The 57671-nt window shown below is 72.3% G+C and carries 49 protein-coding genes (1 of these 49 running past the window's edge); 15 read left to right on the forward strand and 34 right to left on the reverse strand.

All coding sequences use genetic code 11. The annotated features are described in order from the left end of the window. Nucleotides 1–2086: exodeoxyribonuclease V subunit gamma (recC, locus tag ACILSK_RS07140; RefSeq protein ID WP_395726456.1), on the reverse strand; the 2086-nt coding region annotated here is incomplete at its 3' end. Between the two features lie 154 nt (nucleotides 2087–2240). Further along, nucleotides 2241–2861, reverse strand: a complete 621-nt coding sequence (locus ACILSK_RS07145; RefSeq protein ID WP_395726457.1) for a hypothetical protein — start codon at nucleotides 2859–2861, stop codon at nucleotides 2241–2243. Between the two features lie 369 nt (nucleotides 2862–3230). On the opposite strand from ACILSK_RS07145, the gene ACILSK_RS07150 reads away from it, so the two are divergent. The 5 genes from ACILSK_RS07150 to ACILSK_RS07170 are packed head-to-tail and all read left to right on the forward strand — an operon-like array spanning nucleotide 3231 to nucleotide 7969. Further along, nucleotides 3231–4496, forward strand: coding sequence for a substrate-binding domain-containing protein (locus ACILSK_RS07150; protein WP_395726458.1), 1266 nt, complete (start codon nucleotides 3231–3233; stop codon nucleotides 4494–4496). Further along, a complete protein-coding gene (locus ACILSK_RS07155) occupies nucleotides 4493–5233 on the forward strand; it encodes an ABC transporter ATP-binding protein (protein ID WP_395726459.1) in 741 nt (246 codons plus the stop codon). Before ACILSK_RS07150 ends, ACILSK_RS07155 begins: the two co-directional genes overlap by 4 nt. Next, nucleotides 5230–5958: an ABC transporter ATP-binding protein gene (locus ACILSK_RS07160; protein ID WP_395726460.1), complete on the forward strand. Its 729-nt coding sequence runs from the start codon at nucleotides 5230–5232 to the stop codon at nucleotides 5956–5958. The genes ACILSK_RS07155 and ACILSK_RS07160 overlap by 4 nt, the downstream gene beginning before the upstream one ends. Then, entirely contained in the window at nucleotides 5955–6833 is an 879-nt protein-coding gene (locus ACILSK_RS07165) for a branched-chain amino acid ABC transporter permease (protein ID WP_395726461.1), read from the forward strand. Before ACILSK_RS07160 ends, ACILSK_RS07165 begins: the two co-directional genes overlap by 4 nt. Continuing rightward, on the forward strand, nucleotides 6830–7969 hold the full coding sequence (locus ACILSK_RS07170; protein ID WP_395726462.1) for a branched-chain amino acid ABC transporter permease: 1140 nt from the start codon (nucleotides 6830–6832) through the stop codon (nucleotides 7967–7969). Before ACILSK_RS07165 ends, ACILSK_RS07170 begins: the two co-directional genes overlap by 4 nt. Before the next feature lie 129 nt (nucleotides 7970–8098). Here the strand turns inward: ACILSK_RS07170 and ACILSK_RS07175 are convergent, their stop codons facing one another. From ACILSK_RS07175 to ACILSK_RS07185, 3 genes are all read right to left on the reverse strand, one after another. Further along, nucleotides 8099–9928, reverse strand: a complete 1830-nt coding sequence (locus ACILSK_RS07175; protein WP_395726672.1) for a helix-turn-helix domain-containing protein — start codon at nucleotides 9926–9928, stop codon at nucleotides 8099–8101. 41 nt (nucleotides 9929–9969) lie between these two features. Next, nucleotides 9970–10755 carry a 3-hydroxybutyrate dehydrogenase gene (locus ACILSK_RS07180; RefSeq protein WP_395726463.1) on the reverse strand — a complete coding sequence of 262 codons (786 nt, stop codon included), beginning with the start codon at nucleotides 10753–10755 and terminating at the stop codon, nucleotides 9970–9972. Between the two features lie 91 nt (nucleotides 10756–10846). Then, entirely contained in the window at nucleotides 10847–12610 is a 1764-nt protein-coding gene (locus tag ACILSK_RS07185) for a chitobiase/beta-hexosaminidase C-terminal domain-containing protein (protein ID WP_395726464.1), read from the reverse strand. 145 nt (nucleotides 12611–12755) lie between these two features. Between ACILSK_RS07185 and ACILSK_RS07190 the strand changes: the two genes are divergently transcribed. From ACILSK_RS07190 to ACILSK_RS07200, 3 genes are all read left to right on the forward strand, one after another. Next, nucleotides 12756–13043: a GlsB/YeaQ/YmgE family stress response membrane protein gene (locus ACILSK_RS07190; RefSeq protein WP_395726465.1), complete on the forward strand. Its 288-nt coding sequence runs from the start codon at nucleotides 12756–12758 to the stop codon at nucleotides 13041–13043. 136 nt (nucleotides 13044–13179) lie between these two features. Beyond that, a complete protein-coding gene (locus ACILSK_RS07195) occupies nucleotides 13180–14268 on the forward strand; it encodes a S66 peptidase family protein (protein ID WP_395726466.1) in 1089 nt (362 codons plus the stop codon). A 192-nt stretch (nucleotides 14269–14460) separates the two neighbouring features. Further along, entirely contained in the window at nucleotides 14461–14997 is a 537-nt protein-coding gene (locus ACILSK_RS07200; protein ID WP_395726467.1) for a peptidase, read from the forward strand. 119 nt (nucleotides 14998–15116) lie between these two features. On the opposite strand, the gene ACILSK_RS07205 is transcribed toward ACILSK_RS07200, so the two are convergent. From ACILSK_RS07205 to ACILSK_RS07265, 13 genes are all read right to left on the reverse strand, one after another. Next, nucleotides 15117–15884: a cell division protein FtsQ/DivIB gene (locus tag ACILSK_RS07205; RefSeq protein WP_395726468.1), complete on the reverse strand. Its 768-nt coding sequence runs from the start codon at nucleotides 15882–15884 to the stop codon at nucleotides 15117–15119. After that, nucleotides 15881–17281, reverse strand: a complete 1401-nt coding sequence (murC, locus tag ACILSK_RS07210) for a UDP-N-acetylmuramate--L-alanine ligase (RefSeq protein WP_395726469.1) — start codon at nucleotides 17279–17281, stop codon at nucleotides 15881–15883. Before murC ends, ACILSK_RS07205 begins: the two co-directional genes overlap by 4 nt. Further along, entirely contained in the window at nucleotides 17278–18375 is a 1098-nt protein-coding gene (murG, locus tag ACILSK_RS07215; RefSeq protein ID WP_395726673.1) for an undecaprenyldiphospho-muramoylpentapeptide beta-N-acetylglucosaminyltransferase, read from the reverse strand. Before murG ends, murC begins: the two co-directional genes overlap by 4 nt. Beyond that, entirely contained in the window at nucleotides 18356–20080 is a 1725-nt protein-coding gene (gene ftsW, locus ACILSK_RS07220; RefSeq protein WP_395726470.1) for a putative lipid II flippase FtsW, read from the reverse strand. The genes murG and ftsW overlap by 20 nt, the downstream gene beginning before the upstream one ends. Further along, on the reverse strand, nucleotides 20077–21549 hold the full coding sequence (murD, locus tag ACILSK_RS07225) for a UDP-N-acetylmuramoyl-L-alanine--D-glutamate ligase (protein ID WP_395726471.1): 1473 nt from the start codon (nucleotides 21547–21549) through the stop codon (nucleotides 20077–20079). The genes ftsW and murD overlap by 4 nt, the downstream gene beginning before the upstream one ends. Then, on the reverse strand, nucleotides 21546–22640 hold the full coding sequence (gene mraY, locus ACILSK_RS07230; RefSeq protein ID WP_395726472.1) for a phospho-N-acetylmuramoyl-pentapeptide-transferase: 1095 nt from the start codon (nucleotides 22638–22640) through the stop codon (nucleotides 21546–21548). The genes murD and mraY overlap by 4 nt, the downstream gene beginning before the upstream one ends. Beyond that, nucleotides 22637–24208 carry a UDP-N-acetylmuramoyl-tripeptide--D-alanyl-D-alanine ligase gene (gene murF, locus ACILSK_RS07235; RefSeq protein ID WP_395726473.1) on the reverse strand — a complete coding sequence of 524 codons (1572 nt, stop codon included), beginning with the start codon at nucleotides 24206–24208 and terminating at the stop codon, nucleotides 22637–22639. The genes mraY and murF overlap by 4 nt, the downstream gene beginning before the upstream one ends. Continuing rightward, nucleotides 24205–25839 (reverse strand): UDP-N-acetylmuramoyl-L-alanyl-D-glutamate--2,6-diaminopimelate ligase, encoded by a 1635-nt coding sequence (locus ACILSK_RS07240; RefSeq protein ID WP_395726474.1) that lies wholly within the window; start codon nucleotides 25837–25839, stop codon nucleotides 24205–24207. Before ACILSK_RS07240 ends, murF begins: the two co-directional genes overlap by 4 nt. Nucleotides 25840–25914: 75 nt before the next feature. After that, nucleotides 25915–27633: a peptidoglycan D,D-transpeptidase FtsI family protein gene (locus tag ACILSK_RS07245; protein ID WP_395726475.1), complete on the reverse strand. Its 1719-nt coding sequence runs from the start codon at nucleotides 27631–27633 to the stop codon at nucleotides 25915–25917. A 424-nt stretch (nucleotides 27634–28057) separates the two neighbouring features. Continuing rightward, nucleotides 28058–28891, reverse strand: a complete 834-nt coding sequence (locus ACILSK_RS07250; RefSeq protein ID WP_395726476.1) for a hypothetical protein — start codon at nucleotides 28889–28891, stop codon at nucleotides 28058–28060. Continuing rightward, nucleotides 28888–29934, reverse strand: coding sequence for a 16S rRNA (cytosine(1402)-N(4))-methyltransferase RsmH (gene rsmH, locus ACILSK_RS07255; RefSeq protein WP_395726477.1), 1047 nt, complete (start codon nucleotides 29932–29934; stop codon nucleotides 28888–28890). Before rsmH ends, ACILSK_RS07250 begins: the two co-directional genes overlap by 4 nt. Before the next feature lie 268 nt (nucleotides 29935–30202). After that, nucleotides 30203–30637 (reverse strand): division/cell wall cluster transcriptional repressor MraZ, encoded by a 435-nt coding sequence (mraZ, locus tag ACILSK_RS07260; protein WP_395726478.1) that lies wholly within the window; start codon nucleotides 30635–30637, stop codon nucleotides 30203–30205. Nucleotides 30638–31203: 566 nt separating this feature from the next. Further along, entirely contained in the window at nucleotides 31204–31692 is a 489-nt protein-coding gene (locus ACILSK_RS07265) for a GtrA family protein (RefSeq protein ID WP_395726479.1), read from the reverse strand. Between the two features lie 178 nt (nucleotides 31693–31870). Here ACILSK_RS07265 and ACILSK_RS07270 point away from each other — a divergent pair, with 178 nt between their 5' ends. Genes ACILSK_RS07270 through ACILSK_RS07280 form a run of 3 tightly spaced genes read left to right on the forward strand, consistent with a single transcriptional unit; the run spans nucleotide 31871 to nucleotide 36721 of the window. Then, complete coding sequence (locus ACILSK_RS07270; protein ID WP_395726480.1) at nucleotides 31871–32887, forward strand: AAA family ATPase; 1017 nt, start codon at nucleotides 31871–31873, stop codon at nucleotides 32885–32887. Further along, entirely contained in the window at nucleotides 32880–34265 is a 1386-nt protein-coding gene (locus ACILSK_RS07275; protein ID WP_395726481.1) for a DUF58 domain-containing protein, read from the forward strand. Before ACILSK_RS07270 ends, ACILSK_RS07275 begins: the two co-directional genes overlap by 8 nt. After that, the gene (locus ACILSK_RS07280) at nucleotides 34262–36721 is read left to right on the forward strand and encodes a transglutaminaseTgpA domain-containing protein (RefSeq protein ID WP_395726482.1); all 2460 of its coding nucleotides are present in this window, start codon (nucleotides 34262–34264) and stop codon (nucleotides 36719–36721) included. The genes ACILSK_RS07275 and ACILSK_RS07280 overlap by 4 nt, the downstream gene beginning before the upstream one ends. 267 nt (nucleotides 36722–36988) lie before the next feature. Here the strand turns inward: ACILSK_RS07280 and ACILSK_RS07285 are convergent, their stop codons facing one another. Both ACILSK_RS07285 and ACILSK_RS07290 read right to left on the reverse strand, forming a co-directional pair. Continuing rightward, entirely contained in the window at nucleotides 36989–37369 is a 381-nt protein-coding gene (locus ACILSK_RS07285) for a DUF3040 domain-containing protein (protein WP_395726483.1), read from the reverse strand. A 151-nt stretch (nucleotides 37370–37520) separates the two neighbouring features. Further along, nucleotides 37521–38297 (reverse strand): class I SAM-dependent methyltransferase, encoded by a 777-nt coding sequence (locus tag ACILSK_RS07290; protein WP_395726484.1) that lies wholly within the window; start codon nucleotides 38295–38297, stop codon nucleotides 37521–37523. A gap of 65 nt (nucleotides 38298–38362) precedes the next feature. On the opposite strand from ACILSK_RS07290, the gene ACILSK_RS07295 reads away from it, so the two are divergent. Continuing rightward, on the forward strand, nucleotides 38363–39196 hold the full coding sequence (locus ACILSK_RS07295) for a ParA family protein (RefSeq protein WP_395726485.1): 834 nt from the start codon (nucleotides 38363–38365) through the stop codon (nucleotides 39194–39196). A gap of 82 nt (nucleotides 39197–39278) precedes the next feature. On the opposite strand, the gene ACILSK_RS07300 is transcribed toward ACILSK_RS07295, so the two are convergent. After that, complete coding sequence (locus tag ACILSK_RS07300) at nucleotides 39279–39893, reverse strand: SAV_6107 family HEPN domain-containing protein (RefSeq protein ID WP_395726486.1); 615 nt, start codon at nucleotides 39891–39893, stop codon at nucleotides 39279–39281. A 212-nt stretch (nucleotides 39894–40105) separates the two neighbouring features. On the opposite strand from ACILSK_RS07300, the gene ACILSK_RS07305 reads away from it, so the two are divergent. Continuing rightward, complete coding sequence (locus ACILSK_RS07305; RefSeq protein ID WP_395726487.1) at nucleotides 40106–40693, forward strand: GNAT family N-acetyltransferase; 588 nt, start codon at nucleotides 40106–40108, stop codon at nucleotides 40691–40693. A gap of 24 nt (nucleotides 40694–40717) precedes the next feature. Here the strand turns inward: ACILSK_RS07305 and ACILSK_RS07310 are convergent, their stop codons facing one another. The 10 genes from ACILSK_RS07310 to ACILSK_RS07355 form a co-directional block, all read right to left on the reverse strand. Next, nucleotides 40718–42340: a DUF885 domain-containing protein gene (locus ACILSK_RS07310; protein ID WP_395726674.1), complete on the reverse strand. Its 1623-nt coding sequence runs from the start codon at nucleotides 42338–42340 to the stop codon at nucleotides 40718–40720. A gap of 109 nt (nucleotides 42341–42449) precedes the next feature. Continuing rightward, complete coding sequence (gene mnhG / locus ACILSK_RS07315; RefSeq protein ID WP_395726488.1) at nucleotides 42450–42836, reverse strand: monovalent cation/H(+) antiporter subunit G; 387 nt, start codon at nucleotides 42834–42836, stop codon at nucleotides 42450–42452. A gap of 7 nt (nucleotides 42837–42843) precedes the next feature. Beyond that, complete coding sequence (locus ACILSK_RS07320; protein ID WP_395726489.1) at nucleotides 42844–43104, reverse strand: monovalent cation/H+ antiporter complex subunit F; 261 nt, start codon at nucleotides 43102–43104, stop codon at nucleotides 42844–42846. After that, complete coding sequence (locus ACILSK_RS07325) at nucleotides 43101–43703, reverse strand: Na+/H+ antiporter subunit E (RefSeq protein WP_395726490.1); 603 nt, start codon at nucleotides 43701–43703, stop codon at nucleotides 43101–43103. The genes ACILSK_RS07320 and ACILSK_RS07325 overlap by 4 nt, the downstream gene beginning before the upstream one ends. Further along, a complete protein-coding gene (locus ACILSK_RS07330) occupies nucleotides 43700–45364 on the reverse strand; it encodes a Na+/H+ antiporter subunit D (RefSeq protein WP_395726491.1) in 1665 nt (554 codons plus the stop codon). The genes ACILSK_RS07325 and ACILSK_RS07330 overlap by 4 nt, the downstream gene beginning before the upstream one ends. Continuing rightward, nucleotides 45364–45738, reverse strand: coding sequence for an NADH-quinone oxidoreductase subunit K (locus ACILSK_RS07335; protein ID WP_395726492.1), 375 nt, complete (start codon nucleotides 45736–45738; stop codon nucleotides 45364–45366). Before ACILSK_RS07335 ends, ACILSK_RS07330 begins: the two co-directional genes overlap by 1 nt. Then, the gene (locus ACILSK_RS07340) at nucleotides 45735–48605 is read right to left on the reverse strand and encodes a Na+/H+ antiporter subunit A (RefSeq protein WP_395726493.1); all 2871 of its coding nucleotides are present in this window, start codon (nucleotides 48603–48605) and stop codon (nucleotides 45735–45737) included. Before ACILSK_RS07340 ends, ACILSK_RS07335 begins: the two co-directional genes overlap by 4 nt. 277 nt (nucleotides 48606–48882) lie before the next feature. Then, nucleotides 48883–49566, reverse strand: a complete 684-nt coding sequence (locus tag ACILSK_RS07345) for a hypothetical protein (RefSeq protein ID WP_395726494.1) — start codon at nucleotides 49564–49566, stop codon at nucleotides 48883–48885. A 63-nt stretch (nucleotides 49567–49629) separates the two neighbouring features. Beyond that, nucleotides 49630–51489 carry an extracellular solute-binding protein gene (locus ACILSK_RS07350; protein ID WP_395726495.1) on the reverse strand — a complete coding sequence of 620 codons (1860 nt, stop codon included), beginning with the start codon at nucleotides 51487–51489 and terminating at the stop codon, nucleotides 49630–49632. 245 nt (nucleotides 51490–51734) lie between these two features. After that, the gene (locus ACILSK_RS07355; RefSeq protein WP_395726496.1) at nucleotides 51735–52445 is read right to left on the reverse strand and encodes an alpha-ketoglutarate-dependent dioxygenase AlkB; all 711 of its coding nucleotides are present in this window, start codon (nucleotides 52443–52445) and stop codon (nucleotides 51735–51737) included. 85 nt (nucleotides 52446–52530) lie between these two features. Between ACILSK_RS07355 and ACILSK_RS07360 the strand changes: the two genes are divergently transcribed. Continuing rightward, on the forward strand, nucleotides 52531–53652 hold the full coding sequence (locus ACILSK_RS07360) for a trans-sulfuration enzyme family protein (RefSeq protein ID WP_395726497.1): 1122 nt from the start codon (nucleotides 52531–52533) through the stop codon (nucleotides 53650–53652). A gap of 25 nt (nucleotides 53653–53677) precedes the next feature. Here ACILSK_RS07360 and ACILSK_RS07365 read toward each other — a convergent pair whose 3' ends face one another. The 3 genes from ACILSK_RS07365 to ACILSK_RS07375 all read right to left on the reverse strand — a co-directional run bounded on the left by ACILSK_RS07365 (nucleotide 53678) and on the right by ACILSK_RS07375 (nucleotide 57222). Next, the gene (locus tag ACILSK_RS07365; protein WP_395726498.1) at nucleotides 53678–54406 is read right to left on the reverse strand and encodes a hypothetical protein; all 729 of its coding nucleotides are present in this window, start codon (nucleotides 54404–54406) and stop codon (nucleotides 53678–53680) included. A gap of 268 nt (nucleotides 54407–54674) precedes the next feature. Further along, nucleotides 54675–55676: a LacI family DNA-binding transcriptional regulator gene (locus tag ACILSK_RS07370; RefSeq protein WP_395726499.1), complete on the reverse strand. Its 1002-nt coding sequence runs from the start codon at nucleotides 55674–55676 to the stop codon at nucleotides 54675–54677. 64 nt (nucleotides 55677–55740) lie between these two features. Continuing rightward, nucleotides 55741–57222: a mannitol dehydrogenase family protein gene (locus tag ACILSK_RS07375; protein ID WP_395726500.1), complete on the reverse strand. Its 1482-nt coding sequence runs from the start codon at nucleotides 57220–57222 to the stop codon at nucleotides 55741–55743. Nucleotides 57223–57568: 346 nt separating this feature from the next. On the opposite strand from ACILSK_RS07375, the gene ACILSK_RS07380 reads away from it, so the two are divergent. Next, a protein-coding gene (locus tag ACILSK_RS07380) for an SDR family oxidoreductase (protein WP_395726501.1) crosses the window boundary here: on the forward strand, nucleotides 57569–57671 show its beginning. Its footprint extends 626 nt past the window's final position; only the first 103 of its 729 coding nucleotides appear in the window; it begins with the start codon at nucleotides 57569–57571; its stop codon lies beyond the right edge, outside the window.

A 57671-nucleotide genomic window follows, 5' to 3' on the forward strand; every position in this document is an offset into this window, starting at 1 on the left:
AGGCGGGTTCGCCGATCCGCAGATCGTCGCCGTCTTCCCGGACCGCCCGCGGGAACACCCCGTCGTCCAGCCCGAGCAGGCAGACCACCCGGTGCGGCACCGACCGCATCGGCATCATGGTGCACACGGTGAGGGTGCCCGTCCGGAAATTGGCCCGGGTGGGACGGCCGGCCAGCGCACCGGCCAGCAGCGCCCGGATGTCGGCCAGGCCCAGCGGCAGCTCGGTCGAACCGGCGGCCGTGGCGTGCCGCTCGACGGCGGCGAGCTCGGCGCGGAGTTCGGCCACCTGCCAGGACATCCGGGGCGGAACCGAGGTCAGGCTCAGCACGGCGTCGAGCACGACCGTGCACCACCGGGCGACGGTGTGCCGGCCGGCCAGCGCGTCCACCGCGGCGCCGAGCCGGGCGATCAACTCGGCCAACCGGCCGGCCAGATCGACGTCGGAACTGCCGATCTCGTCCAGCGGCAGGGCGGTCCCCAACCGGTTGCAGGGCTCCTGCGCCATGCATACGCCGAGCAGGACCCGATCCAACGCCGCCCGCCAGGTGTTCTGCTCGAAGCCGGCCAGGCCATAGTCCTCGCGGTGCGCGGCATCCAATCCCCACCGGGCACCGGCGTCGGCCACCCAGTCGGCGAGCGTGCTCAGCTCGTCCTCGTCGAAGCCGAACCGGTGCCGGACCGGCGCGAAGGTGGCGAAATCGAGCACGTCGGAGGCGGTCATCCGGCCACCGGACAGGTCGAGCAGCCGTTCCAACGCGGCGAGCAGCGGATTCGTCTGGCGCAGCGCCCGGTCGGCGAGCCGGACCCGCAGCCGGTGGGCCGGGTGCCCGTCCGGCACCGAATCGGCCAACCCGAACGCCCCCTGCAGCAGCGGGGCGAACGCCTCGATGTCCGGGCACATCACCAGGATGTCGGCCGGTTCCAGTGTCGGGTCGTCCGCCAGCAGGCCGACGATCACGTCCCGCAGCACGTCCACCTGACGGCCCGGCCCGTGACAGGCGTGCACCCGGATGCTGTCGTCCGCCGGGTCGAGCGGCCCCGGCGGCCCGGGCGGGCGATTGCCGGCGAGCTCCCGGTGCAGCCGATGCAGCACCGTCGGGCGCTCGGCCGGCAGTGGCGACCCCGCCCCCGCCGCCGACCCCGATGCGGGGCCTGCTTCCGTCGGGTGGTGGGTGTCGGTGGCGACCCGACCGGCCAGCATGACCTGCAACTCCCGCACGTCCCGGCCGAGCGAGGCGAGCAACGGATGCCCGGCCGCGCCGGCGGTCGGGTCGGCGCTGCGGCGGACCGGCCGGGCGCTGCCGTCGAGCCGATCACGGACGCGGTCCCAGAGCGCCGGCGACGGGTGCGGCAACCACAGGTGGACCTGCCGGTGTTCGGCCAGCGCCGACACCAGGCGGACCTGCACCGTCGGCATGGCGGTCGGACCGAACAGGCTGAGCCGATCGGGCAGGTCGACCGTCCCGGGCTCCGTGGTCAACCGGGTCACCACCGCGGCGAGCGCCTGCACCGGGTCGGGCCCGTCGATGCGCTCGCGCAGCCGCCGCCACAGCTCCGGCTGCCAGACCAGATCAGGGGGAACCGGGTTGCCCCAGCCGTCGGTGTCGAGCCCGGCCGTCCAGCCGGCGAGCATGTCCGGGCGGTAGTCGGCGTAACCGGCGAACAGGCCGGTGACACGACGGGCCACCGCGTACCGGCGGCCCTGCCGATGCGGGTCGGCGGGGTGGTAGCCGAGGTGCCCGGCCAGCAGCCGACACCACGGCTCGTCGGCGGCGGCGTCGATCACCGACAGCAAGGGCCACACCGCGGCGTCCGGCGCCCAGGGGTCGTCCGTGCGATGACCGGTCAACTCGGCGATCAGCGCCGTCGGGCTGGGAAACCGGACCGCCGCACAGATCCCGTCGGCCCGCCCGACGCGTGCGCCCAGCCGGTGGGACATCCGCTGGGTGAGCCACCGTTCCACCCCGCGGGTCGGCACCGCAACCACGTCGACCGCGAATGGATCGGCCGGCGGAACCGCCAGCAGGTCGCCCAACGCCGTCGCCAGGGCATCGGCGCGTTCGGCCCGGTGCACGTGCAGCGCCATCCGTCACCCCCTCCGCACGACTGCCGGCTGTCCGGCCGCATCCACCAGCGGCGGTCCAGCCAACAGCCACTGCCGGCGGTCCGGCCAACAGCGACCGCCGGCAGTCCGGCCCACATTGTGACGGACGGGTCCGACAGCGCCGGACCCCCGGCGTTCAGTAGGAGGCGAGGTCGGGAACGCGCAGGTGGGGCATGACTTCGTCGAACTCGCGGACCTGGATGACGTTGTGCTCCAGCAGCCGCCGGCCCTCGGATCCGTTGATCCGCCGGTCCATCGCGTCGGTGCTGTCGTAGGCGATGGACACCGCGGCCCGCCGCCAGGCCGGGTTGATCATCAGGCTGGTCGAGCAGAATCCACGGGTCGCATCCAGTGCGGGCAGCGTGGCCGCGTTGAACTCCGACACGAAGTTGTCGAAGAGCCCCGATTCGACCCGGAGCCAGACCACCCGGGCACAGACCGCATGTCCGGCGTGGTGCCGGCGGTGCATCGCGGCGATCTCCCATTCCTCGAGCTCGGCCGTGCCGCCGCCGATCGCTTCGGCCGTCTTCTCCCGGATCGGCCGGATCTTGACCACGCTGGCGTGCATGTCGGGTTTGGATTCCCAGGCCGTGCTGATGATCGCCAGGCCCGATTGCCTACTGGCCAGGACGGACATGCCCACACAGGTCGGCATGCCCAGAATCGCCGGGACGGCGACATCCCGCAGGTACGCGAGACACGAGTCCACCTTCTCCGGACGGCCCTGATGGGACGCGGTGCGCGCGAAGACGGTCAATTCGGGACCTCACCTCCACTCGGGTACGCCTACTGTTCCCTACCGGCGCGGTTAAAGCCACGGTAACCGCACACCTTCGTCGGCCGCTCAGGGGATTCTCAGGTTTCCGGCCCGCCTCCTCCGCCCAACCCACGCCGGACCTGACCCCTCTGTAGGTCAGTCAGCCACAATCGAACGCGCAAATGTGTGTGACGCGGACATAGATTCGACGCCCAGGCCGCGTAGCGTGCTGGCCAGACCGACCGGCAGGTGCCCCTCCGGCGGGTGCGGCACCCACATCCGGCACGACACGGGTCCGCGACACATTGTTGCGACTCGATTACCATCCGCCACCACAAACCGTGACCCTCGACGGGGAGGACCCCTACCATGAGTCGCCGACGATTCACCGGCCGTCTCGCTGCCGGCACCCTGGCCGCCGGGCTATTGATGACCGCGTGCGGCAGCCCCGGCTCGTCGTCCACCGCCGAGAGCACCGTGACCACCCCCGCCAGTGGGTCGGCCGGCGGTTCGGCCGGGCCGTCGGGCAGCGCGACCGCCACCGGCGAGCCGATCAAGGTCGGCCTCGTCACTTCGCTCTCGGGTCCGCTGCAGTCCTACGGGCAGATGTACCTGGACGCGTTCAACGTGTGCCTGGCCAACGCCACCGACAGCACCGGCGCGGTCAACGGCCGGCCGATCGAGGTGTCCACCGCCGACGACGCCGGCGACCCGGCCAAGGCCACCACCGCGGCCACCGACTACATCGGCCAGGGCTACAAGATCATCGCCGGCTCCGCCTCCTCCGGCGTGGCGCTGCAGGTCGCGCCGCTGGCCGCGGAGAACCAGGTGCTGTTCATCTCCGGGCCGGCCGCGACGGACGGGATCACCGGGATCAACAAGTACACCTTCCGGTCGGGACGCCAGACCTACCAGGACATCCAGACGGCCGCGTCGTTCATCGGCGACCTGCAGGGCAAGACCGTGACGATCTTCGCGCAGGACAGTGCCTTCGGGCAGGCCAATGTCGCGGCCGCATCCGCGGTGTTCGGCGCGGAGGGGGCCACGGTCACCCCGCTGCTGGTGCCGGCCACCGCCACCGATCTGGTGCCGTTCGCCAAGCAGGCCGCCGACGCCGACCCGAACCTGCTGTTCGTGGCCTGGGCGGGGACCAACGCGACCCAGATGTGGGAGGCGATGAGCCAGCAGGGTGCGTTCGACGGCACGACCGTCGTCACCGGCCTGGACATCAAGCCCACTCACGCGGTTTTCGCGCCCGTCGCGGACAAGCTCTCCCTGCTCGCCCACTACTTCGACGGCGCCACTGACAACGAGGTGGAGAAGTCGATGGTCGCCGGGCTGGCCGCGGAAGGCAAGACGCAGGACCTGTTCTCGCCGGACGGCTGCAACGCGGCGCTGATGGTGGTGCACGCGGCCCAGGAGTCGCCGGACGACGTGGACGGCATGATCACCGCCCTCGAGGGCTGGGAGTTCGATGGACCGAAGGGCGCGATGACGATTCGCGCCGAGGACCACGCGATGCTGCAGCCGATGTTCCAGACCAAGCTGGTGGACGTCAACGGGACCCCGACCCCGGAGCTGACCAAGGCACTCGCGCCGGCCGACACCGCCCCGGCTGCCAAGCCCTTCCAGTGAGCTCGCCTCCGGCACCGGCCGGCCCCACCACCGGTGGGGCCGGCCCGGTCCGCACGTCCGATCCCGCCGTCCGGGTCCGCGACCTGGGATTCACCGTCGGCGGCGCGGTGATCCTCGCCGACATCGACCTGACCGTCGACCATGGTGAGCTGCTGGCCGTCATCGGGCCCAACGGTGCGGGCAAGTCGACGCTGGTGAACATGATCTCCGGCGTGGCCCGGCCGACGTCCGGTCAGATCCTGTTGGACGGAGCGGATGTCACCCGGATGTCGGTCCGGCACCGGGCCCGGGCCGGGATGGGCCGGACGTTCCAGACCTCGTCGCTGTTCAACGGGTTGTCGACCGTGCAGAACGTCTGCTTCGCGGTGCAGTCGGCGGCTCCCGGCGCGCTGAATCCGTTTCGTCGGGCCGGGTCCCGGGCCGTGGTCGATGAGGCGATGCGGCTGCTCGAACGGGTCGGCATGGCCGCGCGCAGCAGCTGGCCGACCGCGGCGCTGTCGCACGGGGACAAACGCAAGCTGGAGCTGGCGGTGGCGATGGCCCGCCGGCCTAGCCTGCTGCTGCTGGACGAACCGATGGCCGGGGTCGCGATGGAGGACGTGCCGTCGCTGACCCGGCTGATCGGCGACCTGAACGCGGACGGGGTGACGATCTGCATGGTGGAACACCACATGCACGTGGTGCTCGGCCTGGCCGACCGGATCGCGGTGCTGCACCACGGCCGTGCGGTCCGGTGACGACGCCGGTGCTGCGCCTGGCGGGGGTGACGGTCCGGATCGCCGGGTCGCACATCCTGCACGGCATCGACTGCTCGGTGGCGCCGGGCGGGGTCACCGCGCTGCTCGGCCGTAACGGCGTCGGGAAGTCGACCACGCTCAAGGCGATCCTGGGCATCGTGCCCGCGGCCGGCCGGATCGAGTTCGAGGGGCAGGACATCATCGGTCGGCCCACCCACCGGATCGTCCGGTCCGGCATCGGCTACGTGCCCGAGGATCGCGACGTGTTCGCCGGTCTGACCGTGGCGCAGAACCTGGAACTGGCCCACCAGCCCGGCGTCGACCCCGACTACGACACCGTGCACGAGCTGTTTCCCGAACTGCTGGAGCGGCGCAAGCAGCGGGCGGGCACGCTGTCCGGTGGCCAGCAGCAGATGGTGGCGCTGGCCCGGGTGATGCTCAATCCCGCCCGGCTGCTGCTCATCGACGAGCCGACGAAGGGCTTGGCGCCCAAGCTCGTCGAGCAGGTCGGCGACGCGCTGGTGCGGATGGCCGAGCACACCACGGTGTTGCTGGTGGAACAGAACCTGCCGCTGGTGCGGCGGGTCGCCCGGGACGCGGTGGTGCTGGACACCGGCCGGGTGGTGCACACCTCGCCGGCCGCGGATCTGTTGGCCGACGAGACGTTGCTGGACTCACTGCTCGGCGTGGCGGCGGTCCCCGGTCCGGGAGGGGCACAGCGATGAGCACCTTGATCCTGATCCTGGTCACCGGCGTCGGGCTGGGCGCGTTGTACTTCCTGGTCGCGTCCGGACTCTCGCTGATCTACGGGCTGATGCACGTGCTGAACTTCGCGCACGGCGCGTTCCTCACCGCCGGTGCGTACGCGGCGTGGGTGGCCATGGGGCGACTGTCCGGGCTGGGCGGTTGGGCGTTCCCGCTGTCCATCGTCATCGGCATGGTATTCGGCGCGATCATCGGGGCGGCGGTGGAGTTCTGCCTGATCCGCCCGCTGTACCGGCGGCACATCGAACAGGTGCTGGTCACTGTCGGTCTCGGGCTGATGGCGGTTGCCCTGTTCACCGGCATCTGGGGCGCCGACCCGCAGCCGTTCCCGCGGCCGGACTGGACGCGGGCAACCACCGACATCGGCGGCGCCGCGATCCCCAACGACCGGTTCCTGCTCATCGCGGCCGCCGGGCTGCTGCTGGCCGGGCTGATCGCCTTGCTGCGGTACACCCGGATCGGCCTGGTGATCCGGGCCGGGGTCGAGAACCGCACCATGGTGCAGGCTCTGGGCATCGACGTGCGGCGCACGTTCACCCTGGTGTTCGCGCTCGGCGGGGCCGCGGCCGCCCTCGGCGGCGTGCTCGGCTCGGTGTACCTGGGGTCGGTGTCGCCGGGGCAGGGCACCGCGCTGCTGATCTTCGCGTTCATCGTCGTGGTGATCGGCGGGTTCGGCTCCATCGGCGGCACCGCGATCGCCGCGCTGCTGGTCGGGCTGGTGCAGCAGATGGCCAACTATTACGTGGGTTCCGGGATCGGTGACGTGTCGGTGGTGCTGCTGCTCGCGGCGGTGCTGCTGGTCCGACCGGCCGGGTTGACGGGCAGGACGGCATGACGGACCTCGCACAGCAACTGACCGATCGGGCGGCCAGGTCGACGGGCGCACCACCGAGCCGCCGGGCGGGGGCGGCCCGCTGGTTGCCGGTGGCGGTCCCGCTGGCCGTGCTGGCCGTGCTGATCTTCCTGCCGTGGATGCGGTTCTCGATCCCGGGCGTGCTGCCCGGGGTGGTCAACTCCCCCGGGTCGATGCAATTGCTGGCCCTGTGCCTGGTGACCGCCGGGATCGCGCTGTCCTACGACGTGCTGTTCGGCCGGACCGGGCTGCTGTCCTTCGGGCATGCACTGTTCGTCGGGGCCGGTGCCTACTCGGCCGCGATCGCACTGGGCAAGTGGGGCACGTCGTTACCGGTGGCCATCGCGGTGGTGCTGGCGTTCGCGGTGGTGCTGCCGCTGGTGATCGGGGCGATCGCCCTGCGGGTCAAGGGAATCGCGTTCGCGATGGTGACGCTGGCGTTCGCCCAGGCGGTCGCGATCACCGCGGCCCGCAACCCGGGCGGGCTGACCGGCGGCGAGGAGGGCCTGCCGCTGAACCGGTCGGCGCTGCCGGCGATCCTGTCCGGCGTGGTCAACGCGCCCTACCGGTACTGGCTGGCGTTGGCGTTCCTGGTCGTCTGCGTGCTCGTGGTGGCGTGGTTGACCACCGCGCGCACCGGCCACGCGTGGGCCGCGGTGCGCGAGAACGAGGACCGGGTCGAGGTGCTCGGCATGTCCGCCTACCGAACGAAGCTGACCGCCGTCGTCGTCGCCGGTTTCCTGGGCACCCTGGGCGGGTTCATCCAGCTGATCATCATCGGTGGGGCCAACCCGCACCTGCTGTCCACCGAGCTGACCCTGTCGCTGCTGATCATGGTCGTGCTCGGCGGCGCCGGCAGCCGGTGGGGCGCGGTGATCGGCGGGGTGGTCTACGTGCTGCTGGACAACCGGCTGCAGGAGCTGTCCACGTCGTCCACCATCGCGGAGCTGCCGTCGTTCCTGCGGATCCCGTTGAGCCAGCCGGTGTTCGTGCTCGGCCTGCTGTTCGTGCTGGTGGTCTACTTCGCCCCCGGCGGGCTCACCGCGATCGGCGGGCGGGTCCGGCGCCGGGTCGCCGGGCGACGGGCCCGGTCGGCCGGCGCGGACTCGGCCGACTGACCCACACACCCGCCGACTCGCCAGACATGCAGGTTCCCGACCCCGCGGAACATGCATTTCTGGCGAGTCGGCGACAACGGGGGTGGCGAAAACGGGGGCGGCGCCGGCACACGCGCGGCCGGCGGGCGATCAGGCCGGTAGGAGCTTGCGCAACTGCAGCGCCAGCTGGATCTGCAACGCCCGGTCGGGTGCCGACCAGTCGTCGCCGAGCAGGGTCGCGACCCGGGACAGCCGCTGGCCCACCGTGTTCGGGTGCACGTGCAGCGCCGCGGCGGTGCGGCCGAGGTGGCCGCCGGCGGCAAACCACGCGTCCAGGGTGGCGGCCAGGTCGGAGCCGCGGGCCGCGTCGTAGTCGACCACCGGACCGAGCAGGTCCCGGACGAACCGCCGGCCGGAATCACCGGCGGACAGCAGCACCCCGATGAATCCGAGATCGGCGGTAGTGGCGCCCTCACCCTCCCGGCCGAGGGCCAGCATGGCGGTCAGCGCCTGCCGGGCGGACCGGTGCGCGCGGCCCAGCTCGGCCCCGCGCGACGGACCCGTCGCCACCTGCTCACCGGCGGCGGTGACCGGCCCGCCGAGCACCCGGGTCAGCGCCGTGACCGCCTCGCGGGCGGCGGCCCCCGGATCCGTTCCGGGCACCAGCAGCACGACATGCCCGTCGACCCGCGCGGACAGGCCCCGCCGGCGGCCGGCGTAGAACGCGGCGGCCTGCTCCGAATCGACCCGGTGCCGCGGTACCGCACAGGCCAGCACCACCAGGTCACCGGTCAGATCGGCATCGAGATCCGCGGCCCGCGCCCTGATCTCGTCGGTCTCGGTGACCGAACCGGTGAGCATGTCCTCGAGCAGGTCACGCCGACCCCGGTTGGCCATCTCGGCCAGGTGCCGGTTGAACAGCAGCAGCAACGCGGTGACCACCGCGCCCCGCTCCAGCACCCGCAGATCCGCCGGTCGGGCCTGGTCCTCCCGGGTCAGCACGAGCCGGCCGAGCAGCTCCGAACCGGTGGCCACCGGGACGCTGGATTGGTGGGCGCCCAGCGGATCCGACATCTCGGATGGTCCCTGGAGCTCGACCGCGCCGCCCAGTACGTCGGCCAGCTCGGCAGCCACCTCGGCCACCCCGCCGCCGCGCAGCACCAGCTCGGCGAGCCGGTCGTGGGCGATCACCGCCAGTTCGATGTCCTGGCTCTGCTCCCGCAGCGAGGCGTTCGCCTGTTCGAGGCTGATGAGTGCGGAACGGGTCTCGGCCAGCAGCCGGGCATTGTCCAGGGCCACCGCGGCGTGCGCGGCCAGCGACGAGAGCAGCGCCACCTCGTCCCGGGAGAACGCGCGTCGGTGCCGGTCGGCGGCGAAGAGCACTCCGATCACCTGGGCGCCGAGCTTGAGCGGCACGCCCAGGATCGAGACCAGGCCCTCCGAATGCACCGCGGAGTCGATGGTGCCCAGGTGGTTGAACCGGTGGTCGGTGAAGTAGTCGGCCGACGCGATCGGCACGCCCTGCTGGGCGACCAGACCGCCCAGCCCACCGCCCAGCGGCAGGCGCACCGCCTGGAACTCCGCGGACACCGAGCCGTCGGTGACCCGCATGTAGGTGTCGCCGCGTTCGTCGTCGTTGAGGCACAGGTACGCAATGTCGCGGCCGAGCAGCGTCCGGGCCCGCCGCACGATCGCCACCAGCACCTCATCGACGCTGTTCAGCGCGGCCAGATCGGACGCGGTCTGGAACAGGGCCGCCAGTTGGGCCTCACGACGCCGGTGCGCCTGGAGCTGCTCGCGCACGCCGAGGGCGACCTGCTTGGCCCGCTCGAGCGTGTCGATCTCGGCGCCGGGCCGCCCCGCGGTGCGGGCGTCGACGACCGGGCGTTCGAACTCGACCGCCGACGCGTCCCGGGCCAGCAGATCGAGCAGGTGGGCGATCCCGTCGGCCACGCCGAGATGCCGGCCCGGTGAGTCCACCTCGGTGGTGTCGACCGCCGTCGCGACCGGGCGGGGCGGATTCAGCGGGCGCCCCAACCGCCGTCGATGACGATCTGCGAGCCGGTCATCGAGTCGCTGGTCGACGAGCACAGGAACGCCGCCGCCGCGGCGACCTCGGCCGGTTCGATGAGCCGCTTGACCGGCGACGAGGTCAGGATGACCTTGGCCAGCACCTCGTCCTCGGGCAGGCCGTGCACCGCCGCCTGCTCGGCGATCTGCTTCTCCACCAGCGGGGTGCGCACGTAGCCGGGATTGATGCAGTTGCTCGTCACGCCCTTGCCTGCGCCCTCCAGGGCGATCACCTTGCTCAGCCCTTCCAGGCCGTGCTTGGCCGTCACGTAGGCGGACTTGAACGGGCTGGCCCGCCGGCCGTGCGCGGACGAGACGTTGACGATCCGGCCCCAGCCGCGCTCGTACATGCCCGGGAGCACCGCCCGGGTCAGCACGAACGGCGCGGTCAGCATGATCTTCAGGATCGTCTCGAACGTCTCGATCGGGAAGTCCTCGATGCGCTCGACGTGCTGGATGCCGGCGTCGTTGACCAGGATGTCGACCCGCGGGGCGACCGCGGCGATCGCGTCCGGCAATCCCGCGATGTCGGACAGATCGATCACCAGCGGCGTCGCTCCGGTGTCCGCGCAGGCCTTGCCCAGCCGGTCGGCGTCGCGATCGACCGCGATCACCTCGGCGCCGTCCTCGGCGAACCGCTCGGTGATGGCGCGACCGATCCCGCTGGCGGCGCCGGTGATCAGGGCGGTGCGCCCGGACAGTGGCCGGTTGGGTTGATTCGTGGACGGCTGTGTCATACGGGTGAGCGTAGGCCCGCCCCCCGGGGATCAGCTATGGGAAGTCCACACACCTCCCGCGATCGGCAGTGGTCCGCGGCCACACATCACATCAGTTGTCGGCGAGTGGGACCGCCCCGAACCGCACACCCATGTCCGGGTCCGTCACCCGGTACACCACCACCCGACGGCCGGAGCCAGACGGCACCACCAGTTGCGTCGGACCGGTGAACCCGGCCGAGGTGTCGGTGGGCACGCTGCCGTCGAGCGTGTACCGGACCTGGGCGTCGGCGGGCACGACGATGGTGAGGCTGCCCGGGTGGGCGGCCACCGGCGCACCGGCTGCCCTGGCCGGGGCCGGGGCGGCGGGGCGACTCGGATCCAGCACCCAGTCGCCACCGACCAGGTACAACGTGAACGGCGCGAAGAAGCCGAACTGATCGGCATAGGCCAGGAACTCGTCGACGTCGATCCGGCCGGCCACGAAGTGGTCGATGACGGTGCCGGTGACCTGGTCGTCCCACGGGATCGCCTTGGTGAACTGGCGGGCGGCGACGGTCGACGCCACCCCGTTCGGGTCGATGGCGACGAACGAGACCACGGCGTCCGAGTTGATGGTGACCGACGCTCCGGGCGTCCAGCGCTGCCCGTCGAGTGAGTGGTAGATCGTCGCGACCTGGCTGGTCGAGGTGGCGGTGACCAGCAGGCTGTTCTCGAACGGCTCGGCGTTGTCGGTGACGATGTCGACCTCGACCGGGCGCACGCCGACCCAGTAGGTGGCCCGCTGCGGGGTGGCGCCGTCGGCGCTGGCCGACACCTCCCAGACGCCGGGGTCGGTCAGGGTCAGCCCGCCGCCCGTGCGGACGTTCGCGGTGAGCGTCTGCTGCACCGTGCGGTCCAGGAAGCCGTTGGTGAACACGGTGACCACCCGTTCGGCCGTGACGGTGACGTCGCGGTCCGGGTCCACCGTCACCGTGACGTCGACACCGGGGGGTTGCGCACCGGCGCCGGGCTGCAGCGTCAGCTCGACCGGCGGAGCCGGCGGGACCGAGTTCAGCAGCGGCCGGAAGTCGTCGAAGACGGCCTGGCTCTCCTTGATCGCCTGATGGCCCTGGGTGCCCGAGCCGAGGTTGTAAGAACGGTTGACCGCGCCGTCGAGCCGGCCGGTGCCGGGGTTCTGCGCATCGACGAAGTCGCCGGCGGCGGTGGCGCAGAAGTAGGTGATGGTGTGCGGCGGCTCACCGTCGGTGGGTGGATCCCCGGCGCCGAAGGGGGTTTCGCCACCACCACCCTCGGTCTCGGCGAGCAGCCCGGTCATGAAGGCGCCGCCGGTGACCCACTCCCCGAGCGACCCGGTGCCCAACCCGTGGAACGCGCCGGCCAGCGAGACGAACGTGCCGAGCCGTCGCCACTTCTTGGGCCGGTCCCAGACGATCGGCGACGTCTGCCGCTTGAGCCCGCGGGCCAGCGCATAGGTCAGCGTGCAGCCCAGGGAATGCGCGATCACGTCGACCACCTCGACGTCCAGATACGTGCAGACCGCGTCCAGGTAGCTGCGCAGGTCGTCGATGTTGTTGGTGTGCGGGGTCTGCAGATCGACCGAGCCTGATCCGAGATAGCTCGGCGCCCAGATGATCTCGTCACCGTAGCCGGCGGCCCGGAGGAACCGGCGCTGGTCCAGCAGATCCCAGGGCCGGACGTCGGCCGCTCCCCCGTTGCCGTGCACCAGCAGCACCGGCGCCTTGGCCAGCTCGGCGACCGCGGCCCGGTGCGCGTCCCGGTCGGCCTGCGGGTTGCCGCCGAACCCGCCGATGGGCGAGCCGGCGCCGGGGCCGCCGGAGTCGGTGGGCACGGGGAAGTCAACGGGGTAGGTCACCGGGCCAGTCTGGATCATCGGTCCGACAGCGATGGCCCGGGGGCGGCCAGGATTCCGGTTTGGCCCGGTCCTCGGCGGTGAACCTGCACCCGTGAGGCGGGGCACCCATCCCCGCCCGCTCGCCCGCCTACTCGGAGGACACACCATGACCGTCACCGGCATCATCTCGGCCATCGTCATCGGCGCCATCATCGGCGCCCTCGGCCGGCTCCTGCTGCCCGGCAAGCAGAACCTGCCGATCTGGCTGACCATCGTGGTCGGCATCGTCGCGGCACTCGTCGGCACGTTCATCGCGCGAGCGCTCGGCATCCCGACCGAGACCAGCGGGATCGACTGGCTCGAACTCGTCGTCCAGCTGATCGTGGCCGTCATCGCGGTGGCCCTGGTCGCCGGCCTGTACACCCGTCGGGCGGGTGTTCGCGGCCCGCGATAGCGATCGTCGTCCGCGGTCGGCGGGACCCGCAGCGCGGGTCCCGCCGGCTCACCGGGAATTTCCGGTGCGGGCATCCGGCTCGAGGTGCATCCTCGGACCAGCATCCCGACACCAGACCCGACCGCGGAGTGGGCCGATGGCGACAGTTCCCGGAACGGCCGGCGTCCGTCCGTTCGTCCTCGGGCCCAAACTGCGCCCCGGCGACCGGGTGGCCGTCGTCTCACCGTCCGCCGGGGCGCCCGCGACCTTCCCCCACGTGCACGAGCGCGGCCTGCACCGTCTGGCCACCGAACTGGGCCTGGTCCCGATCGAGTACCCGACCACCCGGGCCGCCCACGCCACCCCCCGGGAGCGCGCCGTCGACCTGATGGCCGCCTTCGCCGACCCGACGATCGGCGCGCTGCTGGCCACCATCGGCGGCGACGACCAGATCACCGTCCTTCCGCACCTGGATCCGGACCTCGTCCGGGCCAATCCCAAACCGTTCGCCGGGTACAGCGACAACACCAACCTGCTCAACTGGCTGTGGCGGATCGGCGTGGTCGGCTACCACGGCGGGTCGACGATGGTGCACCTCGGGCGCGCGGGGCGGCCGCACCCGGTCTCCCTGCGCTCACTGCGGGCCGCCCTGATCGACGGGGGCGATCTCGTGCTCACCGCGCCGGACGAGTTCGGCGAGGACGAGGCCGACTGGTCCGACCCGGCCGCCCTCGCCGGCGAGCCGCCCATGCAGCCCCATCCGGGGTGGACCTGGCACCGGCCGGACCGCGTCGTCACCGGTCACACCTGGGGCGGCAACCTGGAGATCGTGCACTGGCAGCTGGCGGCCCAGCGGTGGATGCTGCCCAACGAGGCGTACCGGAACTGCATCCTGTTGCTCGAGACGTCCGAGGAGCGGCCGTCCGCGGACGAGGTCTTCCGGATGCTCCGGAACATGGGCGAACGCGGCCTGATGCAACAGTTCGCGGCGCTCGTCGTCGGCCTGGCCAAGGCCGGGTCGTTCGGCCGGGAATCACCGGACGAACGACGCACCTACCGGGAGCGGCAGCGAGCCGCGATCCTCCGGGCCCTCGCCGACTACCACCCGGACGCGATGGTCGTGTTCGACGTCGACCTCGGTCATACCGACCCGCAATGGGTGCTGCCCTACGGCGGACGGATGACGGTGAACGGTCCGGCCCGCACGATCACGGCCCACTACGGGGCCCGGGACGGCATCATGTGATCCCGGGCACCAGCGCTTGATCGAGTTCACCCGGTCGCCACGGCCGGCGTATCAAACCGCACCCGTCGTGGCTCTGTTGTCACAACCCCGTGACCTGCGCGTCATCTCGAAAGCCCTTAGCACTCAGGGGGTCTTGTGTGCTAACAGGCGTGTCATTCACGATGGGCCATCCGGTGAGCGGGAGGCGACGACATGACGAGCGAGCGCGAGGGCGTGTCGGTGGAGGTGGCGCCCTTTCATGCCGAGGGTTTGCTGAGCGGGTTCCTGGTCTCGGGCCGGTGGCCGGCGAACACGGTCGAATGGGCGCGATTCCTGCTGCTCGCGGTCCGGGTGGCCAGCGTTCCCGGCATGCTGCACACCAGCACCGTCTTCCGGGTCCGCGAGGAACTACCGGACGAGCCCGCCCCGGGAACCGTCGGCCTGGTCATCGCCGAGGGCCCGGTGGTGGGTGAGAACGCCGTGCTGCCAGGGCAGTTCGCGCAGCACCAGCCCCCCGGACTGATCGTGCTGCACCCGCCGAACGAGATCCGGCCGTCACTGCCCGAGCAGGACGAGGTCGCCTCGGGGTGCGTGCTGCTACCGGGGATCCCGCACCTCGGACTGGACCACCGCGCCGCCTGGGTCGAGGCCGACCACCGCGGCAACATCACCAGCATGGTCAGCCGGGCCGGCATCAACCCCTACGACGACGCCGACACCGCGGTGCTGGCCCTGTTCCTGGCCGCCTGAACCCGATCCCTCGGCCCCGGTGGGGCGATCGAGCGTGCAGAGAACGTCCCCATTCCCGGGGAGTGCGGACGTTTGTGCACACTCGGCATGGGTGCGTGGGCCGGTGGTGAGGCCGTCCGTCAGCGCACGGTCACCAGGGTCGGGTCGGAGATGTCGTACTCCGTGCCGTCCCGGGCGGCGAGCAGGGCCGGCAGCATCTGCATCTTCTGCGCCGACTGGGTGGGCTCGCCCCATATCACTTTCTTGCGGTCGATCAGCGTCAGTTCGATGTCGAACTCCGTCCGCGCGGACAGCACCGCCACCTGCGGCTTGAAGTCGGGGGTGAGCGACTCGACCACCGCCAGCGCCGCCTTGGTCGCCGGGTCGGTGCGGCCCGGGGCCGCCAGCTGCACGGTGACCAGACCGGCGGGGACCGACGCGACGGTCAGGTACGGATCGCCGTCCGCGTCGAGGAGCCAGAGCTGGCCGTTGGCCGAGGTCACCGCGGTGGGCACGCGTGGGGTCACGGTGATCCTGAGGGTGTCCGGCCATTCGCGGGCCACCACCACGTCCGCGACCTCGGGCACGGTCTGCGCGGAGGCAGCCACCGCATCAAGGTTCACCCGGGCCAGCGGGATCCCGACCGAGTCCGGGACGACCGACCGCACCTGCGCGTTCAGCGCTTCGTCGGATCCGGTGATCGTCACCGACTTCACCGCCAACAACGGGCTGAAGAACACCGCGTAGACCGCGGCGGCGACCAGGGCGAGCACCGTGACGAACGCGACGATCCACGGCCAGCGGCGGCGCCGCCGGCCCGGGAAGGTCTTGGGCTCGGACGCCGCACCGCGTCGGGACCGTCGCCCCCGGACCTGCGCGGTCGCCTCGGCATCGGTCGTCGTGCTCACGTCGGCCGTCCCCCTTCCGAATCCTGCAAACGGGTCAGCAGCTCGGGGCCGATGGCGGTGACGTCGCCGGCCCCCATGGTGATCACCAGATCCCCCGCCCGGAGCACGCCGGCCACGTAGGCGGCCGCCGACCGTCGGTCCGGCTGGTAAAGCACGGCCGTCCGGTCGCCGATGGCGGCGGCGACCAGCTCCCCCGTTACCCCCGGCTGCGGGTCTTCCCGCGCTCCGTAGACGTCGAGCACCACCGCCAGGTCCGCCGCGGCCAGGGCGTCACCGAACTCGGCGGCGAACGTCGCGGTCCGCGAGTAGAGGTGCGGCTGGAACACCACCACCAGCCGGCCCGCGCCGACGACGGCGCGGGCCGCGGCCAGCTGGGCGGCCACCTCGGTGGGGTGGTGGGCATAGTCGTCGTACACCGTGACGCCGGCGGCCAGGCCCTTCAACTCGAAGCGGCGGCGCACCCCGGTGTAGCCGGCCAGGCCCGCGGCCAGCAACTCCGGGTCCACGCCGAGCTCGACCCCCGCAGCGAGGGCGGCTACCGCGTTGAGCAGCATGTGCTCGCCGGGCACGGTCAGCCGCAACGACACCTGCCGACCGTCGGCCAGCACCACCAGGTGCCCACTGAGCCGAACCGACGCGGTGGCCGAGCGGCCGTAACGGACGATCCGCCGCAGCTGGACCCGGTCGGCCAACGCGGCCGTCCCGGGGTCGTCCGCGCAGACAACGAGGAACCCGCCGGGTTCGATGCGGTCGACGAACTGGTCGAACACCGCGGTGTAGGCCTCGGCGGTGCCGTGGTGGTCGAGGTGGTCGGGCTCGAGGTTGGTGACCACCGCGCCGTGCGGGCTGAACGACAGAAACGACCCGTCGGACTCGTCGGCCTCGGCGACGAACACGTCACCGGTGCCGTGGTGGGCGCCGAGCCCGGAACCGGTCAGCTCGCCGCCGATCGCGAACGACGGGTCCAGCCCGGCGTGCTGCAGGGCCACGGTCAGCATCGACGTGGTCGACGTCTTGCCGTGGGTGCCGGCCACGCACACCGACCGCCGACCGGCCATCAGCGCGGCCAGCGCGTCGGCCCGCCGCACGACCGGGATGCCGGCGGCCCGGGCGGCCACGACCTCGGGATTGTCCGGGCGGACCGCGGTGGACACCACGACCGCCGTCGGCCCCCCGGGCAGCAGCGCCAGGTTGTCCGCGGCGTGTCCGACGGCGGTCCGCACGCCGCGGTCGGCCAGGCCGGCCAGCACCGGTGAGTCGCGGGCGTCCGACCCGGACACCGCGAACCCCCGGTCGGCCAGGATGCGGGCAATGCCGCTCATTCCGGCGCCACCCACCCCAACCAGATGGGCACGCTCGAGCGAGACCCCGTGTTCGGTCACCGGTGCGCCGTTCATCTCCGGCCTCCGGCGGCATCGAACACCATCCGGGCGACCCGTTCGTCGGCCCGCTGGGTGGCCAGGCCGGCCGCGGCCGCCGTCATGGCGTCCCGCCGAGCGCCGTCGACGACCAGCGGGAGCACCCGGTCGACGACGGCCGCCGCATCCAGCGCGCCGTCCTCGATGATGACCGCCGACCCCGCCGCCACCTGGGCGGCGGCGTTGAGCCGTTGCTCGCCGTTGCCGTGCGGGAGCGGCACGTACACGGCAGGCAGCCCGACCGCGGCGATCTCGGCGACGGTCATCGCGCCGGAGCGGGCCAGCACCAGGTCAGCGGCCGAGTAGGCGAGATCCATCCGGTCCAGGTAGGGCACCGTGACGTAGGCCGGTCCGGCCGGCAGCTCCGGCAGGGTCACCGTGTTCTTCCGGCCGTGCGCGTGCAGCACGCCGACCCCGGCGCGGACGAGGTCCGCGGCCGCCGCACCGACCGCGCCGTTGATCCGTAGCGCACCCTGCGACCCGCCGAACACCAGCAGCGTGGGCGCGTCCGGGTCGAGGTCGAAGAACTGGCGGGCCTGCGCCCGCAGCGCCGGCCGGTCCAGCTCGGACAGGGCCCGGCGCACCGGGTTGCCGACGACCGTGGCGCCGGACAACCCGGAGCCGTCGACCGCGGCCGCCACGGAGACGGCCCACCGGGCGCCGATCTTGTTGGCCAGCCCGGCGGTGGCATTGGCCTCGTGGATGACCACCGGTACCCGCGTGCGCGCGGCCAGATAGGCGGGCAGCGCGACGTAGCCGCCGAATCCCACGACGACGTCGACGGCACGCTCGGCCATCACCGCCCGGGTGGCCCGGACCGCGCGCCGCATCCGGGCCGGCAACGTGACCAGGTCCATCGACGGCTTGCGCGGCAGCGGGACCGCCGGGATCAGCCGGAGCTCGTAGCCGCGGGCGGGTACCAGGGTGGACTCCAACCCGCGCTCGGTGCCCAGCGCGGTGATGGTGACGGACGGGTCGGCGGCGACGAGGGCGTCGGCGACCGCGAGCGCCGGCTCGACATGGCCGGCAGTACCGCCGCCGGCCAGCAGGACGCTAATTCCCACGCCGGCGATCCCGGGGATCGGCTGAACCGGCGGACCGGCGGCCCGATTGCCCCGGCGGGCGGGGCGGGTTCCGCCGGGGCGGCTCCGATGACGGTCGCCCGGCCGTCGCCGGTGGAGAGCCCGTCGCCGGTCGAGAGCCCGTGGCCGGTCGCGAGCCCGTGGCCGGTCGCGGGTTCGAGGCCGGGCGCGCATTCGAGGCCGGGCGCGCATTCGAGGCCGGGCGCGCATTCGAGGCCGGGCGCGCATTCGAGGCCGGGCGCGGGTTCGAGGCCGGGCGCGGGCCCGTCGCCGCCGTCGATCGCCGGGCCGACTGGCCGGCCTGCGGTGGCGCCGCCTTCTCCCGCCGCGGGGCCGGGGCCGGGGCGGGCCGCGCCTTCCGGACCGCGGGCTTGCGCCGGCGCAGCACCTTGCGGCCCTCCGGTCCGGCCGGTGTGAGACCCAGGAAGCGGGCGACCCGGCTGCCGCCGGCCGCCGCCAGTGCGATCTCCGCCTCGCGCTCCCGGCGCGCGAAGTTGGCCAGCAGGCCGAACACGGCCATGGTGATCAGCAGGGACGTCCCGCCGGCCGAGATCATCGGCAACGGGATCCCGGTCACCGGCAGCAGACCCACCACGTAGCCGATGTTGATGCAGGCCTGACCGACCAACCACACGGTGGCGGCCGACGCGACGATCTTGACGAACGGGTCCGAGTTGCGCCGGGCGATCCGCAGCCCGGTGTAGGCCAGCAGCGCGAACAGCGCGATGACCAGAGCGGTGCCGATGAAGCCGAGCTCCTCGCCGATGATCGCGAAGATGAAGTCGGAATCGGCGTTGGGCAGGTAGTTCCACTTGGCCCGGGACTGGCCCAGGCCCACCCCGAACCAGCCGCCGTTGCCCATCCCGTAGAGGCTCTGCAGCAACTGGTAGGAGGTGTCCGGATGCGACTCCGGATTGATGAAGGACAGCATCCGGGCCAACCGGTAGTTCGCCGACACGGCCAGGTAGAAGACGCCGGCCACCCCGGCCCCGGCGAGCGAGGCGAACATCCACCAGGGGGCGCCGGCGAAGAACAGCACCGCGAAGAACACGATGGCCAGGGACACCGTGGTCCCCAGGTCGGGCTGCATCATGATCAGCGCCGCCATCAGCGCGAACACCGGCAGCACCGGGATCAGCAGGGCCTTCGGGGAGCCGAGCGTGGACCGGCGCGCGGCCAGCACCTGGGACATCCACAGCAACAGCGCGAGCTTGGCGATCTCGCTGGGCTGGAACTGGAAGCCGCCGATCCGGATCCAGCTGCGAGCACCGTTGACCAGCGCGCCGACCCCGGGCACGAGCACCGCGACGAGCAGGGCGATCGAGACGATCACGGCCAGCAGCGAGAAAGTCTTGAGGAACTTCACCGGGACGTACTGCGCACCGAAGAACCCGAGCAGGCCCACCGCGGCGTAGATGGCCTGATTGGTGAACACCGAGAACGACGAACCCAGGTTCCGGTACGAGGTCACCGCGGACGACGAGAGCACCATCAGCAGCCCGATGCCCAGCATCAACGCGAAGATCGCCAGGATGAGATGCAGGGAGGTCATCGGCCGGTCCAGCCAGTCGACGGTCGCCCTGCGGGCCGAACCGACCCACGACCGGAGGTGCGCGGACACCCCGTTCGGCGACTTCTCGGACTGCTTCCCGGAGCCACCTGCGGACCGGGTCTTCGGCGCGGACGTCACTGTCACGCCGGCTCCGGATGATCGTCGGGCAGCGCGCGGGCGGCGGCCGCGAAGGCGTCGCCGCGAGCCGCGTACGAACAGAACATGTCCAGCGACGCGGCGGCCGGCGCGAGCAGGACCACATCACCTTCAGCGGCCATCCGGGCGGCCGCGCTGACCACTGAGCGCATCACTCCATCGTCCTTCCCGGGCACCGGCAGAACCGGCACATCGGGGGCGTGTCGGGAAAGGGCGGCGTGGATGATCGGCGCGTCCACGCCGAGCAGGACGGCACCGACCAGCCGGTCCCGGACGGCGCACACCAGATCGTCGACGGCGGCCCCCTTGAGCTGCCCGCCGGCCACCCACACCACCCGGGGGTAGGCCTGCAGCGAGGCCAGCGCGGCGTGCGGGTTGGTCGCCTTGGAGTCGTCGACGTACCGGACGCCGCCCCGCTCCGCGACCGGCACGTTGCGGTGCCCGCCGGGGGTGAACGAGGCCAGCCCGGCGGCGACGGCGGCCGGCTCGACGCCGACCGCCAAGGCGAGCCCGGCGGCCGCCAGCGCGTTGGTGACGTTGTGCGCGCCGGGCGGCCGGACCGCCTCGACCCGGGCCAGCGGTCGGGCGCCGTCCCCGAACGCGGCGTCGGTCAACACGCCGTCCACGACCCCCAGAGCACCGGCGGCCGGCGCGGCCGACTCGATCGGCACCGTCCGGGCGGCGGATGCCCCGGCCAGCAGGTACGCCGCCCCGGGGTCGTCGACCACGGCCAACGCGACGTCCCCGGACAGCGCCCGCGCCTTGTCGGCGCCGTACGCCTCCATCGACCCGTGCCAGTCAAGATGGTCCTCGGCCAGGTTCAGCACCACCCCGGCCGCCGGCCGCAGGCTCGGCGCCCAGTGCAGCTGGAAGCTGGACAGCTCGACGGCGATCACGTCCTGCCGGGGGGCGTCGTCCAGCGCGTCCGGGCCGCCGGCCAGGACGGCCGCCAGCACCGGCCAGCCGATGTTGCCGCAGGCGGTGACCTGCCGACCGTCGGCCCGCAGGATCGACTCGAGCATGCCCGTGGCGGTCGTCTTGCCGTTGGTGCCGGTGACCACCAGCCATTGTCGGGCCGCCGTCGGCGCGGCGGTCGGGGCGGCAGTCGGGGTGGCAGTCGGGCCGATAGAAGGGCCGGCATTGTCGATGCGCCAGGCCAACTCCACCTCGCCGATCACCTCGATGCCGGCGGCCGCGGCGGCGACCAGCAACGGATTGCTCGGCGGGATACCCGCCGAGGTGACCACCAGGGTCGTGCCCGGCGGCGGCTCGGCCAGGTCGCCGCCGAACGACACGTCACCGGCGATCGCGGCCAGCTCGGGCGGGGCGGCGCGGTTCGCGGTGACGACAACGCGGGCGCCGCGACCGGCCAGCCACCGCACCACCGGCAGGCCGGTCACCCCGGCGCCGGCCGCGACGACCAGCTCACCGGGACCGGGCAGGGCCAGGGTGCTCATCCGCCGGTCAGGGACAGCCACTCGGCGTAGAACAGGCCGAGACCCAACGCGGCCGACATTGCCGCGAGCAGCCAGAACCGGATCATCACCGTGGTCTCGGTCCAGCCCGACAGCTCGAAGTGATGATGGAACGGGGCCATCTTGAACACCCGGACGTGCCGGGTCCGGAAGACCGCGATCTGGATGACGACGGAGAGCATCTCGACCACGAACAGGCCGGCGATCACGACGAGGAGCAGCTCGGTCCTGGTCAGGATGGACAGGCCGGCGATGAGCCCACCCAGGGCCAGGGAACCGGTGTCGCCCATCATGATCCGGGCCGGGTGCGCGTTCCACCACAGGAACCCGATGCAGCCGGCCAGCGCCGCGGCCGCGATGACGGCCAGATCCAGCGGATCCCGGACCTCGTAGCAGCCGGCCTGGGCGGCGCTCGACAACGGCATCCAGCAGGCGTTGCGGAACTGGAAGAAGCCGATGGCGACGTAGGTGCCGAGCACCATCACCGACGACCCGGCGGCCAGCCCGTCCAGCCCGTCGGTGAAGTTGACCGCGTTCGACCAGGCCGAGACCAGCAGCCAGCACAGGAAAACGAAGCCGATCGCCCCGATGGAGAAGAAGGTCAGGTCGCGCACGTAGGACACCGACGTCGACGCCGGGGTGAGGCCACCGACCCCCGGGAAGAACAGGGCGCCGATGCCGAAGCTGACGGCGACGAACGTCTGCCCCAGGAACTTCATCCGCTTGTTCAGGCCCAGGTTGCGCTGCTTGCGGAGCTTGATGAAGTCGTCGAGGAAGCCGACCAGGCCCATGCCGGTGGTCAGGTAGAGCAGCAGCAGGCCGGACGCGGTGAACCCATCGCCGCCGCCGGTGATCCAGTCGACCAGCTTGGCGCCCAGGTAGCCGCACCACATGGCGATGAGGATCGCGGTGCCGCCCATCGTCGGGGTGCCGCGCTTCTTCTTGTGGTGTTGCGGACCGTCCTCGCGGATCTCCTGGCCGAAGCCCTGGCGGGAGAACACCTTGATCAGGTACGGCGTGAACAGGATGGAGACGGCCAGGGCGACCAGCGCGGCGACCAGGATCGCCTTCACTGCCCCATCACCTCGACCCCGTCGATCCCCGCAGTGTCGATCCCCGCAGTGTCGATCCCCACGCTGTCGATCAGCCGCAACGCAACCCGCTCCAGGCCGGCCGACCGGGACGCCTTCACCAGGACGACGTCACCGGGGGCGAGTTCGGCGAGCAGGACCTCGACCGCGGCGTCCGTGTCCGGCACCAGCTCCGACTCCCCGCTCCACGAGCCCTCCAGGTGCGCGCCCAGGTGCAGCGCGCGGGGCGCGGTGCGGCCACCGACGGCGGCCCCGGTCGCCGCGCCCGGGCCCTCCACCACCAGCAGCCGATCGATGCCCAGCCGCACCACCAGGCGGCCGATCCGGTCGTGGGCGGCGGTTGCGTCGTCACCCAGCTCGGCCATCTCCCCCAGCACCGCCCAGGTCCGGCGACCCCGGCCGATGGTCGCCAGCGAGTGCAGCGCCGCCTTCATCGAGTGCGGGTTGGCGTTGTAGGCGTCGTTGATCAGGGTCGCACCGTTGGCCAGATCGGTGACGTCCATCCGCCACTTCGACGCGGGTTCGGCCCGGCTGAGGGCGGCGGCCACGTCCTCGGTCGACATGCCGACCGCCCGGCCGACGGCCGCCGCGGTCAGCGCGTTGCCGACCTGGTGGGCGCCGACCACCCGCAGCGCCACCGGGGCCGATCCCTCCGGGGTGACCAGGGTGAACCGGGCCCGGTCCGCCGGGTCCTGGCCGATGCCATCGGCCCGGATCGTCGCGCCGGGCGCCTGCCCGACGAGCACCACCTGCGCCGCGGTGACCTGCGCCATGTCGGCGACCAGCGGGTCGTCGGCGTTGAGGATGGCCACCCCGCCGGCCCCCGGTTCGGTCCCGGACCCGGCCGCCGCCGCCGGCAGCGCCTGCACCAGCTCGGACTTGGCCTGCGCGATCTTCTCGACCGAACCGAATTCGCCCAGGTGGGCGGACCCGACGTTCAGGACGGCCCCGATCCGCGGCGGTGCGACCCGGGCCAGCGCGGCGATGTGCCCGACCCCGCGGGCGGACAGCTCCAGCACCAGGAACCGGGTGGACTCGTCGGCGCGCAGCGCGGTGTAGGGATGGCCCAGCTCGTTGTTGAACGACTCCGGCGGGGCGACCACCTGGTCCGGGTCGGTGACGGCGGTGCGCAGCACCGCTGCGATCAGGTCCTTGGTCGAGGTCTTGCCGGACGACCCGGTGACCCCGATGACCTGGAGCCCGTGGTCGGCGGTCAGCGCGGTCACCGACGCGCGGGCCAGCCGGGCCAGCGCGTCCAGCACGCCGGCGTTGTCCGGCCGGTCGGGCACCACCAGCATCGGTAGCTCGGTGGAGATCGGAGCGGGTCGCGAACCCAGCACCGCCACCGCGCCGGCCGCGGCGGCCTGCGCCACGAAGTCGTGCCCGTCCACCCGATCGCCGCGCAGGGCGACGAACAACGCGCCCGGCCGGACCCGGCGGGTGTCGAACTCCACCGACCGGACGGGGACCGACTGCGCGGCCGGGTCCAGGCCCGCCGGCAGATCGACCCCGATCACGGCGGCGACCTGGGCCAGGGTCATCGCGATCATGAGGCGGCGTCGTCCTTCGGATCGGGGTCGGTCACTTCGAGCAGGCTAGTCGGCCGGTCGGACACCGTTGGAACGGCCGGTGGCTCGCGGCGCTCGGCCATCGCGGACCGTAGCGCCTGCGCCAGCTCCGTTCGGTCGGAGAAGGGGTGTACCACGCCGCCGATGTCCTGACCCAGTTCGTGGCCCTTGCCGGCGATCACCACCGCGTCCCCGGTGCCGGCGAGCTGCACCGCCCGCCGGATCGCGGCCCGCCGGTCCCCGATCTCCTCGATCCGGACGTCGCGGCCGGCGGCGGCCGGGCGGGCCCCGGCCAGCACCTGCGTCCGGATATCCGCCGGCACCTCGGACCGGGGATTGTCGTCGGTGACGATGAGCACGTCGGCCCGTGCGGCACATTCGGCGCCCATGAGCGGACGTTTGCCGGTGTCCCGATCGCCCCCGGCGCCGACGGCCACGATCAGCCGGCCGGTCAGCCCGTCCCGGATCGCGTCGAGCACCGCGGCCAGCGCCCCGGGCTTGTGCGCGTAGTCCACGACGGCCAGGAAGTCCTGGCCCGCGTCCACCCGCTCCATCCGGCCGGGCACGGTGACGCCGCCGATCGCGTCGGCGGCCTGTTGCACGTCCCGGCCCAAGGCGTCGACGCAGGCGATGGCGACCGCCGCGTTGCTGACGTTGAACGCACCCGGAATGGCCAGGTCCACCCGCACGGTCCGGTCTCCGGGCCCGGCCAGCAGGACCGCCTGGATCCCGTTCGCGGCGACGTCCACCGACGTCACCGACCAGTCGGCGGCGCCCGCCCGGCTGCTCACCGTCAGCGTGTCCGGGTGATCGGCAGCCAGCCGGGCCCCCCACTCGGTGTCCACGCAGATCACGTGTCGCGCCGCGCGCCCGTCGAACAACATCGACTTGGCCCGGAAGTAGTCCTCCATGTCGTGGTGGAAGTCCAGGTGGTCCTGGGACAGGTTGGTGAACGCGCCCACCGCGAACCGGGTGCCACCGACCCGGCCCAACGCCAGGGCGTGCGAGGAGACCTCCATCGCCACCGCGCCGACCCCCCGCTCGACCATCACGGCCAGCAGCGCCTGCAGGTCGGGCGCCTCGGGGGTGGTCAGGGCGCTCGGCGTGACCACGCCGTCGATGCGGGTCTGCACCGTGCCGATGACGCCGCTGCGCGATCCGTCGGCGGCCAGCGCGGCCTCCAGCATGAAACAGGTGGTGGTCTTGCCGGACGTGCCGGTGACGCCGACCACGGCCAGGTGGCTGCTGGGATCGCCGTAGATCAGCCGGGCGACCACACCCAGGTGCGCGCGGGGGTGGTCGACGATCAACTGGGTGGTCGTCGTTCCGGCCAGCAGGGCGGCCCCGGCGTCGTCGGTCAGCACCGCCCGGGCGCCGAGTTCGATGGCCTGACCTGCGTACTGGGCACCGTGCGCCCGGCTGCCCGGCAGGGCCGCGAACAGGTCACCCGGCCGGACGTCCTGGGCGCGCAGGGTGACACCGGTCAGCCGCAGATCCGAGGCCGGTTCGTCCCCGGGGGCCAACCGGGCCCCGATGAGCGCGGCGACCGCCGCCAGGGTGGCCCCGACCGGGTCCTGTGGTCGTGGTGCGGACGGTACTGCGGAGGAACCCACGGCCGGCAAGGCTACCGTCCCCGGCCCGGGTGACCCGCGGTGCGACAAAGTTGCGCGGCAGCCGGACCGCGGCCGTCAGTTGTCCACATACAGGTCGTAGATCGGGGCCTCTTCGGCGGACGGCGGCACGTCGGCGGCCCGCATGGCGTAGGCGGCGACGTCGTGGAACAACGGTGCGCAGCTGGTCGTCCCGGCCGGGGAGTCGCCCTTGGGGTTGTCCAGCATGATCGCGATGACGTACTTGGGGTTGTCAGCCGGCACGATGCCGGCGAACGTCGAGGTGATCAGGGTCTTGGAGTATTCCCCGGTGTCCTCGTCGACCTGCTGCGCCGTTCCGGTCTTGCCGGCGACCTGGTAGCCGGTGATCGCCGCCGCCGGGGCGGTGCCGCGGTGGTACTCGTCACCGCTCTGGATCGGGCCGTGCAGCATCTGGATGAGCGTCTTGGACGTCTGCGGGCTCATCGCCACGGTTTGGGCGCCCGCCGGAGTCGGCGTCGTCACCCCGTTGACGGTGGTCGAGGCGACCAGGGTCGGGGTGATCCGCACGCCGTTGTTGGCGATCGCCTGGTACATGCCAGCCAGCTGCAGCAGGGACTCGGACACGCCCTGACCGATGGGCAGGTTGCCGAAGGTGCTGGAGGACCAGGTGGACTGCTTGGGGAGGTAGCCGGACGTCTCGGCGGGCAACTGGATGCCGGTCCGGACGCCCTGCCCCAGTTTGCGGGCCATGTCCATGAAGGGGTCCGGGCCGAGCTGCTGGGCGATCATCAGGGTGCCGACGTTGGACGACTTGCCCAGGATGCCGGTCGCCGTCATGTTCTGCGGTCCGTGCGCCCAGGCGTCCTTAATTGTCGCGTCGCCGATATCGATCTTGCCGTCGACGTTGAACACCTTGTCGGGGGTGATCAGCCCCTTCTCCAGCGCCGCAGCCATGGTGACGACCTTGTTCACCGATCCGGGCTCGATCGCGTCGGTGACCGCCTTGTTGCCGGTCTCCCGGGACGTCTTGCCGGGTTCGTAGCAGGCCATCGCCGGCACCTGCGCGTCCGCCACCTGCATGATCACCACGCAACCGGACTTGGCGGCCGACTTGTCGACCCAGGCCGACAGCATCTGCATGGTCGTGTACTGCAGGTCCGCGTCGATGGTGAGCGCGACGTCCATGCCGTCGACCGCGTCCGTCTCGTCCCGCGCGCTGCCCGGGATGATCAGGTGGCGGGCGTCGACGTCGACGACCCGCTCGCCGTCCTTGCCGGCCAGCTTGGTGTCGAACTTGGCCTCGAACCCGGACAGGCCGTTGCCGTCGTAGTCCGTATTGCCGACCACCGCCGACGACGCCGAGCTGTCCGGGTGTTCCCGCACGTCCTGCCGCTCGGTGACGACCGCGTCCTGATGGTCCTTGTCGAACAGCGGGGTGATCTTGTCCATGATGGCGTCGGCCTGCGCGGGCATCAGGTCACGGGCCAGGTACACGTACGTCTTCCCGGAGGTCAGCTTCGTCATGACCTGGTCCTGGGTCAGACCGTTGCCGACTCCGGCGGCGAGGATGTCCGCCACCGCCTTGCGCTGGCCGTCGTCGGTGAACAGCGCCGGTCGGGCGGCCACCGCGCGACCCTCGACGGTGAGCGCCAGTTCGACACCATTCCGGTCGGTGACGGTCCCCCGCTGCGCGGTCAGCGTGATGGTCCGGGTGCGCTGGGCCTCGCTCTTGGCCGCGTAGCCGGAAATGTCCACCACCTGGACGGTGACGAGCTTGAGGGTGGCCACGGCCAGAATCCCCAGCATCACCACCATCGCGATCCGGCTGCGCTGGCGCGGGTTACCGACCGCGGACCGCGGCCGGCGGGTGCGCCGACCCCTGATCGAACGCGGCTTGCCGGCCGACTTCGGGCGGGGCGCACCGGCATTCGGATCGCGCCGGCCGTCGGCCGGACCGGCCGGGCGGGCACCGCGGGGCGGCCGGCCGGTGCGCGGGGCCGCCGACGTGGCGCCCGGTCGACCGCTGGTGGTGCCGCGCGGGGTGGCGCGTCGACGATCCGACGAGGTGGATCGGCGATCCTGCTGATCGGTCACCGGGGCGCCCCGAGGGGACACATCCGAGGCCCGCGCGCAGGCTCCGTGGCCGGGTTCCGATGGTTCATGGGCGAAGGCTGTCGCATCGGCCCGCGTCGCGACCTCTCGACACGCCGGGCCGACCCGGATGATCGGCCGGCGACGATCATCCGTTGGCGCCCTGGGGCTCGCCGGCATCGACCACCGTGGCGCCCTGGGCCGGCGCGGCCGCGCTCGGCGGAGTCGGCTCGGCGGGCGCCTGCCCGGCGGGTGCCGTTCCGACCGGGGCCGTCCCGGCGGGGGCCTGCCCGGCCGCCGATTGCTCGGCCGGCGCCGCCGGCTGGCCCGCCGGAGCGGCGGCCTGGTCGGCGGCCGGCGGAGCGGCCGCCGCGGGTGACGTCGGCGCCGTCGGCGCGGTGGCGGAAGGCGCCGTGGCGGGAGGCGCAGTGGCGGGAGGCGCAGTGGCGGCCGGAGCCGGGGCCGGGACGTAGGACGGTTCGCCGACCACCGTGCCCTGTCCCGAGCCGTCCACGATCAGCATGGCCGAGTCACCGGCCTGCACCATGCCCAGCGCTTTGGCCTGGTCGGCGATCCGCGGGGTGGCGTCCAGCATCGCGACATCGTGCCGCAACTGCTCGATCGTCAGCCGCAGGTCGGTCGTCCTGCTCTTGGCCGTCGACGTGCGCATGCCGGCCTCGTCGGTGAGCGTGTTCAACCAGAGAACGGCGGTGACGCCGAGGCCCAACAACGCGATCAGCCCGACGACGAACGGTGCCCGGTTGAAGGCGGTCGTCGACACCTTCCGCCCGGGCCGCACGAGCCGGTCGTCGGACATCTTCTGCCGACGACGGATCCGCCGTTCGTACGCGCGCCGTGATGATGCCGTCGATGCCGACGACCAACGCCGGGTCTCGGAGCCCAGGGCGTCGGCGGCCCCGCCGGGGTCGCCGTCCGCCCGGACGGTGCGGTCGGCCCGGGCCCTGGTCTTGGTCGCGGTCATGAGTGGGCCTCCCGGATGCGTTCGGCGGCCCGCAGCCGCGCGGACGCGGCCCGGGGATTCGCCTGGATCTCAATGTCGGTGGGGGCCTGTGAGCCCCGGATCAACCAGCGGAATTCGGGCTCGTGGCCGGGCAGTTCGGTCGGTAGGTCGACCGGGGTCCGGGAGACGGTCAGCGGGGCGATCGCGCGCTTGACGATCCGGTCCTCCAGGGACTGGTACGACATCACCACGATCCGGCCGGCCACCGACAGGTGCTGCAACGCCGAGGGAATGGCCCGGTGCAGGGCACCCAGCTCGTCGTTGACCTCGATCCGCAGGGCCTGGAAGGTCCGCTTGGCCGGGTTGCCGCCGGTGCGCCGGGCGGCGGCCGGGATGCTCGCCTTGACCAGCTCGACCAGCCGGGCGCTGGTGGTGAAGGGCCGCTTGGCCCGCTCGGTCACCACCGCGCGGGCGATCCGCTGGGCGAATCGCTCCTCGCCGTACTCCCGCAGGATGCGGGTGATCTCCGCGCCCGGGTAGGTGTTGATCACCTCGGCGGCGGTGATGCCGGCGGTCGGGTCCATCCGCATGTCCAGCGGGGCGTCCTGGGCGTAGGCGAAGCCCCGTTCGGCCTCGTCCAGCTGGACCGACGAGACCCCCAGGTCGAACAGGACGGCCTGGACCCGTCCGGAACGCACGGTGGCGGCGATGATCTCGCCGATCCGGTCGTACACCGCGTGGATCAGCTGCACCCGGTCGGACAGGCCGGCCTTGGAGATCCGTTCGTCGGCGATCGCCAGGGCCTGCGGGTCGCGGTCGATGCCCACGACGGTGAGCGCCGGATGCGCCTGCAGCAGGGCCAGCGTGTGACCGCCCATGCCCAGGGTCGCGTCGACCAGCACGACATCGGTGGCACCGTCCGCGGTGGCCGCCCGAATGGCCGGCGCCAACAACTCGTCGACGCGGTTGACCAGCACGGGAATGTGCCGGCGATCGTCCGGCACGGCTGCATCGGACGACCCCCCGCCGGTGTCCGGATCTTGCGCGTCGGCCCGGTCCCGCATCGGCGGTGTCCCTTCTGGCCTCGGCCGCCGGTGGGCTGCGCCTGGTGGATCTACGAACGGTGGGGGGTGACATCGGGTCGGCGGGGTGCGGGGCCGGGGCGTTGGGCGGTGTGTCGGGTCCTGATTCCTGGTCCCCATCCGCGGTGGTCCTGGCACGGGGGAAGTCGTGTCAGGGCCGGGTGGTCCTGGCACGGGGGAAGTCGTGTCAGGGCCGGCGCGGATGTGGGCCGGGCGCCAGGAACCGCGTGGCCGGTTCGCCGGGCGCGGGTCAGCTGTCCAGCAGCCCCCGTTCCGGAGCGGCATAGGCCGCCTCCTGCTCCGCCTCGTAGGTCGCCCATTCGTCGGCGTCCCAGAGCTCCATGCGCAGGCCGATGCCCGTGATGACCAGATCCTTGGTCAGCCGGGCGTATTCGCGCATGCGCGGGGTGATGGTGATCCGGCCTTGAGCGTCCGGCCGCTGCTCGTCGGTGTTGGCGAGCATGTAGCGCTGGTAGCCGCGGGCCCGCTCGTCGGTGATCGATGCATTGATCGCCGACTCGGCGAACTCCTCGAAGCCCTCCGGGGTGAAGAGGTAGATGCAGTGATCCTGACCCCGCACCAACATCACCCCGTTCTTGAACGACTCCCGGTATTTCGCCGGCAACGTCACGCGACCCTTGTCGTCCATCCGTGGCGTGTAGGTGCCGTAGAAGCCCTTGGGCATCTGCCAGCACCTCCTCGCGACGGCGGCCGATCCGGTACCGCTCCCGCCCGCCGGAGGTTTGAGCTCGTTCTCAGGCTCGCTCCCCCAGGCTCCTCCACTCTAACCCACTTTGCGCCACCGTGACCCCTCCGTGACCAAGATTTGTGGAGTGTCGCGACAAAAGCGCACGTCATGGCGGTGGGTGAAGGTGGGGGAAATCTTCCCGGGCTCGGCCGGCGCGGCCGTGAACCTCGCGCGGGCCGGCCGCGGGCCGCGGGCCGTTGTGCTCGTCGTGCGCTCGTCGGCGGGAGAATCCGCAGGTCGGGACGCATCCGTCAGGCAGCCCGACCCGGCGGTCGGGGCCACGGGTGGGGGACGGTGGGGGGACGGTTGGGGGAGACGGTTGGGGGGACGTCGCCGCTGCGCGGTGGCGCTTCTCGGGGTGTCCGGCCGGGGAACGGTCAGCCGCGCGACGCGACCGGACGCTCGCCGGGCTCAGCGGGGCGGGCAGTGGGGCGCAGTGGCGGCCTCGTCATGCCCGCGTCGCCGGCCGTCCACCGGCCCCCGGCCCCGCCCGGCGAGCGCGCTCAGGCGAGGCGCGGCTCGGCCTGGTGGGTGAAGACGAACCGCTTGTAGGCCCAGAAGCGGAAAGCGGTACCGGCGACCAGGCCGACCACGTTTGCGGAGATGTTGTCGGCGAGCGGTGAGGTGAAGCCCAGCAGGTAGTGGGACACCCACAGGCAGGACAGCGCGATCAGCAGGCCGATCGTGCACATGATCAGGTAGAGCACGAACTCGCGGACGCGGTCCGGGCGGCGGTTGTGCCGGAACGTCCAGTAGCGGTTGCCCAGCCAGGCCACGACCGTGGCCACCCCGGTGCTGGCCACCTTGGCCAGCAGCGGCTGACCGGCCAGTAGAGGTGGCGACCCGACGTAGCTGAGCAGGTTGAACAGCCCGACGTCAACGACATAGGCGACCGCGCCCACCACGCCGAACTTGGCCAGTTGGGCGATCAACGCGGCGGCGGCCGCGCGCAGGCGCCCGGGCGCGCGGACCTGACGATCGGCGGTAGCCATTGGGCACATTCTACCGACGGCATGGTGACGCCCCGGTCACCACCCACCGTGACCAACGGTGGCGTCGACGACCACGCACCGCGGCGGGCGCGAAATGTCGACCGTGCCCGCGGACCCGGACTGGCAGACTGTTTCCAGGCGCTCGCCCCGGGCCGCGCGCCGGTCAGGAGGATCAGCCGTGGCACAGGGCGTCGACCTCGGTCCCATGCAGGGACCGGGTGGGGGTTCGACGACGGAGACGGCGCGGCCCGACCTGGAGACCGTCCGTCGGGTCGGCGGTCAGATCGCGGCAGCCATCGGGCAGGTCGTCCTCGGCAAGCCCGACGTCATCCGGCTGGCGACGATCGCGCTGCTCGCCGAGGGCCACCTGCTCATCGAGGACGTGCCCGGCACCGGCAAGACGGTGCTGGCCAAGGCGCTGGCCAAGAGCGTCGAATCGACCGTCAGCCGGGTGCAGTTCACCCCCGATCTGATGCCCAGCGACGTGACCGGGGTGAGCGTCTACGACCGGCAGACCTCGCAGTTCGAGTTCCGGCCGGGCCCGGTGTTCGCCAACATCGTCGTCGCCGACGAGATCAACCGGGCCGCGCCGAAGACCCAGTCGGCGCTGCTGGAATGTATGGAGGAACGGCAGGTCACGGTCGACGGCACCAGCTACCGGTTGGCCCGGCCCTTCCTCGTGCTGGCCACCCAGAACCCGGTCGAGATGGAAGGCACCTACCCGCTACCGGAGGCGCAGCGCGACCGGTTCCTGGCCCGGATGTCCATCGGGTACCCGGACCGGGCCGCCGAGGTCGGCATGCTCGCCGACCGCGACCGGGTGGACCCGTTGGATGCGCTGCGCCCGGTGACCGACGCCGCCACCGTGGCCGCCCTGGTCGACGCGGCCACCGCCGTCCACATGGCCCCACCGCTGCGCCAGTACCTGGTGGAACTGGTGGCCGCGACCCGATCGGTGCCCGAGGTCCGGCTGGGGGCCTCGCCGCGGGCGGTCCTGCACCTGGCCCGCGCATCCAAGGTCGCCGCCGCGCTGGACGGCCGGGCGTTCGTGGTGCCGGACGACATCCAACGACTGGCCATCCCGGTGCTGGCCCACCGGCTGCTGCTCACCGTGGAGGCCCATGCGGCGCGCCGGTCGGCGGAGGAGGTCGTCCGGGTCCTGCTGTCCCGCCTGCGGGTGCCACGCGGTGGCTGACCGCCCCGGCCCGGCCTGGAGCGGCGCGGGAACGCCCGGCCCGGGCGCGGCGTCAGGTGGCCGCGCGCTCGGTGCGCAGACGGGCAAGTCGCCCCGGGGGCGGGCCCGACCGGCCGGGTTGCGCGGACTGACGACGCGGGGGCGCTGTCTGCTCGCCGGCGGGATCGCCGCGGCGATCTGCGCGCTGTTGCTGGACGAGCGCGACCTGCTGCGGGTCGGGATCTTCGCCGCCGTGCTCCCGCTGCTGGCGATGCTGGCCTGGTCCGTCCGCAGCGTCCGGCTGTCGGCCGATCATCTGGTCGCGCCGGCCCGCCTGGTCCCGGGCAGCCGGGGCACGGTGCAGCTGACCATCACCAACACCGGGTCGACCAGGACCGCCGCCCTGGAGGTCACCGAGCCGCCCACCCCGGAACTGACCGGCGGGCTGCGCTGCCTGATGCCTCCGTTGCGGGCGTCGCACCGAGCGCAGACCGAGTTCGGGCTCCGGCCGCTGCGGCGGGGCCGGTTCGTGCTCCGGGCGCCGACGATCCGGGTCGGCGACCCGTTCGGGCTGTGGGAGGACATCCGCACCCTTGACGTACGGACCACCGTGCTGGTGGTGCCGACGCTCGTCGACCTCGCCGGCATGCCGCCGAGCGCGGGCAGCCGGTCCGCCGCAGCCGACCGGGCCGTCGCCGGCGTCTCCTCCGGCGATCCCGACGTCGGCATTCGCGAATACCGCAACGGCGACGACATCCGGACGGTGCACTGGCGGGCGTCGGCCCGGCACGACGAGCTCATGGTCCGGCTGAACGAACCGGTCTCGCACGGCGGCGCCGTGATCATGCTGGACCACCGGGCGGCCGGCCACGCCGGGGAGGGAGCGACCTCGAGCCTGGAGACCGCCGTCACCCTGGCCGCCTCGATCAGCGTCCACCTGCTGGCTGCCGAGCACCAGATCCGGTTGACCACCCATTCCGGCGGCGTCCTCGCCGCCGGGCGCGACATCGAGGACGACGTGCTCGCGGCACTGGCCGTGATCGAGCCGGACACTCGGGCGTTCAACGCCTCGTCCATCGGCGGCACCGGTCTGGTCATCGCGATCCTGGGGGCGCTGGACCGCCCATCGGCCGCGCTGCTGACCGCCGCCCGCCGGCGGGGCACCACCGGCATCGCGTTCGTCCTGGACACCGCCACCTGGCCGGACACTCACCATGCGCGCGGGCGCAGCGCGGTCGGCGACCCCGCCGCCGTGGCCGGTCTACAGGCCGCCGGTTGGCGGGTGGTGCCGATCCGGCGGGGCGACAACCTCGCCCAGGCCTGGACGCAGGCCTGCCGGGGCGGCATCGGTGCCGCCCGGCCGCCCTCCCGGGCCACCCCGATTCCGGTCGTGACATGACGACGATCTCGCCGCCGCGCGGCCCGGCCCAACCCGGCGCGGTGCCGACCCCCCGGCCGACCCCGCCGCCCCCGGGCCGGCCGCCGGCCCCGGCGCCGCCCACCCAGGCCGTGCCGGCCCTCCTGGGCGCGCTGGCCGTGCTGTGCGGCACGTTTGCCATCCCGCCGATGGTCAGCGGTGGCACCTGGTTCTGGTACACGGCCGAAGTGGTCGCGGTGATCTGGCTGGTCGGGGTCGGCGCCCGGCTCGCCCGCGCACCCGCCGCGCTCGTGGTCCTGTTGCAGCTGGCCGCCGCCGTCATCGCGATGACGGCGCTGTTCACCGTCCGCGGGTTCGGCGGGGTCATCCCCAACGGTGCCGTGCTGACCGAGGTGGGCGACCTGCTGACCGGGGCCTGGACGCAGATCCGGAGCACCGTCTCGCCCGCTCCGTCGTCGACCGAGCTGTCCTTCCTGATCTGCCTGTCGGTGTCGGCGACCGCACTGATCGTCGACATGCTCATCGCCTGGTGCCGGGCCCCGGCCCTGGTCGCCCTCCCGCTGTTGTGCCTCTACGCGGTCCCCGCCTCGATCGACGTGTCGATGCTGCCGTGGCCGGCGTTCGCCGCCCCCGCCGTGCTGTACGCGATGCTGCTCGTCTCGACCGGGCTGACCGGCCGGCAGATCGGCGCCGGGGCGGGGGTGGCCCAGGTCGCCTCCGGTCTGGTGGTCGGGTGTGTTGCTGTCGTCGTGGCGCTCGTCGTCGCGGACGGTGTCACCGGCATCGGCACCACCGGGCGACTCCCCCGAACGACTAACGGGGCCAACTCGGCCGTGGGACTGTCCCCCTTCACCTCCCTGCGCGGAAACCTGGACCAGGGCACCCCGGTCGACCTGTTCCGGGTCGGCGGCCTGCCCGGACCGGCGTACCTGCGGACCGTCGGATTGCAGAAATGGACGCCGAACGACGGCTGGTCGATCGACGAGCTGTCCAGCGGACCGTTGCCGGAGCAGCCGATCGCGGTAGGCCAGACCCAGGTGACCGTCACGGCGCTGAGCTATCAGGACCAGTTCCTGCCGATCTACAACGGCGTCACGGCCCTGGGTCGTCTCGACAGCGGCTGGTCGTTCGATTCGACCCTGGAATCGGTGCACCGACCGGACAAGATCACGCCGAGCCCCTACGTGGTCACCGCGGCCTTCGGCCAGCCGTCCGCCGACGATCTGCGGGCGGACACCACGTCCGAGGGTGGCGAGCTGCTGGACACCGGCAGCCTGCCGCCCCAGGTGATCGCCAAGGCCGTCGAGGCGACCGCCGGCGCGACGACCGCCTTCGACAAGGCGGATCGGCTGCGCAACTACTTCACCGATCCGGCCAACGGCTTCGTTTACTCGCTGGAGGTGCCGGCCGGCAACAGCGGCGATCTGCTGCTCGACTTCCTCACCCTCAAGCAGGGGTACTGCGAGCAGTACGCCACCGCCATGGCGGTCATGCTCCGGGCGGTCGGCGTGCCTGCCCGGGTCGCCGTCGGATTTACCCAGGGTGTGCCGGACGGCAGCGGCGAGTACCTGATCAGCAGCCATGATGCGCACGCGTGGGTCGAGGTCCCGTTCGACAAGGCCGGCTGGGTCGAATTCGACCCCACTCCGCTCGGCGGCGGTCAGGGCGGACAGCAGGGATTCACCGGCGGAACCGGCGCGACCCCGACGGCACCGACGACCGGTCCCGGCGCCGGCAGCACCCAGACCCCGGACGAGGAGCGGCTCGGTCAGGGCCGGGTACCGACCGCGGCCGCCACCACCGAGCCCGGCGCCGCCGCCGGGTCGACGGGCAGCGGCGGGCCGGCCGTCCCGGCCGGGCTGTGGTGGGTGCTCGGGCTCGCCGTCGCGCTCGGCGCTGCGTTGGCCGGGCCGACCGCCGTCCGGCGTCGACGACGACACCGTCGATTGGCCACGGCCGACGCCGGTGGCCCGGATGCGGCCGGGGCGGCCTGGCGGGAGGTCGAGGATCTGGCGATCGACCACGGCGTCACACTGGACTCCTCGCAGTCGGCCCGAGCCTGTGCCAACCGGCTCGCCAAGACCGCGCAGCTGACCGAGACCGGGCGCGAGCAGCTTCGGGGGTTGGTGGCCGCGGCGGAACGCGGTTGGTACGCCGGGTCGGACCCGGCGATCACGACCGACCCGGTGACGAACGTCCGGGCCGCCACCAACGGTCCGGAAGCGTCAACCGGCACATCGGTCATGACCGGCACATCGGCGATGTCCGGCACTGCGGTGACAAACAGCACTGCGGTGACAAACAGCACGGGGGTGACAAACGGCACGGCGGTGACAACCCGTCCAGCCGCGCCGGCGGCCCAGCGACTCGGTGACGCGCCGCGGACACTGGCCACCGAGCTCGCGCACGCGGCACCGCTGTCGCTGTTGGACCGGCTGCTGCCCCGGTCGGTGCGGCCGGCCTGGTGGCGCGGCTGACACCGGACGGATCCGCCGACCGCTCCTCCCGGCTCCGGCTTGGCCGGGGCCCGGACTCCGGCTTGGCCCGGGCCCGGATTCCGTCCGGCCACCGGCAGCATCGCGGACGAACATCACGAATCACTGTGTTACTCGCCGGTTTCCGCGGGACGCTCGTCCGCGAAGCCGGCGCACCGTTCCGGTGATGTCGAGCAGGCACCGGCGAGAGCCGGTGATGCGCACACGACAACGCCGCGGCTGCGGGGCCGCGGCGTCGGTGTACAGAAGTTACTGGTTGGGCTCGTCGAAGCGACGACGGAAGCGTTCCTCCATACGGTTGCCCAGGGACGGACCGGCCTTGTCGGCGCCCTTGTCCATCCCCTTCGCGGCCCGCGCACCCGGCTGCCCGAAGACGAATAGACCGACGGCGGCCACCATGGTCAGGAAGCCGACGACGCTGACGATGACGCCGACGGCCAGCAGGCTTTGAGTCGCGATCACGCCGACGACCAACGCGACCAGACCGGCAACGAACAGACAGCCGGCGACGATGGGACGGCGGCGCCGGATTCGACTCACGTTGACGCTGGTCGCGAACTTGGGGTCGTCCTCGTAGAGCGCGCGCTCGATCTCGTCAAGCATCCGCTGTTCGTGCTCGGAGAGCGGCATTAGGTCCCTCCTCCGGCACAGGGGCCACCAGAAAGTGTGGTCACATCCTACGGCCGCCAACCGGCGACCTGAAACCAGGATACGAGCACTCGAGGCAGACCACTAGCGGGCTGCGCAATCTCCCACGCCAATCACCCTGATGTGACCAGAGTCACCCGACCGCGGGTCCCTCCGCTCCCGGTCGCCGGGCCACCACATGCAGATCGGACGCGATCCGTAGCAATTCGGGGTGAACGGCCGCCGCCGCTTCGAGGTCGGCCAGGTCGGCCTCACCACCGGGTGCGGCCTGGCGGGCCGCTCCGGACAACAATCCGGTGAGGACCCCGACACCGGTCACCGATTCGACGGTCAGGCCCGCCGTCTGCAGCAGCGTGCGGAGCTGGTCGACGTCGAGCCGGCGACGCAGTGGATCGGCCTCGCCGGTCCGTCCGTCGGCGCCGTCAAGCACGTGCCGGGCCTGCTCGAACCGACCAACCAGCGCCTGACTGAGCACGGCCCCGATCCGGCCGACGGCCAGCACCGAAACGGCTCCTCCGGGACGAACCGCCCGGACCACGCCGGCGAGCACGACCTCCGGGTCGTCCACTTCCTCCAACAGGTGGTGGCACAGGACGAGGTCGACCGATCCCGCCCCGGTCACGGTGTCCAGCCGGTCGGCGTCGGCCTGGATGCCGACCACCCGATCGCCGACCCCCGCATCCTCGGCGCGCCGGTGCAGGATCGCCAGCGAGTTGGCCGACGAGTCGATCACGGTGACCTCGCAGCCCCGCAGCGCCAACGGCACCGCGCGGGTGCCGCTGCCCCCGCCGACGTCCAGCACCCGCACCCGTGCCGATTCCCCCGGACCCGGACGGGCGAGCGCCGCCGCGAGCGCAGCCAGGGCCTGCTCGACCGGCTCGCCGGCCGCCGCCCGGAGTTGCTCCACCATTCGGTCCCTCCAATCCTGGGCCAGGTTGTCCCGAAGCGTATCGGCGCGCCCCCCGGATACCGGGGATGTGCGCCATCGGCCGGTACGGTTGTCCGGTGCTGGTTGCCAGTGTGCTGAGCCTCAAAGGCGGAGTCGGAAAGACCACGGTCACGCTGGGATTGGCCTCGGCGGCCGTGCACCGCGGCCTGGACACCCTTCTGGTCGATCTCGACCCGCAGATCAACGCGACGGCGACGGTCGCCCCGGAGCTGGACGGCGCCGTCGACGGGCGGCCACGGTGGTCCGTCGCCGAGGTGCTGGACGACCCGTCGGCCAAGGTCATCGGCAAGGCGGTGCAGCCGTCGGCCTGGGGTGAGCAGCTCCGGATACTGCCCGGCAGTGAACGCACCGAGATTCACAATCACCCGGACCCGGGATCCAAGCGGCTGTTCCGGCTGGCCTCGGCACTGGAAAAGGTGCGACCACTGCCGGAGCTGGTGCTGGTCGACTGCCCACCCTCGCTGGGCCAGCTGACCCGCAGCGCGTTGATCGCCGCCGACCGGGCCGTACTGGTCACCGAACCCTCCCTGTTCGCGGTCACCGGGGTGCAACGGGCGCTCGAGGCGGTCCAGACCGAGCGCTCCGCCCACCGGCCCGCCCTGCAGCCCCTTGGCGTGGTGATCAACCGGTTCCGGCCTCGGGTCACCGAGCAGGAGTACCGGCTTGCCGAGCTGCGCGACCTGTTCGGGCCGTTGGTGCTCAGTCCGGTCCTGCCGGATCGATCGGCCGTCCAGCAGGCCCAGGGGGCGGCCGTGCCGATCCATCGGTGGCCGACCGCGGGTGCCCGGGAGATCGCCCAGAGCTTCGACGTATTGCTCGACCGGCTGCTGCGCTCGGCGCGGTCGCGCGCGCGCAAGTAGCCGCTGATCGGCGGCCGGCCGTGCAGTCGGGCCGGCCACCGTCCCGGCGGGCGGCCGTCGAGTGTCTGCGCGCGCCCGGTACTTAGCGCCCGGCCGCGGATCCGATGCTCTCCCCCACCAGGGACAGGAACAGGGCGACCTGACGCACGAGGTCGTCCGCTTCGCGAGCGGTGACGCGCGCCGGCAGGCCGGCCTGGACGGCCTGCCGTGTGGCCGATCCGGCGGCGAAGAAGGCTGCCCACTCGGCGAACTCCGGGGCGACCCGGGTCATCAGGGTCCACACGCTGCCCTGGCGACCTCGGGTGGGTCGCGCCCGGGCGGCCACCACGGCGGCCGCCCCACGCAACGCGGCCAGGTGGGCGGTCGCATATCGGTCGGCAGGTTCACCGGCCGAGCAGGCACGGCCGAGCCCGAGTGACGCATCGGCCAGCAGGCTCCGGGCCGCCGGAGCCACCGGCGCCGTGGGCCTGGCCGTGCGCTGCCGCGTGCCGGCCCGATCGTCGCCCATCGTCGCTCCCCTTCTGCCACCGGAACTCGCGCCGGGCACCTCGCTGCGGTCGAACAACGCCGGCGGCCGCGAGCGGCCATGGCCGGACCGGCGGGCGGGCGATCCCGGCGCTGCCCGCCGGAGGTCCCGGGCCGGTCCGGCATCGATGGCGTTCGGCATCCGCACCGGCGCCTTCGTCGGCCTCGTCATCTGCGTCGTCATCTGCGTCGTCACTGGCTCGTCGTCAACATCATCGAACTCCCATCTTCGAACTTACGTTCTATCGTACGCGCGTTCGTATGACCCGTCCAGAACTGTGGAGCGGCGAGATCTTCCGGCACGGCGCCGGCACGACGCAGGCGGGGCAGTGGCGCACCGCCACGTCATGTCCGGAACGGCGAACCGCATGATGTGATGGAGTCATGTCGATTCCCACCACGTTCGACCGCACGGGCGGCCCGACCGGGCGCGTTGAGGTCCGGCGGCTGGACGCGGCGGCCTTCCGGGGCCACCTGCGCGAGCTGATCGGCATCTACCTGACCGCGATGCGGTACCCCGGCGAGTTGGCCGGCGCGCGGTCGGCCCTGTGGGAGGAGCACAGTCACCGGGCCGGGTTCGACTGCGTCGTCGCGGTCGGCCACGACGAGGCGGTGCACGGACTGGCCTACGGCTACCGGGGCGCCCCCGGTCAGTGGTGGTATTCCGAGGTGCGCCGCGGGGTCACCGCGACCGTCCTTCCCCAACTGTCCGACTTTTTCGAACTCACCGAACTGCATGTGCATCCGGCCTGGCAGGGGCGCCGGATCGGGGAAACTCTGCTCCGGCGACTCGCCGACGACCGGCCCGAGCGGCACATGCTGCTGTCCACCCCCGAGGGCGAGAATCGGGCGTGGCGGCTGTACCGGCGGCTGGGCTTCGGCGACGTGCTGCGCAACTACCGGTTCACCGGCGATCCCCGACCGTTCGGCGTGCTCGGCCGCGAGTTGCCGCTGGCTCCGCCGACCTTCTGACGGCACGCCCGCGGGCGCTCCGCCCTACAGCCGGGCGAGCCGCTCGGCCAGCAGGTCCAGGCCCATGGGTCCCATGTTCAGGGCCGCGGTGTGGAACGCCTTCAGGTCGAAGTCGTCGCCGTGCCGCCGCCGCGCGCCGTCCCGGCCCTGCAGCCAGACCCGTTCGCCGACCTTGTAGCCCGGCGCCTGGCCGGGCCAGCCGAGGTACCGGTCGATCTCGTACCGGCAGTGCCCAGGGTCACTGACGGTGCGGGTCAGCAGGAATTCCAGGCCCAGCTCGGGCGTCCACCGCTCCCCCTCGTGGAAGCCGGTGCCGGCCGGGATCGGCAGTTGCAGGTGCATGCCGATGTCCAACACGACCCGAGCGCTGCGGAACAGCTGGGAGTCGAGCAGGCCGAGCAGTTGCCCGTCGTCGGCCAGGTAGTCCAGTTCACGGACCAGCCGTTCGGCGTACAACGCCCAGCCCTCGGCGTGCGCCGAGTAGTCGGCCATCAGCCGCCGGAAGTCGTTCAGCGTGTCCCGCCGGGACACCGACGTGGCGATCTGCAGGTGATGGCCCGGCACGCCCTCGTGGTAGACGATGCTGGTCTCCCGCCAGGTGTTGAACACCTCGCGCCCCGGCTCGACGCCCCACCACATGCGGCCCGGCCGGCTCAGGTCGTCACTGGGACCGGTGTAATAGGCGCCGATCATGCCGCCGGGCGGCGCGATCAGGCACTCGAGCCGGCGGATCGGCTCGGGAATGTCGAAGTGGGTGCGACCGAGTTCGGCGACCGCTCGGTCGGACAGTCCCTGCATCCAGGCCTGCAGCGCGTCCACGCCGGCGAGCTGGTGGGCCGGGTCCCGGTCGAGGACGGCGGCCGCACCGGCCGGCCCCGCCCCGGGCGCGATCCGTTCGGCGACGGCCCGCAGCTCGGTCTCGATCGCCAGGAATTCCGACCAGCCCCACTCGTAGGTCTCCTCCAGGTCGATCACCGCGCCCAGGAAGTCCCGCGACGCCAGCTCGTACCGGTCCCGGCCGACCGCGTCCAACTCCGGTGCCCGCGGCCGGAGCCGGGTGCGCAGGAAGTCGGCAAGGTCGCCGTAGGCCGAGTCGGCGGTCCCCGCGGCAGCCGTCAGATCCGCGGCCAGCGTGTCCGGCAGGCCCGCCGTCCCGGTGCGGAGCCGGTCGGCGAAGTCGGTGAAGAAACCGGCGTCGTCGGCGCGGCCGGCGTAGGCGTCACACTGCTGCGCGCACTGGTCGACCTGCCGGACCGCGGCGACCTTGCCGTCGTCCGCGGCGGCCAGCAGGCCTTCCCGGTATCCCCGCAACGCCGCCGGCACCGCAGCCAGCCGGCGGGCGATGACCTCGACGTCGGCGACCGTGTCGGTCGGCATCAGGTCGAACACCTCACGCACCTCCTGAACCGGGGAGGCGAGCACGTTCAGGTCGGCCTGCGCCCAGCCGGACCGGTACCGATCGGCGTCGGCCGCGAGCCGCTCGGCCAGCACGGCCCGGGACAGATCGTCCCGCGGCCCGGTCGACGGCAGCTCGGCCAGCCGCCGTTCGGTCGCGGTGACGAGCTCGTGCAGGTCGCTGCGGCCGGCCGGGGAGAAGTCGTCCAGGCGATCCTGCTCGATCGGCACACCGATGTACGTCGCCATCATCGGTCGCCGGCGGGCGTACTCCAGGACGTAGGCGTTCGACAGCTCGTCGATCGCGGAGACGGAGGTCGTCGCGGCCGGGGCGGAAGGGGTGTCGGGCACGCGCCGGACGCTACCCTCGCGCGTCCGGCTTTCCGGCGTCCTTTTCGGGCGTGGCCGGGATCCCACCGTGGTCGACGCCGGTCCCGTCGTCGATGCTGCTGCGGTACGCCGATCGCACGGTCAGGTGCGCGGACACCGGGGCGGTGACGAACTGCAGGATGACGATCAGCACCAGCACGCCGACCACCGCGAGCGACTGCAGGACCAGGCCGACCCCGAGCATGAGCAGCATGATGCCCAGCACCTGCGGCTTGGTCGCGGCGTGGATGCGGCTCATGGTGTCCGGGAAGCGCAGCACCGCGATTCCGGCCAGCAGCGACATCAGCGCGCCGAGCACGATCGCCGCCGAGGCGATCCAGTCGACCAGGGTCATGGCGCCGCCGTCCATCCCGTTCATCGCCCGGTCACCGCCGATCCCGTGGGAGCAGCCGAGCGAGGCTGGCCGAGCCGAGGAAGCCGAGCAGGGACACCACCACCGCGATGACCAGGGTGATCGAGCTGTCCGACACCGCGGCCAGCAGGACGATGACGCCGACCACGATGGCCAGCAGCACGTCCAGGGCGACCGCCCGGTCGATCTGGGTCGGACCCTTGACGAGCCGGATCGCGGCCAGCATGGCCCCGATGCCGAACATGGACCCGGCGATCAGCACGGTCAGCGTCATCGGCGCCCGCCCCCCTTGCGGTTGACCTCACGGGCGGGCGACGTCCGGTCGTCGTCGCCAAGGGCCCGGCGGATGCGATCCTCCTGGGCCAGCACCTGGGCGACGAACTGCTCATCGGACTGCTTGTCCGCGTCGAGCACATGAATGGTCAACGTGCGGGTGCCGGAGTCGGCGTCGACGATCAGGCTGCCGGGTACCAGGGACACCGCCAGTGCGGTGAGCGCCTCCAGCAGGTCCGAGTCGGACGCGAGCCGGACCTGGGCAATCCGGGGTTGCGGCGGGCGGGGCCGCACGGCCAAAGCGCCGACGTGCACGCTGGCCACCACCACGTCCCAGAGGAAGCGGCCGATCAGCACCAGCGTCCGCCAGGGGTGCACGCCGAACCGGAAGTGCATGGTCGGCAGCGGGAACAGCAGCAGGATGACCGCGCTGACCACGACGCCCAGCAGGATCACGATCAGCGACGCCGATCCCCATAGCGCCATCCAGACCAGGACGAGCGCGACCAGGGTCATCAGGTACGGGGCCCAACCCCCGCTTCCGGGGATCCGGGCGCCGCGGATCTCGACGGCCCGCCGCCGCAACCGGCCGGGGCTCATCCGCCGGCCCCCGTCCCGGGCGTGGGTGGGACGCCCGGAGCGGCACCCGGCGGCGCCGGCACCCCGGCGCCCAGCACCGCGTTGACATAGATGCTGCGGTCGCTCAGGCTCGCGCCGGCCCGGGCGGCGACGTCGTAGATCGGGCCGCCGGCCACGGTCAGCAGCACGCCGACGGCGACGATCGCGGTGGTGGCACCCACCATGCCCATCGGCAGCCGGGCCGTCTCCTGCCGCGCCAGCCGGCGCTGGGCCTCCCGGTGGACCCGCCGCCGGGTCAGCAGCGAGCGCCCCGACTCGGTCTCTAACGGATCGCCGCCGATCGGCGCCGACTCGGGCACCGGGCGCCAGAACGCCCGGCCCCAGACGCGGATGATCGCGTACAGGGTGAGCAGGCTGGTCAGCGCGCCGCCGGCGACCAGGACGTAGGCCAACACCCGGCCGTCCTGCACGCCGGCCTCGAACAGGCCGACCTTGCCCAGGAATCCGGACAGCGGCGGGACCCCGGCCAGATTCATCGCCGGGATGAAGAACAGCACCGCCAGCATCGGCGCGGCCGAGGCCAGCCCGCCCAGCCGGGCCAGCACGGTGGTCCCGGCCACCCGCTCGACCAGACCGACGGCCAGGAACAGCGCGGTCTGCACGAGGATGTGGTGGGCCACGTAGTAGATGGCGGCGGACAGCCCGGTCTCCGACCCCAGCGCCACGCCGAAGAGCATGTAGCCGATGTGCGAGATCAGGGTGAACGAGAGCATCCGCTTGATGCCGGACTGCGAGATGGCGCCCAGGATCCCGATGATCATCGTGGCCAACGCGGCGATCATCAGCAGGGTGCCGAACGAACCGGTCGGGAACAGCAGCGTCTGCACGCGGATGATCGCGTAGATGCCGACCTTGGTGAGCAGGCCGGCGAACACCGCGGTGACCGGCGCCGGCGCGCTGGGGTACGAGTCGGGCAGCCAGGCGGACATCGGGAAGACCGCCGCCTTGATGCCGAACGCGACCAGCAGCAACGCCTGCAGGGTGGCCACGATGCCGGCCGGCAGCGCCGGGATCTTGGTGGACAGGTCGGCCAGGTTCACCGTGCCGGTGGCCGCGTAGACCATGGCGATGCCGGACAGGAAGATCAGCGAGGACAGCAGCGAGACCACGATGTACGGCGCCCCGGCCCGCAGCCGCTCGCGGGTTCCGCCGGTGGTCAGCAGCACGAAGCTGGCGGTCAGCAGGATCTCGAAGCTGACGAACAGGTTGAACAGGTCGCCGGCGACGAACGCGTTGGACACGCCGGTGATCAGGATCAGGAACGTCGGGTGGAAGATCGAGATCGGCACCTCGGGGCCGACCTCCCGGTCGGCCATGCCCTGCGAGATCCCGTACACGAGAACGGCCAGCGAGACCACGGTCGACACCACGAGCATGAACGCGGCCAGCTCGTCGGCGACCAGGGTGATGCCCAGCGGTGCGGTCCATCCGCCGATGTGCGTCACCATCGGCCCGTTCTGGGTGACCTGGGTGATCATGACCAGCTCGACGAGCAGTTGAATCGACACCACGGTGACCGAGATGGTGCGCTGCACCCGGGGGCGTCGGCTGGCCACCAGGGTCAGCGCGGCGCCGGACATGGGCAGGATGATCGACAGCGGCAGCAGCCAGGTCCAGCTCATCACTCCTCCCCCGCCCCGGCCTCGGCGTCGGCGAACTCGTCCGGTTCCAGCTCGTCCTCGATCTCGGGATCCCTGGTGTTGCGGTAGTTGCGGTAGGCCATCGCGAACAGGAACGTCGAGACGGCCAGGCTGATCACGATCGCGGTCAGGATCATGGCCTGCGGCAGCGGGTCGGCCAGCTGCTCGCCGTTCTGCGCCTCACCCACGATCGGCGGTACCCCGCCCTTCCCGCTGGTCAGCAGGAGCAGGTTGACGGCGTGCCCGGCGAGCAGGAAACCCAGGATGACGCGGATCAGGTTGCGCGAGAGCATCAGGTAGACGCCGGCGGCGAACAGTCCGCCGATGGTCAGGGCCAGGGCCAGGTTGGTGGTCACCGGGCGCCCTCCCTGTCCCGCGCGCCGACCGGCGGATCGCCGCGCTCGAGCATGCCCTGCCGGTCGAGCTCGGCACCCATGGCCCGGAGCACGTCGAGCACCAGCCCGATCACGATGAAGTACACCCCGATGTCGAAGATCGACGAGGTGACGAACTTCAGGTCGCCCAGCAGCGGCACGGTGGCCTTGAGGATGGTCGATTCCAGGGCGGCGCCGCCGGCGATCACGCCGTAGATCGCCGTCGCCGACGCGATGAACAGGCCGATGCCCATCAGGATGCCGGGGTCCCAGGGCGCGGCCTCGCCGAGCTCGTAGGCGCCGCCGGCGATGTACCGAAGGGCCAGCGCCAGGCCCACGATCAGCCCGGCGGCGAACCCGCCGCCCGGCTCGTCGTGCCCGACGAACAGCACGTAGACCGAGAACACCACGATGACGTGGAAGATCATCCGGGTGACGACCTCGAGCAGCAGCGAGCGCCGGGGCATCCAGTTGGTGGCCAGCCACGGCGACGGCTCGTGCGGCCGGCCGGCCTGCACCTCGGGCGTCGGCCGGCGGGGGGCCCGGCCGGTCCGCCGGACCAGGAAGATCATCGACGCGACGCCGGTCGCCGCGGCGATCAGCACGGTCAGCTCGCCATAGGTGTCCCAGGCCCGGACGTCGACCAGGATGACGTTGACGATGTTGTACCCGCCGCCGAACTCCACGGCCGGCCCGGCCAGGCCGGCGGACACCGGTTCGGCCACCCGGGCGCCAGGGATGATCAGCGCCAGCATCGTCATCAGCGCGCCCGCGGACACCGCGATGACGGCGCGGAAACCGTTGCCCCGGTGCTTGGCGAACAGCACATCGTCGGGCAGCCGGGTGAGCACGAGCAGGGCGGCGACCAGCGTGATCGTCTCGACCAGGATCTGGGTCAGGGCCAGGTCGGGAGCACCGCGGATGATGAACAGCACCGCCACGGAGTAGCCGACCCCGCCGACCATCAGCACCGCCGGCAGCGCCTTGCGGGCCCGCAGGGTCGCCGCGGCCACCGCCAGGATGACCACGCAGATCACCAGGGTGGCGGGTTGGCCCAGCACCTCGACGTCGGCCGGTCCCACCCCCGAGGTCAGCAGCATGGAGCCGGGAAAGAGCACCAGGACCATCAGGATGGCGCCCAGGGAGACCGGCAGCGAGCCGCGCTGGGTGGCGGTGGTGACCCCGTCGGCGATGCTGTCCACGCCCTTGATGGCCACCCGGTACGCCACCCCGGGTTCCACCCCGGGCCGGGCGATCCGCTCCCGCCGCCGCTCCCACGCCCGCTGCCCGGCGAACAGCCCGGCTCCCACCAACCAGCCGGCGGCGGACAGGGCCAGCGGCAGCGACCAGCCGTGCCACAGCGCCATCGCGTCGTCGTGGGTGGGGCCGGCGGTCTGCGCGTACGACTGCAGCAACGGCTCGAGCAGGCCCGGGAACAGGCCGAGGACCAGGCCGATGGCGACCATGACCGCCGCCGGGCCGACCATGAGCGCGCTGGTCGGCGCCGGGTCGGCGGCCGGCACCCCGGACTTCGCGGCGAATGCGCCCCAGATGAACCGGGCGCTGTAGGCGACGGTGATCGCCGACCCGACGGCCATCGCGGTGACGGCGACCAGTCCCCAGGTGCCGCCGTCGAGCAGGCCCGCGTAGCCGGCCTCCTTCGCCGCGAAGCCGAGCATCGGCGGGATGCCGGCCATGCTGACCGCCGCCAGGGTGGCCAGGACGGCCAGCAGCGGGGCCTTGCGGCCCAGGCCGGACAGCTTGGTCAGGTCGCGGGTGCCGGTCGAGGTGTCGATGATGCCGACGGTGAAGAACAGCGGCGCCTTGAACGTGGCGTGGGCGATGAGCATGGCCAGCCCGCCGAGCAGCGCGTCCGGGTTGCCCGACCCGATCAGCAGCGTCATCAGGCCCAGCTGGGACACGGTGCCGTAGGCGAGCAGCAGCTTGAGGTCGCGTTGCCGCAGGGCGATGACGGCACCGAACAGCATGGTGGCGCCGCCCAGGGTGACCAGCAGCGGTTGCCAGATGCCGAGCACCGCGAACGCCGGCCCGAGCCGCAGGAACAGGTAGATGCCGGCCTTGACCATCGTCGCGGCGTGCAGGTACGCGCTGGCCGGGGTCGGCGCGGCCATCGCCCCGGGCAGCCAGAACTGGAACGGCACGATCGCCGACTTGCTGATGCCGCCGACGATGAGCAACACCACCGATGTGGTGATCAGCGGTCCCTGCGGCGGGTTCGCCAGGATCTGCGAGATGGTGAAGGTGCCGGCCAGCGTGCCCAGCATGACGGCGCCGACCAGCATGACCAGGCCGCCGCCGGTGGTCACCATGAGCGCCTGGGAGGCGGCCATCCGGGACGACTTCTTACCGGCCCGGTGCGCGATGAGCAGGTACGACAGGATGCCGGTGAGTTCCCAGAAGATCACCAGCAGGATGAGGTTGTCGGCCCAGACCAGGCCGAGCATGGCGCCGGCGAACGCGACCAGCGAGCCGCTGTACTTACCCAGTCCGTCGTCGTCGGGTGGGAAATATCGGGCCGAATACAGCAGCACCAGCATCCCGATGAACGCGATGATCAGCGTCAGTGCCATCGCCAGCGCATCCATCCGCAGATCGATGGCCAGGTCGATGGCCGGCACCCACCGGGTGCTCGACGTCAGGGCCCCGCCGGCCATCACCGACGGCAGCAGGGCCGCCGCCCAGACGGTGGTGGCGGCCGGCAGCAGCGCGAGCACGATCAGCGCAGCACGGCCGAGCCGGCGGCACAGCGCCGGCGCGACGATCGCCACCGTCAGGTACAGCAGCAGCTGCCATGGCGCCAACGCGAACAGACCGGTCGGGCTCGTCATCGGGCCGCCCCACGGGGCGTCGGCTCGCCAGGGCGTGGCGGGTCGGACGGGCGCACGGGTCTCCCGAAAGGTTGGTGGGCTGAGGTATCCACCCTACCGAGTGCCCGTGACAGTCCGGTGTCGCCGCGGCGCCCCTCCCCCGTCGCCCCTGCCCGCGCGGATCAACTGCGGCTGCGCGGATGAAGTCACCCCGGATGTGACGCGTGGGACGGAAGTCGACGGGTTCGTCCGCGCCGTCATCCACACCGTCGTCCACACGGCGGGACGCCGGGCGCTGCTACAGCATCGCGCGGGTGCGCGTGGCGTCCGCTTCCAACTCGGCGAAGACCACCCGGATCGCGTCCAGCGAGTCGTTGACGTCGGCGGCCCGGCTCCCGGCATCGGTCTCCACGCCGACCAGGCCGGCCGTGGTGGACAGCTCCAACAGCCGGGCGTACAGCTCGCCGACCTCGCCGACCGCGTCGTGCAGCTTGGTCAGCAGCTGCTCGCGGCGCTCCCCGATCCGCTGCACGGTCGCCTGCACGTCGGCCGACCCCGGTAGTTGCCGCGCCACCCCACGGGCCCGCACCAGGGCGTCATCCACGGCGTCGACGGCCAGGGACACCGAGCGGGCGACCCGTTCGGCCTCCGCGGCCGCGTCGGCGGCCTCTCGAGCGGTCACCCCGACCGCCGGTGCCTGCGGCCCCGAGGTCAGCCGGTTCAGGTCGGCCCGGTAGCCCTGCAGGGTCTGCAGCATGTCGTACTGCACCGTCCCCGGGCGCAACTGCACCGGCGGCGGTGCGTCGTCCTTGCGCACCGCGCCGCCCACCACCGCGGCCACGCCCAGCATCCCGGCCCCAACGAGCCCGGCGGCCCCCACCGGCAGGCCCACCGCCCATGCCGAACCCGCGCCGATGCCGGCGACCACCAGACTCCAGGGGTCCCGGAGCGAGCGCAGCGCGCGAGCGGCGAACGAAGCCATGCCCCGATCATCTCTCGTCGGCCGACCCGGCGATGCCACCATCACGCGCCGCCGGGCACTGTCCTAGAAATTGGACAGCACGTCAGAGAACACCTTGTCGATGCTCGTCGGATTCCGTGCGTCGTAGGCGGCGGCCCGGGACGCCTCCGAGATCTCCTGCAGGGTCGCCAGGTCGGCATCGGGTCCGTAGGCGATGGTGAACACCCGCACCCCGTTCTCCTGGGCGCTCGCGTTCAGCTCGCGCAGCAGGCCGTCCAGGTCGTTGTCGGTGTACTCGTTGCGCCCGTCGGTCAGGACGACCACCGCGTTGATCGAGTTCGGGTCGTTCTGCGCGTTCATCGCGTCCGCGGCCTCGCGGGTGGCCGCGTACAGCGGCGTCCCGTTGAGCGGGGTCAGGCCGGCGATGGCGGCGACGATCGGCTGCCGGGTCTGCGCCAGCGGGCCCACGCCGACCAGGTCCGCGGTGATCGTGTCGGGGGTGGGCAGATCGGTGGTGAACGCCCACAGACCCATCTGATCGGTGTCGGTCAGCTGGCTCAGCGCCGACGTCGCCGCCTTCTTGGCCAGTTCGAGTTTCGACTCGCTGCCGTACCCCGACTCGCTGGCCATCGAACCGGACACGTCCATCACCACCAGGACCCGGGCGGGCTTGCGGACCTGCGTCCACACCTGCCGGACGTCCCGCAGCACCGTCGGCCCCGGCGGGTTCAGGGTGATCGTCACGCCGTCCGCGATGAGGTACGGGCTGGCGGTGATCGGCTCGCCCGGCTGATGGTCGGCGGTGCGGAAGTTTGCGTCGGTGAACACCTTCTGCTGCTCGGGAAGCAACAGGAACTCCATGAAGTCCTGCGCGCCGGCCTGCTTGTCCGGGGTCGACCACGATGCGTCCAGGATGACGAACGGGCTGTCGCTGTAGAGCGTGCCCTCCTTCGGGTACACCGCGACGAGCGGCACCTTGGGTGGTGCATGGTCGCCCAGGGTCGCCGGGTTCCCGCTCGGGTTGCCGGCGTTGTAGTCGAGCACGCTCTTTTCCTCGACGGCGACCGCGGACACGTAGCCGAGGGCGGATCCGGAGTCGTCGGCGTGCTGCAGGTTCGTCAGGTAGGTCAGGGTCGTGTCGCCGTAGTGGATGACGGCAGACTCGACGTCTTTGAGGTATTGCTGCACCTCGGGTCGCTGCAGGGCGGCCTCGGTCAGGTCCGACGAGGTGCCCGTGGCCGCGACCAGGGTGCCGATCGTGGCGGCCAGCCCGGAGGTGGACACCGTCGGGTTCGTCTTGCCCAGCGTGAACTTGCCCCATTCCGGGTGACCCTTCGCGGCCCAGCCCTGGGGGTCCTTGGCCAACGCGAGCACGTCCGACCAGCCGATCTCGGCGTCCGGCCACCCCAATGTCCGGGCCATCGGTTCGGGCATGGCCAGGACGAGCGGCGTCGAGACGATGGAGGGCGACTGGGCCGGCAGGATGTTCGGCCGGTCCTGGGCGGTCAGATCGCTGGCCAGCAGGCTGACCCAGGTCGATGCGGCGGGCGTCCAGGCATCCGGCGCGGGCCCGTCCAGCGATTCGTCCCAGCCCCGCGCCAGCGTGGCCTCGGCGGTGCCGGACGCCACCGAGTTCACCTGGATGTCGAAACACTTTCCGTCCACGGTGCGCCCGGACGAGTTGTACGTCTGCGCCATCTGCTGCATCAGGGCCGCCTTCTCGCTGGAGGCGGCGACCGTCACGCGGGTGCAGCCGTCCCGGGGCGGCGCGGCGGTGGCACCGGTCGACGCGGCACCCGAGCCGGAGCCGGACGAGTCGTCGTCCCGGGTGGTGAACCAGCGGATGCCGATGATCAGCAGCACGCCGACGATCACCGCGGCGATGATCGGCACGACGTTGCTGCGCTTGCGCGTCGGCCCGGCCTGACCCGGCGGATAGCTCACCGATGACCCTCCCCTGCTCCGGACCCCGGAGCGTCGGGGCCAGCGGTCACATCGCCGACCGGTGACCTATTGTGCCGGGTCACCTCGGCCGATCGGGCTACGTTTCGGTGACGGCGTGGGTCAGCGCCGGCCCTCGTCCCGGTCGACCTTGCGCCGGGCCAGCGTGGCGACGATCTTGTCGATCCACCCCATGACGGTTTTCATCTCGCACTCCTCTCGTTTCCTCCAGCGTGCCACCGCCGGCGTCAGGCGACCCCGATCGGCCGGAACTGGATGCTGACCCGCGGGCCGACCGGTTTCGCCGTCTTGGGCACCGCATGTTCCCAGGTGCGTTGGCAGCTGCCGCCCATCACCACGAGGTCGCCGTGGCCGAGGTGGAACCGGCGGCCCCGGACACTCGAATGGCCCCTGGGGTGGCGGGGTCGCAGGCTCAGGGTGCGGGCGCTGCCGACGGACAGGATGGCGACCATGGTGTCGCTGTGGGCACCCCGACCGATCCGATCGCCGTGCCAGGCCACGCTGTCGGCGCCGTCCCGGTAGAGGCAGAGCCCCGCGGTGACGAACCGGTCGTCCGGCGCCGGGTGGTAATGCCGGTTGAGGGCGGCCCGCGCCTCGTCCAGAACCGGATGGGGGAACGGCGCGGCACCGGAGTACCAGGACAGCAGCCGGGGCACGACGACCTGACGGTCGTACATCTGCCGTTCCTCGGCCCGCCACGGCACGTCGCGCAGCAACGCGTCAAGGACCTGCTCGGACCCGGTCAACCACCCCGGGCGGTGATCGACCCACGCACCGTCCGACAGTTCGGTCCGGGTCAGCGCGTCCAGCGGCCCCAGAGCCGGCCCCCCGTTCGGCCCGACGACACCGGCCGCCGGGTCGGAACCGGCGTCGGAACCGGCGTCGGCCACGGTGTCGAAGAGCTCGTCGAACATCGAGGGCTGATGGAACACCGTCATGGCGCCCATCCTACATTTGCTCGAACATCTGTCCAAGGGTCATCCGGTCGGTGTCGTGATTGACCGAGCCGGTTGACTGGACCGCATGACGGACGACACCGACCTGCGGTTCGAGACCCTGGCCATCACCGCGGGGCGACCGTCCGCCTACCCGGGCAACCCGCTCAGCACGCCGATCGTGCTCGCGTCGAACTTCCGGGCCGACGGCGCGGTGGAGTACGCCCGGGACGGCGGCACCGATACCTGGCAGGCGTTGGAGGCGGCGGTCGGCGTGCTGGAGGGCGGCGACGCGATCGCGTTCGCCTCGGGCATGGCCGCCGCCGCGGCGATTCTGGAGTCGTTGCCGACCGGCGCGTCGGTCGTGGTGCCGGCCGATTGCTACGCCGGGGTGCGGACGCTGCTCAACGACGGTGCCGCGCACGGCCGGTGGAAGGTCAGTGCCGTCGACATCGCCGACACCGCGGCCACCGAGCAGGCGGCCTGGGCCGCGGATCTGCTGTGGCTGGAGTCGCCGACCAACCCGCTGATCGACGTCGCCGACCTGCCCCGGCTGTGCTCGTTCGGCCGAGATCGGGGGGCCATGGTGGTGGTCGACAACACCTTCGCCACCCCGCTGCTGCAGCGACCGCTGTCCTGGGGCGCCGACTACGTGGTGCACAGCGCGACCAAATTCATCGGCGGTCACTCCGACCTGCTGATGGGGGTGGTCGTCGGGCGGGACCCGGCGACGTCCGCACCGATCCGGCGCCGTCGCCAGCTCGCCGGGGGAACGCCGGGCGCGCTGGAGTCCTACCTGGCCCTGCGCGGGCTGCGCACGTTGCCGATTCGACTCGAACGCTCCCAGGCCTCGGCCGGGGTGCTGGCCGAGCGCCTGGCCGCCCATCCCGGAGTGTCCCGCGTCCGGTACCCGGGACTGGCGACCGACCCGGGCCATGCCCGGGCGGCGGCCCAGATGGCCGGGTTCGGTTCGATGCTGGCGTTCGAGGTCGCCGGTGGTGCGGCGGCGGCCGACGCGGCCTGTGCCGGCGTGCGCGTGGTGGTGGCCGCCACGTCGCTCGGCGGGGTGGAGACGACCATCGAACGACGCGCGAAACTGCCCGGGCAGGAGCACATCCCGCCCGGGCTGATTCGGATGAGTGTCGGGGTCGAACACGTCGAGGACCTGTGGGCCGACCTGGACCGGGCGTTGCGCGGCGCGACCGGCTGACCGCCGGTTCGGTCCGGGGCCGCGTTTACTGCCGCCGGGATCGACGGGCGCCGACCACGATCAGGGACACGCCGCCGACCAGCAGGAACGAGCCGACCCCGATCAGCAGGATCCACAGGCCGGTGGAGTCGGGCAGCCCGGCACCGACCGAGGCGGTGGTCAGCAGGCCCGGCGAGCCGTCGGCGTTCAACACGACGATCTCGAAGTCGCCGTCCTGGATCGGCCAGGTGACCTCGGCCCGGCTCGCCCGGTCGTCGCCGGATTGCGCGGCGGCCACCCAGAAGTCCTGCACATCCGGCGCCGCAGCCCGGGCGGCCCCGTCGTCGCGGGTGGTGTCCAGCCGGAACGGAACGGTCTCCACGTCGGTCACCCGGTCGATGCCGACCCCGTCCAGGTAGCGCTCGACGTCGGCCGTGCGGCCGACGCCGACGAACACCGCTGTGCCGTCCAAGTTCTGCGCGGTCACCTGGAGGGTCGGCTGCCCGGTCAGGAAGCGGAAGCCGTCGACCGTGTGGATGGTGCCGAGGTCCGCGACCACGGCCGCCGACGACGTCGTGACGATGTGATTGCCCGAGGCGACGGCGTGCCCGTCGCCGAAGACCGCGAGCAGCGCGGCGCCCGAGATCCCGGTGAAGAAGCCGGAAACGGCCAGCACCGCGCCGATCACGATGGCGACGATGCGGCCACCGGTCCGGGCCCGGCCAGCCGGTGGTGGGGTGGAGACGGGGACCGTGGTGGTGTCGGTGATGGACATGGTGGCTCCTCGGTGCCTGTTCCGGAGTGTCTCCCCGGGAACTGGCCCAACCGTAGGAATTCCGGTCCGGGCCGGTCAGGGCGTCGGCCGCCGGCTTGCGCGGGGTCGATCCCCGGCTCGCCGGGGTGGTCCCGGCGACCGGGTGGGGTCAACCCACCCCCGGCGTGCGGTCGGCCCACCCGCCGCGGGCCGGGTTGCTCAGCGAGCGGCGGCCCCGAGGGCAGGCAACCCGTCGATGCTGAGCGCGTTCTTCTCGGCCGACCCGGTGTCAGATGCCCGGCCGGAGACGCTCGGAGCCGCGCAGCATCAGGCTGGTCGGCAGCACGACGGTGCGGAAGGGCGAGTCGTCCCCGGCCAGCCGGGCCAGCACCAGGCCGGCCGCGGCCCGGCCCATGGCCGCGATGTCCTGGGTGACCACCGAGATCGGCGGGTTGACCAGCGCGGCCGCCTCGAATTCGTCGAAACCGACCAGCGGCAGAAAGGTCTCGCCCAATCGGAACGCGCGCAGCGCACCGAAGGCCGCGCGGTTGTTGGCCGCGAACACCGCGTCGGCGTGGCCGCGCCCGAGCAGGTCCAGCACGACCCGCATCGCCTCGTCGGTGGTGTGCGCGGTGTCGACGACCACGGCGTCGTCCAGGCGCAGGCCACGCTCCTCGATGGCCCGCCGGTACCCGGCGAGCCGCTCCCCCATGGTGAAGATCTCCACCGAGTCCCCGACGAACGCGATCGACCGGGCACCGGCGTCCAGCAAGGCTCGGGTGGCCGCGTGGGCGCCGCCGGCGTTGTCGGCCAGCACCGTGTCGGCGGCGAAGTCGGCCGGCCGGTCGACGAACACCAGCGGCGGCAACGGCGGCGGGATCTGCGCCCACGTCCGGCCGGGCGAGCGGGGCGGCACGTCGATGATCGCGTCCACCTGCTGCTCCAGCAGCCGGTCGACCAGCCGGTCATGCCGCTGCCCGTTGTCCTCGGAACTGGCGATGATCAGCATGTAACCCGACTCCGCGGCGCCCAACTCGATCGCCCTGGCCAGCGCGGCGAAGTACGGGTTCGACAGGTCGCTGATGATCAGCCCGATCATCTTGGCGCTCTGCCCCGGCCGGATCCGGGCCGCCGCCATGTTGCGCCGGTAGCCCAGTTCGTCGATCGCCAGCCGGATCCGCTCGGCGAAGTCGGGCCCGATGGTGGGGTCGCCGTTGACGTACCGGGACACGGTCTTGAGGGCGACCCCGGCCTGCCGGGCCACGTCGTTCATCGTGGGCTTGCGCTGCACAGGCCTCTCCGCACCGGCTGTCGGGACCGGTCTACCGGGTGGGTCAGATGGTAGTGCCCTGAGCTCAGGTCAGCGTGGCCACCGCCGCGGCGCGGGCGCCGCGGTCGGCCAGGTCGGCCCGGGCGGTCACGAACGTCCGCCGGAACAACGGATCTCGACCAAGGTCGCCGAACACCTCCGGCTGGTCCAGGAACGCTCCCGGGGTCTGCCGTTCGGCGAGCACGGCCGCCTGCAGCCCGGCGTGGCGCCGGTCCGGGGAGGTCGCGAGCGGCGCGCCTGCGTCGGTGATCCCCTCGAGGTACCTGCTCCAGGCCGCCACGGCCAGGGTGGCCCGGCGGATGTCGCCGCCCGCGGCCAGCCGGGCCCGCAGCACCGGCAGCACGAACGTGGGCACCCGGACCGAGGCGTCGACCGCCTGCCGGGCCAGCGTGTCCAGGATGGCCTCGCTGCCGAACCGCTCGATCAACGAGCGGCAGTAGGCGGTCAGATCGACGCCCGGCACCGGGTCGAGCGTCGGGATGGCCTCGGCGTGCAGGTAGCCGAGCAGGAACTCGGCGAACTCGGGGTCCCGGCAGAACTCGTGCACATAGGTCAAGCCGGCCAGCGCGCCGAGATAGCCCATCACCTGATGGGAGGCGTTGAGCAGGCGCAGCTTCATCTTCTCGTACGGGGCCACGTCCGGGACGATCTGCACGCCGACCTGTTCCAGGGCCGGGCGGCCGGCACTGAACCGGTCCTCGATCACCCACTGGCGAAACGCCTCGGACCGCACCGGCCAGGCGTCGGTGACGCCGTACCCGGCCACCGCTTCCCGGACGGTGTCCGTGGTGATCGGGGTGATCCGGTCGACCATCGAGTGGGGGAAGGCAACCTCGGCGTCGATCCAGTCGGCGAGCTCGGAATCCCGGGACCGGGCGAACGCGGTGATCGCGGCCCGGGTGACGGCGCCGTTGTGCTGGATGTTGTCGCAGCACAGGACGGTGAACGGAGCGGTGCCGGCGGCCCGCCGCGCGGCCAGCGCCGCGACGATCAGCCCGAACACACTGCGCGGCGGCGACTGCCCGGCCAGGTCGGCCAGCGTCAGCGGATCGGCCGGCTCGAAATTCCCGGTGGCGTCGTTGATCCCGTACCCGCCTTCGGTGATGGTGAGCGAGACGATGCGGGTGGCCGGATCGGTCATCCGGTCGATCACCGCCTGCGGATCGTCCGGGGCGTGCAGGTGGGCGACGTGCGAGCCGACCACCCGGGCGGTGGTCGTGCCGGCGCCGTCGACGGTCAGCAACGTGTAGAGGCCGTCCTGGGCGGCCAGCACGTCCCGGATCGCGCTGTCCTGCGGCAGGACGCCGACCCCGCAGATGCCCCAGGTCGGGTCGCCGGCCGCGAGCACGTCGTCGACGTACACCGCCTGGTGCGCCCGATGGAAGGCCCCGACTCCGATGTGCACGATCCCGACGGTCACGGCGGCCCGGTCGTAGCCGGGAACGGCGACCCGTGGGTCGAGAGCGGCCAGGGCGTCGGCAGTGAGCTCGGCGGTGAGCGGTGGCATCGGGACTCCGGGGGCGAGAGCCGCGGACCGGACGGGCCCGGGACGCGAGGAGGGCGAGGAGGGTCGCCTCGCCGGCGGCGCGACGACGCGGAACATCGTGCGGTCACGGACGGGCCGCTTGATCTACGGCCACGATAGGAGATGCGTGTCACGCGTGTCAAGAGATACGGAACGGCCGCCCGGGTCGTCCGGCGCCGCCTCCGAGTGTCGGAAAGACACGCGTGACATGAAGCCCACGGGCCGCTAGGCTGATCCGACCGCACGCGGGCCCGACCACCGGCCGCGGCCGCCATGGCGTCCCCGAACAATTGCCCCGCCAGCACATTTCAACCCATTGGGAGCTCTCATGACCGACTTCGACGGGCGCACGATCCTGGTCACCGGCGCCGCCGGCGGCATCGGCGGCGCCGTGGTCCGCCAGCTGACGGCGGCCGGTGCCCAGGTCATCG

Origin of the sequence: Nakamurella sp., from assembly GCF_044224575.1 — a bacterium.
Lineage (GTDB): Bacteria > Actinomycetota > Actinomycetes > Mycobacteriales > Nakamurellaceae > Nakamurella.

Excerpts from the sequence above, each read along its gene's own strand:
- ACILSK_RS07150 (WP_395726458.1), top strand. The coding sequence starts at position 3,231 with ATGAGTCGCCGACGATTCACCGGCCGTCTCGCTGCCGGCACCCTGGCC.
- ACILSK_RS07165 (WP_395726461.1), top strand. The coding sequence starts at position 5,955 with ATGAGCACCTTGATCCTGATCCTGGTCACCGGCGTCGGGCTGGGCGCG.
- ACILSK_RS07170 (WP_395726462.1), top strand. The coding sequence starts at position 6,830 with ATGACGGACCTCGCACAGCAACTGACCGATCGGGCGGCCAGGTCGACG.
- ACILSK_RS07180 (WP_395726463.1), bottom strand. The coding sequence starts at position 10,755 with ATGACACAGCCGTCCACGAATCAACCCAACCGGCCACTGTCCGGGCGC.
- ACILSK_RS07190 (WP_395726465.1), top strand. The coding sequence starts at position 12,756 with ATGACCGTCACCGGCATCATCTCGGCCATCGTCATCGGCGCCATCATC.
- ACILSK_RS07195 (WP_395726466.1), top strand. The coding sequence starts at position 13,180 with ATGGCGACAGTTCCCGGAACGGCCGGCGTCCGTCCGTTCGTCCTCGGG.
- ACILSK_RS07200 (WP_395726467.1), top strand. The coding sequence starts at position 14,461 with ATGACGAGCGAGCGCGAGGGCGTGTCGGTGGAGGTGGCGCCCTTTCAT.
- murC (WP_395726469.1), bottom strand. The coding sequence starts at position 17,281 with ATGAACGGCGCACCGGTGACCGAACACGGGGTCTCGCTCGAGCGTGCC.
- murD (WP_395726471.1), bottom strand. The coding sequence starts at position 21,549 with ATGAGCACCCTGGCCCTGCCCGGTCCCGGTGAGCTGGTCGTCGCGGCC.
- murF (WP_395726473.1), bottom strand. The coding sequence starts at position 24,208 with ATGATCGCGATGACCCTGGCCCAGGTCGCCGCCGTGATCGGGGTCGAT.
- ACILSK_RS07245 (WP_395726475.1), bottom strand. The coding sequence starts at position 27,633 with ATGGTGGTGATGCTGGGGATTCTGGCCGTGGCCACCCTCAAGCTCGTC.
- ACILSK_RS07250 (WP_395726476.1), bottom strand. The coding sequence starts at position 28,891 with ATGACCGCGACCAAGACCAGGGCCCGGGCCGACCGCACCGTCCGGGCG.
- rsmH (WP_395726477.1), bottom strand. The coding sequence starts at position 29,934 with ATGCGGGACCGGGCCGACGCGCAAGATCCGGACACCGGCGGGGGGTCG.
- mraZ (WP_395726478.1), bottom strand. The coding sequence starts at position 30,637 with ATGCCCAAGGGCTTCTACGGCACCTACACGCCACGGATGGACGACAAG.
- ACILSK_RS07265 (WP_395726479.1), bottom strand. The coding sequence starts at position 31,692 with ATGGCTACCGCCGATCGTCAGGTCCGCGCGCCCGGGCGCCTGCGCGCG.
- ACILSK_RS07280 (WP_395726482.1), top strand. The coding sequence starts at position 34,262 with ATGACGACGATCTCGCCGCCGCGCGGCCCGGCCCAACCCGGCGCGGTG.
- ACILSK_RS07285 (WP_395726483.1), bottom strand. The coding sequence starts at position 37,369 with ATGCCGCTCTCCGAGCACGAACAGCGGATGCTTGACGAGATCGAGCGC.
- ACILSK_RS07290 (WP_395726484.1), bottom strand. The coding sequence starts at position 38,297 with ATGGTGGAGCAACTCCGGGCGGCGGCCGGCGAGCCGGTCGAGCAGGCC.
- ACILSK_RS07295 (WP_395726485.1), top strand. The coding sequence starts at position 38,363 with ATGTGCGCCATCGGCCGGTACGGTTGTCCGGTGCTGGTTGCCAGTGTG.
- ACILSK_RS07300 (WP_395726486.1), bottom strand. The coding sequence starts at position 39,893 with ATGACGAGGCCGACGAAGGCGCCGGTGCGGATGCCGAACGCCATCGAT.
- ACILSK_RS07305 (WP_395726487.1), top strand. The coding sequence starts at position 40,106 with ATGTCGATTCCCACCACGTTCGACCGCACGGGCGGCCCGACCGGGCGC.
- ACILSK_RS07310 (WP_395726674.1), bottom strand. The coding sequence starts at position 42,340 with ATGATGGCGACGTACATCGGTGTGCCGATCGAGCAGGATCGCCTGGAC.
- mnhG (WP_395726488.1), bottom strand. The coding sequence starts at position 42,836 with ATGAACGGGATGGACGGCGGCGCCATGACCCTGGTCGACTGGATCGCC.
- ACILSK_RS07320 (WP_395726489.1), bottom strand. The coding sequence starts at position 43,104 with ATGACGCTGACCGTGCTGATCGCCGGGTCCATGTTCGGCATCGGGGCC.
- ACILSK_RS07325 (WP_395726490.1), bottom strand. The coding sequence starts at position 43,703 with ATGAGCCCCGGCCGGTTGCGGCGGCGGGCCGTCGAGATCCGCGGCGCC.
- ACILSK_RS07330 (WP_395726491.1), bottom strand. The coding sequence starts at position 45,364 with ATGAGCTGGACCTGGCTGCTGCCGCTGTCGATCATCCTGCCCATGTCC.
- ACILSK_RS07340 (WP_395726493.1), bottom strand. The coding sequence starts at position 48,605 with ATGACGAGCCCGACCGGTCTGTTCGCGTTGGCGCCATGGCAGCTGCTG.
- ACILSK_RS07345 (WP_395726494.1), bottom strand. The coding sequence starts at position 49,566 with ATGGCTTCGTTCGCCGCTCGCGCGCTGCGCTCGCTCCGGGACCCCTGG.
- ACILSK_RS07355 (WP_395726496.1), bottom strand. The coding sequence starts at position 52,445 with ATGACGGTGTTCCATCAGCCCTCGATGTTCGACGAGCTCTTCGACACC.
- ACILSK_RS07360 (WP_395726497.1), top strand. The coding sequence starts at position 52,531 with ATGACGGACGACACCGACCTGCGGTTCGAGACCCTGGCCATCACCGCG.
- ACILSK_RS07365 (WP_395726498.1), bottom strand. The coding sequence starts at position 54,406 with ATGTCCATCACCGACACCACCACGGTCCCCGTCTCCACCCCACCACCG.
- ACILSK_RS07375 (WP_395726500.1), bottom strand. The coding sequence starts at position 57,222 with ATGCCACCGCTCACCGCCGAGCTCACTGCCGACGCCCTGGCCGCTCTC.